Source organism: Vreelandella lutescens (assembly GCF_014640815.1).
Taxonomy (GTDB): Bacteria; Pseudomonadota; Gammaproteobacteria; order Pseudomonadales; family Halomonadaceae; genus Vreelandella; species Vreelandella lutescens.
In genome coordinates this window covers 230,686-287,986 of the sequence record NZ_BMHM01000002.1, presented here as the reverse complement: position 1 = coordinate 287,986, position 57,301 = coordinate 230,686, and the positions used below count along the sequence as shown (strand labels likewise).

The 57,301-nt window shown below is 56.2% G+C and carries 51 protein-coding genes and 1 pseudogene (2 of these 52 running past the window's edge); 16 read left to right on the top strand and 36 right to left on the bottom strand.

Annotated features, from left to right (window positions below):
- Window positions 1-1,803, top strand: the 3' portion of a protein-coding gene (locus IEW65_RS05615) for a putative bifunctional diguanylate cyclase/phosphodiesterase (RefSeq protein WP_188638512.1). Its footprint begins 66 nt before the window's first position; 1,803 of the gene's 1,869 nt are visible here — the last part of the coding sequence; its start codon lies off the left edge, out of view; its stop codon occupies window positions 1,801-1,803.
- Between the two features lie 206 nt (window positions 1,804-2,009).
- On the opposite strand, the gene IEW65_RS05610 is transcribed toward IEW65_RS05615, so the two are convergent.
- From IEW65_RS05610 to IEW65_RS05600, 4 genes are read right to left on the bottom strand one after another with little or no spacing between them, the layout of a single operon-like run.
- Complete coding sequence (locus IEW65_RS05610; protein WP_188638511.1) at window positions 2,010-3,707, bottom strand: DUF2326 domain-containing protein; 1,698 nt, start codon at window positions 3,705-3,707, stop codon at window positions 2,010-2,012.
- Window positions 3,698-3,934, bottom strand: a complete 237-nt coding sequence (locus IEW65_RS17210; protein WP_422822604.1) for an ABC-three component system middle component 6 — start codon at window positions 3,932-3,934, stop codon at window positions 3,698-3,700. The genes IEW65_RS05610 and IEW65_RS17210 overlap by 10 nt, the downstream gene beginning before the upstream one ends.
- Window positions 3,921-4,514, bottom strand: coding sequence for a hypothetical protein (locus IEW65_RS05605; protein WP_188638510.1), 594 nt, complete (start codon window positions 4,512-4,514; stop codon window positions 3,921-3,923). Before IEW65_RS05605 ends, IEW65_RS17210 begins: the two co-directional genes overlap by 14 nt.
- The gene (locus tag IEW65_RS05600; protein WP_188638509.1) at window positions 4,514-4,828 is read right to left on the bottom strand and encodes a hypothetical protein; all 315 of its coding nucleotides are present in this window, start codon (window positions 4,826-4,828) and stop codon (window positions 4,514-4,516) included. The genes IEW65_RS05605 and IEW65_RS05600 overlap by 1 nt, the downstream gene beginning before the upstream one ends.
- 400 nt (window positions 4,829-5,228) lie before the next feature.
- Here IEW65_RS05600 and IEW65_RS05595 point away from each other — a divergent pair, with 400 nt between their 5' ends.
- Complete coding sequence (locus tag IEW65_RS05595) at window positions 5,229-6,149, top strand: ketopantoate reductase family protein (RefSeq protein WP_188638508.1); 921 nt, start codon at window positions 5,229-5,231, stop codon at window positions 6,147-6,149.
- A gap of 233 nt (window positions 6,150-6,382) precedes the next feature.
- Here the strand turns inward: IEW65_RS05595 and IEW65_RS05590 are convergent, their stop codons facing one another.
- From IEW65_RS05590 to IEW65_RS05550, 9 genes are all read right to left on the bottom strand, one after another.
- On the bottom strand, window positions 6,383-7,009 hold the full coding sequence (locus IEW65_RS05590) for a glutathione S-transferase family protein (RefSeq protein WP_188638507.1): 627 nt from the start codon (window positions 7,007-7,009) through the stop codon (window positions 6,383-6,385).
- A gap of 119 nt (window positions 7,010-7,128) precedes the next feature.
- Window positions 7,129-8,025 (bottom strand): 3-hydroxyisobutyrate dehydrogenase, encoded by an 897-nt coding sequence (gene mmsB / locus IEW65_RS05585; RefSeq protein ID WP_188638506.1) that lies wholly within the window; start codon window positions 8,023-8,025, stop codon window positions 7,129-7,131.
- 42 nt (window positions 8,026-8,067) lie between these two features.
- Window positions 8,068-9,183, bottom strand: coding sequence for an enoyl-CoA hydratase/isomerase family protein (locus tag IEW65_RS05580; RefSeq protein WP_188638505.1), 1,116 nt, complete (start codon window positions 9,181-9,183; stop codon window positions 8,068-8,070).
- A gap of 45 nt (window positions 9,184-9,228) precedes the next feature.
- Entirely contained in the window at window positions 9,229-10,383 is a 1,155-nt protein-coding gene (locus IEW65_RS05575) for an acyl-CoA dehydrogenase family protein (RefSeq protein WP_188638504.1), read from the bottom strand.
- A gap of 240 nt (window positions 10,384-10,623) precedes the next feature.
- Window positions 10,624-11,625 carry a branched-chain amino acid ABC transporter permease gene (locus IEW65_RS05570; RefSeq protein ID WP_188638503.1) on the bottom strand — a complete coding sequence of 334 codons (1,002 nt, stop codon included), beginning with the start codon at window positions 11,623-11,625 and terminating at the stop codon, window positions 10,624-10,626.
- Between the two features lie 2 nt (window positions 11,626-11,627).
- The gene (locus IEW65_RS05565; RefSeq protein ID WP_139527314.1) at window positions 11,628-12,515 is read right to left on the bottom strand and encodes a branched-chain amino acid ABC transporter permease; all 888 of its coding nucleotides are present in this window, start codon (window positions 12,513-12,515) and stop codon (window positions 11,628-11,630) included.
- A 150-nt stretch (window positions 12,516-12,665) separates the two neighbouring features.
- A complete protein-coding gene (locus IEW65_RS05560) occupies window positions 12,666-13,889 on the bottom strand; it encodes an ABC transporter substrate-binding protein (RefSeq protein WP_188638502.1) in 1,224 nt (407 codons plus the stop codon).
- Between the two features lie 130 nt (window positions 13,890-14,019).
- A complete protein-coding gene (locus IEW65_RS05555; RefSeq protein ID WP_188638501.1) occupies window positions 14,020-14,769 on the bottom strand; it encodes an ABC transporter ATP-binding protein in 750 nt (249 codons plus the stop codon).
- Complete coding sequence (locus IEW65_RS05550; RefSeq protein ID WP_188638500.1) at window positions 14,766-15,551, bottom strand: ABC transporter ATP-binding protein; 786 nt, start codon at window positions 15,549-15,551, stop codon at window positions 14,766-14,768. The genes IEW65_RS05555 and IEW65_RS05550 overlap by 4 nt, the downstream gene beginning before the upstream one ends.
- A 311-nt stretch (window positions 15,552-15,862) precedes the next feature.
- Between IEW65_RS05550 and IEW65_RS05545 the strand changes: the two genes are divergently transcribed.
- The 9 genes from IEW65_RS05545 (at window position 15,863) to IEW65_RS05505 (ending at window position 26,268) form a co-directional block, all read left to right on the top strand.
- Window positions 15,863-16,267: a MerR family transcriptional regulator gene (locus tag IEW65_RS05545; RefSeq protein WP_188638499.1), complete on the top strand. Its 405-nt coding sequence runs from the start codon at window positions 15,863-15,865 to the stop codon at window positions 16,265-16,267.
- A 57-nt stretch (window positions 16,268-16,324) separates the two neighbouring features.
- On the top strand, window positions 16,325-17,494 hold the full coding sequence (locus IEW65_RS05540) for an isovaleryl-CoA dehydrogenase (protein WP_188638498.1): 1,170 nt from the start codon (window positions 16,325-16,327) through the stop codon (window positions 17,492-17,494).
- Window positions 17,495-17,516: 22 nt separating this feature from the next.
- Entirely contained in the window at window positions 17,517-19,124 is a 1,608-nt protein-coding gene (locus tag IEW65_RS05535; protein ID WP_188638497.1) for a carboxyl transferase domain-containing protein, read from the top strand.
- Window positions 19,125-19,136: 12 nt separating this feature from the next.
- On the top strand, window positions 19,137-19,961 hold the full coding sequence (locus tag IEW65_RS05530) for an enoyl-CoA hydratase/isomerase family protein (RefSeq protein ID WP_188638496.1): 825 nt from the start codon (window positions 19,137-19,139) through the stop codon (window positions 19,959-19,961).
- A complete protein-coding gene (locus IEW65_RS05525) occupies window positions 19,958-21,997 on the top strand; it encodes an acetyl/propionyl/methylcrotonyl-CoA carboxylase subunit alpha (protein WP_188638495.1) in 2,040 nt (679 codons plus the stop codon). The genes IEW65_RS05530 and IEW65_RS05525 overlap by 4 nt, the downstream gene beginning before the upstream one ends.
- 10 nt (window positions 21,998-22,007) lie before the next feature.
- Window positions 22,008-22,925: a hydroxymethylglutaryl-CoA lyase gene (locus IEW65_RS05520; protein ID WP_188638494.1), complete on the top strand. Its 918-nt coding sequence runs from the start codon at window positions 22,008-22,010 to the stop codon at window positions 22,923-22,925.
- Window positions 22,926-23,000: 75 nt separating this feature from the next.
- Window positions 23,001-24,707: an AMP-binding protein gene (locus IEW65_RS05515; protein WP_188638493.1), complete on the top strand. Its 1,707-nt coding sequence runs from the start codon at window positions 23,001-23,003 to the stop codon at window positions 24,705-24,707.
- Between the two features lie 116 nt (window positions 24,708-24,823).
- Window positions 24,824-25,654, top strand: coding sequence for a class I SAM-dependent methyltransferase (locus tag IEW65_RS05510; protein ID WP_188638492.1), 831 nt, complete (start codon window positions 24,824-24,826; stop codon window positions 25,652-25,654).
- 44 nt (window positions 25,655-25,698) lie between these two features.
- The gene (locus IEW65_RS05505) at window positions 25,699-26,268 is read left to right on the top strand and encodes a hypothetical protein (protein ID WP_188638491.1); all 570 of its coding nucleotides are present in this window, start codon (window positions 25,699-25,701) and stop codon (window positions 26,266-26,268) included.
- Window positions 26,269-26,271: 3 nt separating this feature from the next.
- On the opposite strand, the gene IEW65_RS17145 is transcribed toward IEW65_RS05505, so the two are convergent.
- Both IEW65_RS17145 and IEW65_RS17140 read right to left on the bottom strand, forming a co-directional pair.
- Complete coding sequence (locus IEW65_RS17145; protein ID WP_268234702.1) at window positions 26,272-27,612, bottom strand: NAD-binding protein; 1,341 nt, start codon at window positions 27,610-27,612, stop codon at window positions 26,272-26,274.
- 106 nt (window positions 27,613-27,718) lie between these two features.
- A pseudogene (locus IEW65_RS17140) lies at window positions 27,719-28,174 on the bottom strand (cation:proton antiporter domain-containing protein); the annotation flags it as partial.
- 93 nt (window positions 28,175-28,267) lie between these two features.
- Here IEW65_RS17140 and IEW65_RS05495 point away from each other — a divergent pair.
- The 3 genes from IEW65_RS05495 to IEW65_RS05485 are packed head-to-tail and all read left to right on the top strand — an operon-like array spanning window position 28,268 to window position 30,623.
- Window positions 28,268-28,534: a Trp family transcriptional regulator gene (locus IEW65_RS05495; RefSeq protein WP_083026323.1), complete on the top strand. Its 267-nt coding sequence runs from the start codon at window positions 28,268-28,270 to the stop codon at window positions 28,532-28,534.
- Complete coding sequence (locus IEW65_RS05490) at window positions 28,531-29,952, top strand: anthranilate synthase component I family protein (RefSeq protein ID WP_188638490.1); 1,422 nt, start codon at window positions 28,531-28,533, stop codon at window positions 29,950-29,952. The genes IEW65_RS05495 and IEW65_RS05490 overlap by 4 nt, the downstream gene beginning before the upstream one ends.
- On the top strand, window positions 29,949-30,623 hold the full coding sequence (locus IEW65_RS05485) for an anthranilate synthase component II (RefSeq protein WP_188638489.1): 675 nt from the start codon (window positions 29,949-29,951) through the stop codon (window positions 30,621-30,623). The genes IEW65_RS05490 and IEW65_RS05485 overlap by 4 nt, the downstream gene beginning before the upstream one ends.
- Here IEW65_RS05485 and IEW65_RS05480 read toward each other — a convergent pair.
- From IEW65_RS05480 to cysM, 8 genes are all read right to left on the bottom strand, one after another.
- Entirely contained in the window at window positions 30,607-30,882 is a 276-nt protein-coding gene (locus IEW65_RS05480) for a DUF1294 domain-containing protein (protein WP_188638488.1), read from the bottom strand. The genes IEW65_RS05485 and IEW65_RS05480 overlap by 17 nt on opposite strands.
- Before the next feature lie 27 nt (window positions 30,883-30,909).
- Window positions 30,910-31,971, bottom strand: a complete 1,062-nt coding sequence (gene rluF / locus IEW65_RS05475; RefSeq protein ID WP_188638487.1) for a 23S rRNA pseudouridine(2604) synthase RluF — start codon at window positions 31,969-31,971, stop codon at window positions 30,910-30,912.
- Window positions 31,972-31,997: 26 nt separating this feature from the next.
- Window positions 31,998-32,543 carry a DUF924 family protein gene (locus tag IEW65_RS05470; protein WP_188638486.1) on the bottom strand — a complete coding sequence of 182 codons (546 nt, stop codon included), beginning with the start codon at window positions 32,541-32,543 and terminating at the stop codon, window positions 31,998-32,000.
- Window positions 32,544-32,618: 75 nt separating this feature from the next.
- On the bottom strand, window positions 32,619-35,267 hold the full coding sequence (ppc, locus tag IEW65_RS05465; protein WP_188638485.1) for a phosphoenolpyruvate carboxylase: 2,649 nt from the start codon (window positions 35,265-35,267) through the stop codon (window positions 32,619-32,621).
- Window positions 35,268-35,309: 42 nt separating this feature from the next.
- Window positions 35,310-36,137, bottom strand: a complete 828-nt coding sequence (gene mazG / locus IEW65_RS05460) for a nucleoside triphosphate pyrophosphohydrolase (RefSeq protein ID WP_188638484.1) — start codon at window positions 36,135-36,137, stop codon at window positions 35,310-35,312.
- Entirely contained in the window at window positions 36,137-38,413 is a 2,277-nt protein-coding gene (gene relA, locus IEW65_RS05455; protein ID WP_188638483.1) for a GTP diphosphokinase, read from the bottom strand. The genes mazG and relA overlap by 1 nt, the downstream gene beginning before the upstream one ends.
- A 70-nt stretch (window positions 38,414-38,483) precedes the next feature.
- Window positions 38,484-39,920 (bottom strand): 23S rRNA (uracil(1939)-C(5))-methyltransferase RlmD, encoded by a 1,437-nt coding sequence (rlmD, locus tag IEW65_RS05450; RefSeq protein WP_188638482.1) that lies wholly within the window; start codon window positions 39,918-39,920, stop codon window positions 38,484-38,486.
- Window positions 39,921-40,817, bottom strand: coding sequence for a cysteine synthase CysM (gene cysM / locus IEW65_RS05445; protein WP_188638481.1), 897 nt, complete (start codon window positions 40,815-40,817; stop codon window positions 39,921-39,923).
- Window positions 40,818-40,908: 91 nt separating this feature from the next.
- Between cysM and IEW65_RS05440 the strand changes: the two genes are divergently transcribed.
- Complete coding sequence (locus tag IEW65_RS05440) at window positions 40,909-43,608, top strand: ATP-binding protein (RefSeq protein ID WP_188638480.1); 2,700 nt, start codon at window positions 40,909-40,911, stop codon at window positions 43,606-43,608.
- Window positions 43,609-43,663: 55 nt separating this feature from the next.
- On the opposite strand, the gene acpS is transcribed toward IEW65_RS05440, so the two are convergent.
- From acpS to rpoE, 12 genes are all read right to left on the bottom strand, one after another.
- On the bottom strand, window positions 43,664-44,041 hold the full coding sequence (acpS, locus tag IEW65_RS05435) for a holo-ACP synthase (protein WP_188638877.1): 378 nt from the start codon (window positions 44,039-44,041) through the stop codon (window positions 43,664-43,666).
- Window position 44,042: 1 nt separating this feature from the next.
- Entirely contained in the window at window positions 44,043-44,867 is an 825-nt protein-coding gene (gene pdxJ / locus IEW65_RS05430; protein WP_188638479.1) for a pyridoxine 5'-phosphate synthase, read from the bottom strand.
- Window positions 44,868-44,959: 92 nt separating this feature from the next.
- On the bottom strand, window positions 44,960-45,655 hold the full coding sequence (recO, locus tag IEW65_RS05425; RefSeq protein WP_188638478.1) for a DNA repair protein RecO: 696 nt from the start codon (window positions 45,653-45,655) through the stop codon (window positions 44,960-44,962).
- Between the two features lie 8 nt (window positions 45,656-45,663).
- Window positions 45,664-46,563, bottom strand: coding sequence for a GTPase Era (era, locus tag IEW65_RS05420; RefSeq protein ID WP_188638477.1), 900 nt, complete (start codon window positions 46,561-46,563; stop codon window positions 45,664-45,666).
- A complete protein-coding gene (gene rnc, locus IEW65_RS05415) occupies window positions 46,560-47,252 on the bottom strand; it encodes a ribonuclease III (RefSeq protein ID WP_188638476.1) in 693 nt (230 codons plus the stop codon). Before rnc ends, era begins: the two co-directional genes overlap by 4 nt.
- A 64-nt stretch (window positions 47,253-47,316) precedes the next feature.
- A complete protein-coding gene (gene lepB / locus IEW65_RS05410) occupies window positions 47,317-48,120 on the bottom strand; it encodes a signal peptidase I (RefSeq protein ID WP_188638475.1) in 804 nt (267 codons plus the stop codon).
- A gap of 15 nt (window positions 48,121-48,135) precedes the next feature.
- Window positions 48,136-49,953 (bottom strand): translation elongation factor 4, encoded by a 1,818-nt coding sequence (gene lepA / locus IEW65_RS05405; protein ID WP_188638474.1) that lies wholly within the window; start codon window positions 49,951-49,953, stop codon window positions 48,136-48,138.
- A 187-nt stretch (window positions 49,954-50,140) separates the two neighbouring features.
- Entirely contained in the window at window positions 50,141-51,553 is a 1,413-nt protein-coding gene (locus IEW65_RS05400) for a DegQ family serine endoprotease (protein ID WP_188638473.1), read from the bottom strand.
- 66 nt (window positions 51,554-51,619) lie between these two features.
- A complete protein-coding gene (locus tag IEW65_RS05395; RefSeq protein ID WP_229755481.1) occupies window positions 51,620-52,075 on the bottom strand; it encodes a SoxR reducing system RseC family protein in 456 nt (151 codons plus the stop codon).
- Window positions 52,076-52,077: 2 nt separating this feature from the next.
- The gene (locus tag IEW65_RS05390; RefSeq protein WP_229755480.1) at window positions 52,078-52,998 is read right to left on the bottom strand and encodes a MucB/RseB C-terminal domain-containing protein; all 921 of its coding nucleotides are present in this window, start codon (window positions 52,996-52,998) and stop codon (window positions 52,078-52,080) included.
- Window positions 52,999-53,096: 98 nt separating this feature from the next.
- Complete coding sequence (locus IEW65_RS05385; protein WP_188638471.1) at window positions 53,097-53,828, bottom strand: sigma-E factor negative regulatory protein; 732 nt, start codon at window positions 53,826-53,828, stop codon at window positions 53,097-53,099.
- A gap of 240 nt (window positions 53,829-54,068) precedes the next feature.
- Window positions 54,069-54,668: an RNA polymerase sigma factor RpoE gene (gene rpoE, locus IEW65_RS05380; protein ID WP_188638470.1), complete on the bottom strand. Its 600-nt coding sequence runs from the start codon at window positions 54,666-54,668 to the stop codon at window positions 54,069-54,071.
- Window positions 54,669-55,044: 376 nt separating this feature from the next.
- Between rpoE and IEW65_RS05375 the strand changes: the two genes are divergently transcribed.
- On the top strand, window positions 55,045-56,121 hold the full coding sequence (locus IEW65_RS05375) for a 3-deoxy-7-phosphoheptulonate synthase (RefSeq protein WP_188638469.1): 1,077 nt from the start codon (window positions 55,045-55,047) through the stop codon (window positions 56,119-56,121).
- Between the two features lie 81 nt (window positions 56,122-56,202).
- On the opposite strand, the gene dinG is transcribed toward IEW65_RS05375, so the two are convergent.
- Window positions 56,203-57,301, bottom strand: partial view of an ATP-dependent DNA helicase DinG gene (gene dinG, locus IEW65_RS05370; protein WP_188638468.1) — the 3' portion only. 1,031 nt of this gene lie beyond the right edge of the window; 1,099 of the gene's 2,130 nt are visible here — the last part of the coding sequence; its start codon lies beyond the right edge, outside the window; the stop codon is at window positions 56,203-56,205.

Genomic DNA, 57,301 nt, shown 5'->3' with positions numbered 1-57,301 from the left:
TCCGGTGCGCTCGTGTTGGAGTCGCCAAAGGCAACGTTAACGGCTGGCATTGATTCGCATGAAGCCAGCAGAGAAGAAGTCGAGTTAGTACGCCGCCAGTATCTGGAGAGTGAACAGCGATTCCGTGCCCTGCTAGAGAGCCTGCCGAAGGTGGCGGTTCAGGGGTATGATCGCGATCGGCGAGTGGTTTACTGGAATGAGGGTAGCACGCGTCTCTACGGCTATGCCGCCGAGGAAGCCCTGGGACAGTTACTGGAAGACCTGATCATTCCTGCTTTCATGCGTGATGACATGATCCAGGCGCATGCTGCTTGGATCAAAGAAGGGGTCGATATACCCGCCGATGAACTCGAGCTCCAGCACAAAAGCGGTGAACTGGTATCGGTCTTTTCGCAGCATCTGATGCTCAATGAGCATACCGACGCCCCCTTGATGTTCTGCGTGGATGTCGATCTTTCCGACCAAAAGCGCGCCCACCGCGACCTGGAATTTGCCACCCGTTTCGACAGGCTCACCCATCTCCCTAACCGCCAGACGTTTGAAGCCGATCTGGACAGTCTGTTGGATGCCTGTCGACGCCAGGGCCAGGGCCTAGCCACCATCTACGTAGACATCGATCATTTCGTCGAGATCAATGATGCCCTTGGCTATGATCAGGGCGATCGCCTGCTCGTTGAGCTGACTCAGCGACTGAGAGAGTGCCAGCGAGCCACTGACTTAGTGTCCCGAGTCTCTAGCGATGAATTCGTGCTGGCCTTCCCCTGCGCCCACTTATCTACCGATGTCCGACGGGTTGTTCGGCGTGTCCAGAATGTCTTTCGGCGACCTTTCATTCTGGATGGCCGGGAGCGTCAGGTCACGGCTTGCCTGGGTCTGGCACTCTTTCCCGAGAATGGTGAATCATCACGCGAGTTGATCCGTAATGCGGATGTTGCCAAGAACCGTGCCAAACTGGAGGGTCGGGGTGCTGTACGTTTCTTCCAACAGAAGCTCCATGATGAGCTGGTTCGCCAGCACTATCTCTTGGCACGCCTCGAGGAAGCCCTGGATAACGGTGAATTCTCCCTCCACTACCAGCCTCAGGTTTCGGCGGCCAGTGGGCGAATAGAGAATCTCGAGGCCTTAATACGCTGGGAGCCTGCCGATGGCCCGATGACCACGCCTGCCGAGTTTATCCCGCTGGCCGAGCGTTCCGGTTTGATTCATCGTCTGGGCGACTGGGTCATCGAAGAGGCTTGCCGCCAGCAGGTGGAATGGCGTGCTAAAGGGTTTCATGAGCACCGCGTTGACATCAATGTTTCGGGCCGCCAGCTGGTGCGCCCCGATGCCCTCAAGCGCTTCGAAGACACGCTGCAGCGTCACGGCCTTGGGCCGCGGGATATCGGCATCGAATTGACCGAGAATGTCCTGATTGAATCCGACGAGACCGTGCTTGAAGACCTGCGGCGGCTCTATCATCGCGGTTTTCACATCGCTCTCGACGACTTCGGGACCGGCTACTCCTCCCTGAGCTACCTCAAACACTTTCCCGTCACCGCTCTGAAGATCGACCGCTCCTTCATCCACGACGCCCCCACGCAGCCAAAGGACAGAGCCATCATGGAGGGGGCCATCCTCATCGGTCATCGGCTGGGGTTGGAGGTGGTGGCCGAGGGCGTCGAGAATGCCGAACAGTTGTCACTGCTGCGCGATATGCATTGCGACCTCGTTCAAGGGTTCTTCTTCTTCCGCCCGATGCCTGCCCAGGAAATAGAGCGGCTGTTGAGTGGGTTTGTGGGTGGTCATGGGGGGTTATCGGGCTGAGGGTTGTTGTGGTTTGGCGTGCCGCTCAATTTGTTGCGGTATTTTGGGGAGCTTGTGGGCGACCTTCATTGATTGCTAGGATTGAACCTGTGGCTGTGGCTGGACTGCTGTTATCGGCCAATAGCGGACTCTCAAATTTAGCTAAAATCCTCAAATTTTTGGGGACGATTCAAACTATTGAGATTAAGGATGATAAATGTACTTTATCAGATCTTAAAAAATTTATCTGACTGCTTTAACCATAACACTGTATTATCATCAATAAACTTTTGATCAAGTGATTGCAATTTATCACTTAATATAGCCATCACTACTTGGATTTTCTTTTTATTAGCTATGCGAGCTAAAGTAGCTATTTTATCTGGATCTGCCGCTTCTAGATGATCTTGCAGTGTGAACTGAGGTAATTTTTCTTTTACATTTTTTACGTATTCTACAAAGGCCATATCAAATGCTAGCGCAGCTGCACGCGGCGCCCCATCACCGGCAACCTTCTCTTGGTTAACTATAGAAAACTCAAGTTCATTAGTGGCGCTATTGGTGTCAACATTTATACTCAGAGCAAAGCTCTTGAATAAAGCGCGCGTATATTCCTTGCATTCCTTATTAAATACATCGACATTAGTTTTTAGTTGTGACATATGCGCTTGATTGTTCTGCCTTAGCTTTGTAATTATCAACTCTAACTTCTTAATCTTCCTCGCTTCAGAAGCGATTTCGTCTACAATCATACTCGCTCTTCCCCGCTCCTCTCTTTTATCCTGCAACTCCTTCTCAATAACAATAAAGCCACCTAAATGTGATTCAGTAAAAATAGCCTTTATCAAAGATTTTTCTTCTCTTAAAAGAGCCTCTAGCTCCGCTTGTTTGCTTTCCCTGTCTAGTGTGTATTCAGCGAGCTGTTGATTAACATACTCTGATTTTTTTCGTATTACCAAGTCGTGAAAATTGATAACCTCTTCTAGAGATTTGCTCAGATTAGGCACTAGTGATTTCGCCTCCGCATAGATGGCTTCAATCATATTGACGTCGAGATCGGACTGTTTGGAAGCATAGTTGGCTATTGTTCGTCGAGCATAATTCATTCTAATTTCCAAGCGCGCGATTTCACTTGTAACCTGTGCTATTAGCTTTCTCTGGTGCTTGAGGCGAGTAATTCCCTCATTTTGTGCATCTTTAAAATCATATGCATCCTCTTTTTGATTCAATATCTCAATATCGTCATCTATAGACTTAAGCTTGTCTTTATAATCTTGCTCAGTCTTACCATTTAGTAGCATGGCTATTCGAGATTCGCTCTCCTTTTTCTCCTTACTCAGCTGTATTTCCCTTGAAAGTTCACTGTGCCCTGCAAATCCAAATATGTATGAATAGTAAGAAATATAGGAAGCATCTGACGTATGAACGTTTAAATAACGATACGTGCCATGAGAAGTAGTTTTGTCTATTCTGACAAAGCGATTCTTTATTGCGCTATAGGTAGGGCTCTCAATGCTAAAGCCTAGCAATGGAGCCAAGGCTTCTTGAAATTTATCATTGGTATCGTATTCATTGCCATTAATCCAGCTATAACGCTTAAGTACTGTGCGAGTTTTCTGATGAGCTTCAATGATTCGCCTTTTTATACAATAAGGAGTGCCACTTATATTCATGTACAAAACAAATGTTACATTCCCACTTGTAACGAACTTTTTTATTGAATCGCTTGTAGTTCTTGAGTCTGGATCGTTCCAGATATTTTCACCATCAGATCCAAGACAAAAGTTAATTACCCGTAACGCGGTACTCTTACCAATATGATTCCCTGATGCTTCCGAGTTGGTAATAATGTTTATACCATCTTGGAATTTAATCTCTCGCCTAACTAATTTACCGACTAGAACCTGCAATTTAATTAGCTGCATAATTTAATGTCACCTAAATCTGTTAGCTCAATAGCACCGACCATATACAGCCAATCCAAACCAAAGTTGAAATAAGCGAGCGAGACGTTTTCATTTGAGATTTTGAATTTCTCAAATAGTTCTAAGGGGTCGACAGACATATTCTCTAAGGAGCGCAATACAAATAGTATATTTGCACCAATGACATAAAGGCTCTTATAGGGTGCTGATAAGTTACTTATAATCATCGGGTCTTTCCAATATTTTGCAATTAACGAATCCATAGCAAACAATCAAACTAGTTGCCCCTTGGACGTCTTCGACCGGACAGTGATGTAAATCAACTTCAGCAAAACCTATAACTGTATTAGACACACTCAGTATGAGGTTATCCGCGTTAGAGCGCACCAAACTAATAACATCTTCTTTTTTTGACGGATCAGCCTTATTGATTATTAATAATTCTCTTCTATGATTTTTATAGTTTTGGTGTATAGCTTTAAGAAACTTATCCTTTGATCCTGGTTCCTCATCATCAATAGCGTCGACCTGCTCCTCAACAACAGATAAAAAACTTATGCATTCATTGATCTCTTCACCAAAAACTTTAACGTCATTAAACTCAATCTTTTCCATAGGATCCGGTAGTTCGTTATCATCTGATTTTTTCGGCTTTTGGTCATAATTATCTATTATTTTTTCTAAAAGTGGATTAAGTAGAGAACGATACCTTGCAGTTTGATTTATATTAAACGTTGGTTTATTTCCAACTCCAGAACCATCATAAGCGAGGCCCCCTCTATCCGCCCTTATGTCTTTACCTGCCATTATTTGTCACCCTTGTTTTTCTTAAAAATATTAAACTTATTAAGAAATCCAGAGTTATCGACAGAAACACCACCGTTATCAGATGTAATAGTTTTGCCTGTGGATTTTGATGAAAACGAAAGGAAAATAGCGACAAGGAGTAACAGACCCGCAATCCCAGAAGACCATTTAAATGCTACCAAAGTTTGCTCAGCACTCATTTGAGAGAATAAATCAGCCTGTATAAATCCTTCGTGAATTGACCAGAATGTCGCGGCCGCTATTGCAGCTAAGCCAAATCCTGCTTTGACCGCAACCTTCAGAAAATCAATCATATTCCGCATTCCTTACCAAAAAAATGAAACTAAGCATGTACAACTAGCACCTACCACACGACTACTTAAAGCTGCTTCAGGTTTCACCATTAACTTTTTTAAACATAAACTGGCTCAATAGTACTCACGATATAATCGGTATCCTTTTCTTCCCGATTTTAAATCTCCGGCATCCGCTATGGGTCGAAAGCTGACACTCCATCAATTCCTGCTTGGTGTCACCATCGCAGCCTTCCACATACTATCACTAACAAAACCAGCTTAGCTGCAAACCTACCAAACTATCCTTACCCCCGTCACTAGAAAATAGTCCCACTGCCCCCCTTTTTTCACTCCTTAGCCACACCACACCGGACGCGGTAAGCTTGTCAGCACTCCCGTTACTGAAGATGCTTTACCCATGACCACCCACTGGATTCTTGGCCCTGGGGCCATTGGCCGTTTGTTGGCGCACTCCCTAGCCTCGCTCGTTGAAGTGGCGGTGATTGGCCGCCGTGACTTACCCTCGCGGCAATTGCTGACCACACCGGAAGGCGAAGTGCATGTTCAGCACTTGACCTCACTCACCGCTGAGCGGTTGGTAGCGGATGCACCTGAGCCGCCTGCGTTCGTGCATATCACTACCAAAGCGATGGCCGCCGAGGCGGCGCTTTCGAGTATTGCGAGCGTGCTGCCCCCTTCCACCCCGTTGGTGCTGTGGCAGAACGGCTTTTATGCGCAGCCGCGTATTACGCAGATGTGGCCTGGGCCGGTGCTGTGCGCCACCACGACTCAGGGGGCGTACTTAACGGGGGATGATGGCGTGGTGTACGCCGGGCGTGGGCCAACGTTTGTTGGGGATTTGGATAACCAGCACGCAGGGTCGGCGAAAGCCTTAGCGGCGCTGCTGAGTGAGGCTGGGTTTACTGCTTCGGCGGTGGGCGATATTCGTAGCCGCTTGTGGCAGAAATTGGCGGTGAATGCGGCGATTAACCCGCTGGTGGCGCTGCATGGCGTGCGAAATGGTGAGCTTCGTGGGGACGCCTATTCAGGCCGAGTGGTGGCCGTGGTGAAGGAAGTGGCAGCGATTTTAGCGAAGGAAGGCGTTTTGCCGCCGAATGGTGGTGAAGGTAAAGCAGCATGGCTGGCGTTGGTTTGGCAGGTGGTGGAGAACACCGCGAATAATAAGGCTTCGATGTTGCAGGATGTGGAGGCCAAGCGGCTTACCGAGCGTGAGGCGATTTTGGGGCCGTTGATTGAGCGCGCTGAGCGGTATGGGTTGGGGTGTGAGGTATTGAAGGGGTTGAATAGGGAGTTGGCGTTGTTGGAGGCGAGATTTTAGTTGGGCTTGGGTGGCTGGATCGTCGCGCGCTGAAGCGCCCTCCCACAGGCACTCTCACAAGCATTAAAGTTGAGTGTGTGATAACGACCGAAGGGTTGATTGAGCATGTCGATAACAGCCCAGGGGCAGCGTTGCCGCCCTTCGCGGGTGCCTCGCGTGGCTCGTTACGCCGCGCTACGGGGTGTTTGCCTTTATTCAATGCCGAAGATACCCGGCGAGTTCTCAATGGCTTGTTAGGTGACGGGAATCATCACGACCTTGCGGTAGGCGGGGCGTTCGGTGAGCTGCTCTGTCCAGCGCGCTAGGTGCTGGTTGTGCTGCCAGGTGAGGCAGCTGTTGAATAGATTATAAGTGAACGGGGCGATGGCGATATCGGCAAGGCCGAATTCATCGCCAGAAAACCAGCGCTGCTGGCTTAACGTGGCGTCTAGCTGGGCGAAGAGTTTTTCGCAGGCGGCGATGGCAGGGTCTAGCAGTGTGCTATCGCGCTGTTCCGGCGGGGTGCGCACATAGCCCATCAAAATGGTGCGGTGGGCGGGGGTTAGCAGGCTGCTGGACCAATCCATCCACTTTTCCATGTGCGCCCGCTTGGCGGGCTCTTCGATCCATAAGTGGTTGGGGCCGTACTGCGCTGCCAGGTAGCGGAGAATGGTGTTGGACTCCCACAGCACGCTTTGCGTGGTGTCGTCTTTCAGCAGCGGCACCAGACCGTTCGGGTTCATGGCGAGGTATTCTGGCGTGTCGTTTACACCATGGTGTAGGCCCGCCATGATCTGCTCGAACGGTAGTTCCAGCTCTTCCAGTGCCCAGAGCACTTTTTTGACGTTGGTGGAGTTGTTGCGGCCCCAAAGCGTAATCATGGCAGTCCTTGTTGTTGGTTAGTTGTGTGGCGCGACCAGGGCGGCGTTGCCGCCCTTCGCGGGTGCCTCGCGCTGCTCGTTACCACGCGCTACGCCATCGCCTCACGATTTACCACGCACTACTCACCCTTATCCTGATACAGCTGTAGCAGGCTGGAGAAGTCGAGTTTTCCGTTGCCGCCTGCTTTGTGCAGTGTAAACAGCGAACGGGCGGCGGAGCCCATGGGGATGGGGGCGGCGCTTTGCTGGCTCACGTCCATGGCGAGGCCTAGGTCTTTGATCATCAGATCCACCTGGAAGCCGCCCTGGTAGCCTTTCGAGGCGGGGGCGTTTTCCATCACCCCTGGGTAGGGGTTGTAGACGTTCAGTGCCCAGTTGCCGCCCGAGCTTTGCTTCATGATTTCTGACAGCACGGCGGGGTCGAGGCCATTTTTAACGCCCATGTTGATCGCTTCACAGGTGCCTGCCATCAGAATCGAGAGCAGCATGTTGTTGCACACTTTGGCTACCTGCCCTGCGCCGTGGTCGCCTGCGTGGAAGATGTTTTTACCCATGGCTTGCAGCACTGGCTGCGCCTGAGCGAACTGTTCTTCCGAGCCGCCCACGATAAAGGTCAGCGTGCCCGCTTGGGCACCGCCTACCCCACCGGAAACCGGCGCATCTACAAAGCCGATGCCCTTTTCAGCGCCAGCAGCGGCCACGTGGCGGGCGGTGTCGGCGTCAATGGTGGAGCAATCGATTACCAGCGCGCTTGGTTTAATCACTTCAAACAGCGGCGCATCGCCATCCACGTACAGCACCCGCACGTGCTTGCCCGCGGGCAGCATGGAGATAATGAAGTCGGCGTCGGTAGCGGCTTGTTGGGCGGTGGCGGCCACGTCGCAGCCTTGGGATTTAGCGGTTTCCAGCGCTTGGGCGGAAAGGTCAAAAGCGCGCACGTTAAAACCAGCTTTCGCCAGGTTGGCGGCCATGGGGCCGCCCATATTGCCTAAACCAATAAACGCAACGGTAGTCATCTTTTTATCCTTATTAGCGTGTTGTAGAGAGCGCAGTGTGCGTTATTTAAGGTCTGCCAGCGGGTTAGTGTCCCATGCGGGGGCCAGCAGCTCGTCTATAAAGGAAGGCTCAACCGAGGCCACATCTGGGTAGGTCCAGCTTGGCTGGCCGTCTTTATCCACCAGCAGCGCGCGCACGCCTTCGGGAAACTCCCGGTGGCGGCAGCACTGTACAGAGAGCGAAAGCTCAAACTGAAACACTTCCGCCAGCGACATGTGTTTGGCACGGCTAAGCTGCTCGTCAATCAGCTTGATAGAAACAGGACTGCCGTGAGCCAAGGTCTTTTGCGCTTTGCTAAACCATTTGTCATCGGTCTTCACCGCCAGCACGGCTTCCACCATCTGCTCGACGGTGTCGTGATCCATCAGCTCACGAATTAAAGAAGATGATTTGTAAACCGGCGCTTCCATCTCAGCAAAGACATTGTGCGATACCTGCTCTAGCTCACGCAGCACGCGGTTCACCACGCCATGGGCATCGGTGTGTTCGCCTTCGCCCCAGCTGGCGTCCAATAGCTTTTCAGCCAGTGCGCCGCGGTGATGGCTAGCAATCGCTCGGTCGGCTAGGCCTAGATGAACCGCATCTGGCGCGTTAATTTGCCCGCCGGTCATGGCGAGAAACCGCCCTGCGCCACCGGGCAGGCGGTTAAGGAACCAGCTGGCGCCCACATCTGGGTACAGTCCAATGGTCACTTCCGGCATAGCCAGCCGGGAGGTCTCGGTGACGATGCGGTGGCTGCTGCCGCTTAACAGGCCCATGCCGCCGCCCATCACAATGCCGTTGCCCCAGCAAATCACTGGTTTTGGGAAGGTGTGCAGCTGGTAATCCAGGCGATACTCGTTCTCGAAGAAGCGCTCAGGGAAATCGGCAGCACCTTCACCTTGAATGGCCTTATAGAGATTGACCACATCGCCACCGGCGCAGAAGGCTTTTTCGCCCGCGCTATCCAGCAGCACGGCCACGACCCGTTCGTCGGTTTGCCACTGGTTTAGGCGCGGCAAGATCTCTTCGATCATCTCCAGCGTGAGCGCGTTTAAGGAGCGCTCTGCGTTCAGGGTGATCTCGCCAATCACATGGCCATCTTGGGTGGTGTGCTCTTCAAACAGTACACAACTCATGGTTTGTCCTTATATGCTCGGGCTCGGTGATAAGTGCCCTGGCGGCTATAGCTCAGCGGCACCGTCGGCCAGTACGCGGCGGGAAATAATCAGCCGCATAATCTCGTTGGTGCCTTCCAGAATACGGTGTACGCGGGTGTCGCGCACGTAGCGCTCCATCGGGTACTCCTTAATGTAGCCATTGCCGCCGTAGAGCTGCAGCGCTTCGTCGCACACTTTAAAGCCAACATCAGTGGCGAACCGCTTGGCCATAGCGCAGTAAGTGGTGGCATCCGGATGGCCCGCATCCAGCTTGGAGGCGGCCATGCGTACCAGCTGGCGGGCGGCCACCAGCTCGGTCACCATATCGGCCAGGCGGAACTGCAGCGCTTGGAACTCGGCCAAGCGCTTGCCGAACTGCTTGCGCTCTAGCATGTAGTCGCGGGCTTTATTGAGCGCCTGCTGGGCGGTTCCGATGGAGCAGGTGGCGATATTGATACGCCCACCGTCCAGGCCTTTCATGGCGATTTTAAAGCCGTCGCCTTCGTTACCCAGCAGGTGGTTAGCAGGTACGCGCACGTCTTCAAAGGTGATCATGCGGGTGGGCTGGCTGTTCCAGCCCATTTTGTCCTCTTTGCGGCCGTAGCTGATGCCTTCGCTCTTGGCATCCACCGCAAACGCAGAAACGCCGCCAGGGCCTTCGCCACCGGTGCGCGCCATCACCACCAGGAAGTCAGTGCTGCCCGCGCCAGAAATAAACATCTTGCTGCCGTTTAGTACGTAGTGTTCGCCATCACGCTTGGCGGTGGTTTTCAGCGAAGCCGCATCAGAGCCGGAGTTAGGCTCGGTCAAGCAGTAAGAGCCTAGCAGCTCGCCGGTCGCCAGTTTTTCACCCCACTGCTCAACGGCCTCTGGGGTGCCGAAATCTGCCAGCATCCAGGTCACCATGTTATGAATGGTGAGGTACGCAGTAGTCGAGGTGCAGCCCATCGAGAGCTGTTCAAAAATAATGCTGGCGTCCAACCGAGAAAGCCCTAAACCGCCAACGCTTTCCGGGGCGTACAGCGAACAGAAGCCCAGCTCCCCTGCTTTACGAATCACATCGACGGGGAAAAAAGATTCTGCGTCCCATTCGGCGGCGTGGGGTTCCAGCTCGTTTTGGGCGAACGCCCGGGCCATATCAGAAAAAGCGACCTGGTCTTCACTTAGCTCGAAATTCATGGCGTATCTCCACAGCGCGTGGGTGGCCTGAGCCCTTTTGAGGCAGCGGCACAGTCGCACGCGGTTGTTGTCATTATTGGCAATGTTGACGTTTACGTTAACTTATATTTTTAGCCTAGAAGGCGCAACCCAATCCCCCACGACCTTTGGCGTAGAAAGCGGCCAACACCCCTTTCCAGGCAGAAAAAAGGGTGCCCAAAGGCACCCAATCCACGGACAGACGCGGTTAATGGAAATCCATCACTTAAAGTTCTTACGGTACATTTTAGAAAGCTCGCCAATGATGCCGCTGCGGAAGCTGAGTACGCACACCACAAAGATGATGCCCAGAATCACACTTACCCAGTTGCCCAGCGGCGACTGCGCCAGCAGGTGTTGCAAACTCACTACTAGCCCTGCCCCCATCAGCGGGCCCAGCAGTGTGCCTACGCCGCCCAGCAGCGTCATCAGGATGACCTCACCCGACATGTGCCAATGAGCATCGGTGAGCGAGGCCAGCTGGAACACGACGGTTTTAGTAGAGCCCGCCAAGCCTGCTAACGCCGCTGACAGCACAAAGGCCAATAACTTGTAGGCATCCACGTTGTAACCCAGCGAGATAGCGCGGGGCTCGTTTTCGCGAATGGCTTTCAGCACTTGCCCAAAGGGTGAATGAACCGTGCGCTGAATCACCGCAAAGCCAAACACAAAGACGGCAAACACGAAGTAGTACATGGCCAAGTTACTGCTGATATCAATCACGCCAAACAGGCTGCCCCGCGGCACGCCGTGCAGGCCGTCTTCCCCACCGGTAAACGAAGACTGTACAAACACGAAGAACATTAGCTGTGCCAGCGCCAGCGTCACCATGGCGAAGTAGATGCCCTGGCGGCGAATGGAGAGCACCCCAAACAGCGCGCCGAGCAGCGTAGCCATCGCCGTGCCGGCCAGAATACCCAGCTCGGGCGTCAGGCCTGGGTAGCTTGCCAGCAGGTAGCCGGTCACGTAGCCACCGGTGGCCAGGAAGGCCGCATGACCAAATGAGAGCAGCCCGGCGTAGCCCAACAGCAGGTTGAAGGCACAGGCAAACAGTGCGAAGCAGAGAATCTTCATCAAGAAGACCGGGTACGCCACAAACGGAGCGACCAGCCCGACAGCTAACAGCGCTAGATAGAACATATTGCGGCGAAATTTGGCGCGACGTTGACGCTCTTGAACCGCCGACGGCAGATTCACTGCTTCAGTTGTGTGAGAGGTTGCCATGGTTATGCCTCCTTACCGAACAGCCCAGCGGGGCGTAACATGAGCACCAAGATCATGACCAAAAAGATTACGGTATTAGAGGCTTCCGGGTAGTACACCTTGGTTAACCCTTCAATAATACCCATGCCGAGGCCAGTCAAAATGGCACCTAAAATGGAGCCCATACCGCCAATGACCACCACTGCAAACACCACGATCAGCAAACTGGAGCCCATGGTGGGCGACACCGGGTACAGCGGCGCTGCCAGCACGCCTGCAAAGGCAGCAAGCCCCACCCCGAACCCGTAGGTTAAGGTAATCAGCAGCGGTACGTTCACACCGAACGCCTGCATCAATTGAGAGTTTTCTGTGCCAGCGCGCAGGTAAGCGCCCAAGCGGGTGCGCTCAATCATGAACCAGGTGAATAGGCACATCGCCAGCGCCGCCACCAGCACCCAAGCGCGGTAGGTAGGCAGGAACATAAAGCCCAGGTTCAGGCCGCCTTGCAGAATTTCTGGGGTGGCATAGCGCGCCCCGGAAACGCCGAAGAAGTTAATCAGTGTACCTTCAAAAATCAGTGCTAACCCGAACGTCAGCAGCAGCCCGTAGAGGTGGTCGAGGTGGGCAATGCGACGCAGCAAAAAGCGCTCCATCAGCATGCCAAAACCACCCACTACCAGCGGGACTAAAATCAACGCTAACCAATAGTTAATGCCCAGGTAGCGAAAGCCTAGCAGCGCGGCGAAGGCTCCCAGCATGTACTGCGCCCCATGGGCAAAGTTGACGATCTTCAGTAGGCCGAAGATGACCGCCAGGCCCAAACTAAGCAGTGCGTAAAAGGCACCGTTCACAAGCCCAAGCGTTAGCTGGCCCATGAACACGGCCATTGGCACGCCGAATATCATCGTCATGGTATGACTCTCCTCGCCGCTAAGCGGGCAGCCCCTAGTGCGGCTGCCCCAGCGCGTTGCTTATTTTGTAGAAACGCTTTTCATCACGCCTTACGGCTTGCTTGAACGTTGGGCCAGGCCCATCGGCCCTGGCCCAACGATGTCAGCCGATTAGTTCTGCACCAGCGGGCACTGGCTGTCAGACAGCGGACGGTAGGCTTCTGCGGCGGGAATGGTGCTGAGGATGTTGTAGAGATCCCACTCACCGGTAGACTCTTCCGGGGTTTTCACCTGGGCCAGGTACATGTCGTGAATCATACGACCATCTTCACGAATGCTGCCGTTACGGGCGAAGAAATCGTTAATCGGCTCTTCAGCCATTTTTGCACGCACGGTCTCTGGGTCGTCGGTGCCTGCGGCTTCAACGGCTTTCAGATAGTGCATGGTGCTGGAGTAGATACCCGCTTGCACCATGGTGGGCATGCGGCCAGTTTCTTCAAAATAACGCTCCGACCAAGCGCGGGACTCTTCATCCATATCCCAGTACCAGCCGGTGGTCAGCAGCAGCCCTTGAGTGGCTTCTAGGCCCAGCGCGTGTACATCGTTGAGGAAGATCAGCAGACCTGCTAACTGCTGGCCGCTTTGGGTCAGACCAAACTGGCTAGCGGTGGTAATCGCATTTACCGTATCAGCGCCAGCGTTAGCGAGCCCGACGATTTTCGCGCCAGAACCTTGGGCCTGGAGAATGTAGGAAGAGAAGTCGCTGGTGGGGAACGGATGGCGTACGCCGCCGACAATCTCACCACCGTTGGCCTCTACCACGCTGGTCACATCTGCCTCTAGCGCATGGCCGAAGGCGTAGTCAGCGGTGAGCAGGAACCAGCTATCGCCGCCCTGCTCAACCACCGCTTTCGCGGTACCGTTGGCCAGCGGGTAGGTGTCGTACACCCAGTGAATGTGGTTCGGGGTGCAGTGCTCGTTGGTAATACTGGAGGCCGCCGAACCCGACACAATGCCTAGGCCATTGTTCTCTTGCAGCACTTTGGTCACGGCGATAGACACAGACGACGCCACTAAGCCGCCGACCATATCGACGTTACGCTGGTCGATCCACTCACGCACGGTGTTGGCACCCACGTCAGCGCTGTTACGGTCATCGGCGCTGAAAATGACGATGGGCGAGCCATTCACGCTGCCACCAAAATCAGCCACCGCCATTTCCATCGCGGTTTGGCCGCCTGGGCCCGCTAGGTCACGATAGGTGCCAGACATATCCGCCAGGTAACCAATGCGGACTTCGCCATCGCTGATCTCGGCGTGAGCAGTTGAGATCGCCATGCTGGAGGCAGCGGCAACAGCGATGCTGGCAGCCAGCGTTTTTTTCATAAAGGTCATGTTCGTCTCCTGGCCCTGCGGGCCTTTGTTTTTATGATACGGACGTTCAGTTATAGCGTTTGTGTGTGGAGCGTATGCGTTGCGTTTGTTGTTCTTTAAGGTCGTACTGACAGTTTAGATGGTGTGCGATTTATACCCCCAGCATGCTGTTTAAGTGTTCCCGCCGCGACGGCAGCTGGGCGGCGGTAATTTCTTCAACAATCTGGCCGTGATCCATCACGAAGTGGCGGTCTGCCAGCGGGGCCGCAAAGCGGAAGTTCTGCTCGACCAGTACGATGGTCATGCCGCGCTCTTTTAGCTGCACCAGCACTTCACCGAGCTTCTGCACGATGACGGGCGCTAGCCCTTCGGTAATTTCATCCAGCAACAGCAGCCTTGCACCGGTACGCAGAATACGCGCCATGGCCAGCATCTGCTGTTCGCCGCCGGAAAGCCGTGTGCCTGGGCTGTTACGGCGCTCATACAAGTTAGGGAACATGCTGTAGATTTCATCCAGGCTCATACCGCCCGAGCGCACGGTCGGCGGTAGCAGCAGGTTTTCATGCACATCTAAACTCGCAAAAATGCCGCGCTCTTCCGGACAGTAGCCAATGCCTAGCCGGGGAATGTGGTGGGGTTTCATGCGCAGGGTTTCGTTGCCATTAATAATAATCGACCCAGTACGCCGCCCTACCATATTCATAATCGCTTTGAGCGTGGTGCTGCGCCCCGCGCCGTTGCGGCCCAGCAGAGTGACCAGCTCACCGCGTTTCACGTCGAAATTTACCCCATGCAGAATGTGCGACTCACCATAGAAGGCGTGTAGGTCCTGCACGCGCAGCATCTCAAGGGTTTGGTTTTCCGGGGCATCTTGGTTATCGAAGGCTTCGGCGGTATTCATGCGCTAGCCTCCTCTGCCGCTTCGCTGCCCATATAGGCTTCGCGCACTAAGGGGTTGCGAGAAACGCTGTCGTAGTCGCCTTCTGCCAACACCGCGCCCCGCGCCAGCACGGTAATGCGGTCACACAGGCGGCTTACCACGCTTAAGTTGTGCTCGACCATCAGCACTGTGCGACCTTGGGAAACCCGCTTGATTAAGGCCACGATGCGGTCCACATCTTCCGCGCCCATGCCTTGGGTGGGCTCATCTAACAGCATCATGCTGGGGTCCAGCGCCAGCGTAGTGGCCACTTCCAAGGCGCGCTTGCGGCCATAGGGCATTTCCACGGTCAGCGTATCGGCATATTCGCGCAGGCCCACTTCTTCTAGTAGTGCCAAGGCACGGTCGTTGAGATGATCCAGCGACTTTTCCGATTTCCAGAAGTGAAACGACGTGCCGAGCTGACGCTGCAGCGCTACGCGCACGTTTTCCAGAGCGGTCATATGGGCAAACACCGCTGAAATCTGAAACGAACGCACCAAGCCAAGCTGGGCAATTTCGTTAGATTTTTTGCTGGTGATGGGCTGGCCGCGATAAAGGATTTCACCCCGCGTAGGCGGTAGGAACTTGGTCAGTAAGTTAAAAACCGTGGTTTTGCCCGCACCGTTTGGGCCGATCAGGGCATGGATATGCCCCTCCTGCACCTGGAGGTTGACGTTATCCACGGCAGTAAAGCCGCGAAACTCTTTGGTCAGCCCTCGAGTTTCGAGAACCGGCCCCTTGGTTACTTCGTCTGCACGCATGAGGTAAGACGCCTCTTGTTGTTCTTGTACGGTGGGAAGCGCAACTCGTTAGCCAGCAACGCATCCTTACCTGAACGTAAGGTGTAAGTGCAAACTAGCAACCTCACACAGGGTATTACAATTACAACTTTGGTCTACGCACCATGCTAGCGCACCTCCAAAAATTAAAATAAATACTAAATTTCAGATACTTATATAAATTCAACGCTAACTCACTCTTTGCAATCGCAGCTTTACGTTAACGTAAACTTGTTTTAGCCTCATGGTCAGTGTTCCATAGGGACATCCCCCTATCGACGAGAATAATGATCATGAGCAAAACCTACTCGATCAGCGAGCTGGCCAGTGAGTTTGACGTCACCACTCGCAGCATCCGTTTTTACGAAGACCAAGAGCTGCTGCATCCCTCTCGCCGAGGGCAAACTCGCATTTACAGCAGCAAAGATCGTGTACGGCTAAAACTGACGCTGCGCGGTAAACGCCTAGGGTTTTCGCTGGCAGAGATTCGCGAACTGTTTGAGCTGTGGGATGAAACTCGCAGCGGCAGTGAAAAACAGCTTCACTTAATGCTGAGCAAAATCAGCGAGCGCAAAGCCGCGCTAGAACAGCAGATGAAAGACATCACGATGGTGCAATTAGAGCTTGAGAGCGCAGAAATCCGCTGCCGCCAAGCACTGGAAGAGCTCAACGAGAAGCATCCAGCCACCTCGAAATAAGCTTTTTGATGAATGCCCGTTAGAAAACAGCTCTTAACAACGACAAGGTGATTGACCATGTTTTCCCACTATTCAGAACTTAATTTCGGTCTTGACGATGAACTGAACATGCTGCGCGAGCAGGTCAACGCCTTTGCCGCCAGTGAAATTGCTCCTCGTGCGGCTGAAATCGACCGCAACAACGAATTCCCCAGCGATCTATGGAAGAAATTCGGCGATATGGGGCTGCTAGGCATCACTGTATCGGAAGAGGATGGCGGCAGCGGCATGGGCTATCTGGCCCACTGCATCGCCATGGAAGAGATTTCCCGTGCCAGCGCGTCGGTGGCGCTCTCCTACGGCGCGCACTCTAACCTGTGCGTGAACCAGCTGAAGATCAACGCCTCCGCTGAGCAGAAAGCCAAATATCTGCCGAAGCTCATTAGCGGCGACCACGTGGGTGCACTGGCGATGTCAGAGCCGGGTGCTGGCTCGGACGTGGTCTCCATGCAGCTTCGCGCCAAACAAGATGGCGACCACTACGTGCTTAACGGCAACAAGATGTGGATCACCAACGGGCCAGACGCCGATGTATTAGTGGTTTACGCCAAGACTGATCCGGAAGCTGGTTCCAAAGGCATCACCGCTTTCATCATTGAAAAAGGCATGCCCGGCTTCTCCACCGCCCAGAAACTCGACAAGCTGGGTATGCGCGGCTCTAACACCTGCGAACTGGTCTTCCAGGATTGCCGCGTACCCGCCGAGAACGTACTGGGTGAAGTAGGCAAAGGCGTACGCGTATTGATGAGCGGCCTGGATTATGAGCGCGCCGTGTTGGCCGCAGGCCCCATCGGCATTATGCAGGCCGCCATGGATGTGGTGATGCCTTACATTCACGAGCGTAAGCAGTTCAACCAGTCCATCGGTGAGTTCCAACTGGTACAGGGCAAAGTGGCGGACATGTACACCACGCTGACCGCCTGCCGCGCGTATTTATACGCCGTGGCCGGTGCCTGCGACCGGGGTCAAACCTCGCGTAAAGATGCCGCAGGCGTCATTCTCTACTGCGCTGAAAAAGCCACCCAAGTAGCGCTAGATTCCATCCAGTTGCTAGGCGGCAACGGCTATATCAACGAGTACCCCACTGGCCGCCTGCTGCGCGACGCCAAACTGTATGAAATTGGCGCAGGCACCAGCGAAATTCGCCGGATGCTGATTGGCCGCGAACTCTTCACCGAAAGTCTTTAACAATTATTAGAAGGGTCGCGCCATGAGCACACTCTCGACACAGATCAACCCGCGCAGCGATGTGTTTCAGGCCAACGAGGCCGCCATGCTGGGGGAAGTGAACAAACTCCGTGAACTCACTGCTGCCATTGCACAAGGAGGCGGCGAGAAAGCCCGCGCCCGCCATGAAAGCCGGGGCAAACTTTACGTGCGTGACCGCATCGACCACTTGATTGATGAAGGCTCGCCGTTTCTGGAGTTTTCCGCGCTGGCGGCGCATCACGTTTACGACAGTGAGGTACCTGCCGCAGGCGTGATCACCGGGATTGGTCGGGTATCTGGCGTTGAGTGCGTGATTGTGGCCAACGATGCCACGGTAAAAGGCGGCACCTATTTCCCACTCACGGTGAAAAAGCACCTGCGAGCCCAGGAAATTGCCCGCAAGCACCGCCTACCGTGCATCTATTTGGTGGATTCTGGCGGTGCCTTCCTGCCCCGCCAGGACGAGGTCTTCCCCGACCGCGACCACTTCGGGCGTATTTTCTACAACCAGGCCACGATGTCAGCAGAAGGCATTCCGCAGATCGCCGTGGTAATGGGCTCCTGTACCGCAGGTGGTGCGTATGTGCCCGCCATGGCGGATGAGTCCATCATCGTTAAAGAGCAAGGCACCATCTTCCTCGGTGGCCCGCCGCTGGTGAAAGCCGCCACGGGTGAGAGCATCAGCGCGGAGGACTTGGGCGGTGCAGACGTTCACGCCAAAATTAGCGGCGTGGCCGACCACTACGCCGAAAACGACGCCCATGCGCTGCAGCTAGCCCGCGCCTGCGTATCGCGGCTGAACTGGCAAAAACGTGGCCAGCTAGCCATGCAGCCGCCCAGGCCGCCCAAGCTCGACCCATCAGAGCTTTATGGCATTGTCGGCACCGATCTGAAAAAACCCTACGACGTTCGCGAAGTGATTGGGCGCATCGTCGATGGCTCCGATTTTGACGAGTTCAAACGCTACTACGGCGACACGCTGGTGACCGGCTTTGCCCATATTCACGGCTACCCGGTGGGTATTGTGGCCAATAACGGCGTGCTGTTTTCGGAGAGCGCCGTAAAAGGCGCGCACTTTATTGAGCTGTGCGCCCAACGCAAAATCCCGCTGGTATTCCTGCAGAACATCACCGGATTTATGGTCGGCTCCAAGTACGAACACGAAGGCATTGCCAAGCACGGTGCCAAACTGGTAACAGCCGTGGCCTGCGCCAACGTGCCGAAATACACCGTGCTGATTGGTGGCAGCTTTGGCGCGGGCAACTACGGTATGTGTGGCCGCGCTTACGACCCCAACCTGCTGTTTATGTGGCCCAACTCACGCATTTCAGTGATGGGTGGCGAACAGGCGGCGGGCGTACTTTCCCAGGTAAAACGCGAGCAGTACGAGCGCGAAGGCAATACCTGGAGCAAAGAGGACGAAGAGGCCTTCAAGAAGCCCACCCGCGACCAGTACGAGCACCAGGGCCACCCCTACTACGCCAGCGCTCGCTTATGGGATGACGGCGTGATCGACCCGCTCCAAACCCGCGACGTGCTGGGGCTTTCATTAGCCGCTGCGATGAATGCGGAAGTCAAAGAGACACGCTTCGGCGTGTTCCGGATGTAAGGGGCGAACATCATGGCTTACTCAACGTTAATTATTGAGGCGGGTATCGCCCGCCTAACCTTAAACCGCCCAGAGGTGCATAACGCCTTCGACGACAGCCTGATTGCCGAGCTAAACGCACATCTGGAAAAGCTGCACGACTTGGCAAGCTCAGGGGACGTGCGGGTAGTGGTGTTTGGCTCTGAAGGTAAAAGCTTCTCGGCGGGCGCTGACCTGAACTGGATGAAGCGCATGGTCGATTACGACCTGGAAGATAACCTGGCAGATTCCCGCAAGCTTGCGGCGCTGATGCATGGCCTGGATACGCTGCCCTGCCCCACCATCTGCCGCGTGCAGGGGGCGGCGTTTGGCGGCGCGGTGGGCTTGTCCGCCTGCTGCGATATCGTCGTGGCTTCTGAAAAAGCCAAATTCTGCCTGTCAGAAGTCAATATTGGCCTGTCGCCTGCGGTCATTAGCCCTTACGTTCAGCGCGCCCTTGGCCAGCGCCAGATGCGCCGCTACGCGCTGACCGCCGAAGTGATGGATGCCCCCACCGCGCTGAGTCTGGGCTTGGCCCATCAAGTGGTCGAGCACGAGGCGCTGGATAGCGCCGTTGACGCCCTGCTCGCCACGCTCATGAAAGGTTCCCCCCAGGCACAGCGGGCTACTAAGGCACTGCTAGCTACCGTGGCCCAAGCACCGGATGCCGATGCCACCCGCGAGCACACCTGCCAAGTGATTGCCAAGCTGCGGGTGAGCCAAGAGGGCCAAGAGGGTTTAGCCAGCTTTTTTGACAAGCGTCGCCCCGCCTGGACATCTCCTGAAGAACACAATAACGCTGCGGAGCCACGCTCATGACGTTTACCCCGACTAAATTCGATACGCTACTGGTGGCCAACCGCGGTGAAATCGCCTGCCGCGTGATGCGTACCGCCCGCCGCATGGGCTTAAAAACCGTCGCCGTTTATTCCGATGCCGACGCCACCGCCCGCCACGTGCGTGAAGCCGATGAAGCCGTACGCCTCGGCCCTGCCGCCGCCCGGGAAAGCTATTTGAACGTTGACGCGGTGATTGCGGCCGCCCAACGCACCGGCACCGGCGCGATTCACCCCGGCTATGGTTTCCTGTCTGAAAACGGCACCTTTGTTAAAGCGTTAGAGCAAGCGGGCATTACCTTTGTTGGCCCGCCCGCTTCCGCTATTGCCGCCATGGGCGACAAGTCTGCCGCCAAAGCGCGCATGGCAAATGCAGGCGTGCCGCTGGTGCCCGGCTACCACGGCGACGATCAAGGCGACGCCCTGCTGCGCTCAGAGGCCGATAAGATCGGCTACCCGGTCATGCTAAAAGCCAGCGCCGGTGGCGGTGGTAAAGGCATGCGCGTGGTAGAAAGCGGTGAAGGCTTCCAGGCCGCGCTGGACGGTTGCCGCCGGGAGTCTAAAGCCGCGTTTGGCGATGACCGCATGCTGATCGAGAAGTATCTGGTACAGCCCCGCCATGTGGAAGTGCAGGTATTCTGCGACCGTTACAACAACGGCGTGTACCTGTTTGAGCGGGACTGTAGCGTGCAGCGCCGCCATCAAAAAGTGATTGAAGAAGCCCCCGCCCCCGGCATGACGCCTGAACTGCGCGCCGCCATGGGCGATGCAGCCGTTCGCGCCGCCCAGGAGATTGGCTACGTGGGCGCGGGCACGGTGGAGTTTCTGTTAGACGCCGACGGCTCGTTCTACTTTATGGAGATGAACACCCGCCTGCAGGTCGAGCATCCGGTCACCGAGATGATTACCGGCCAAGACTTGGTGGAGTGGCAGCTAAGAGTGGCCATGGGCGAGCCGCTGCCCTGTCGCCAGGACGAGCTGACCATTACCGGCCACAGCTTTGAAGCACGCATTTACGCCGAAGACCCGGAACAGGACTTCCTTCCCGCCACTGGTCTGCTCACGCGCTTCGCGCTGGACTTAGCGGGCGCTGGTTTAGGTGCGGATCAAGTGCGCCTAGACAGCGGTGTAGAGAGCGGCGATACGGTCTCGATGCACTACGACCCGATGCTCGCCAAGCTGATTGTGCATGGCGTTGACCGCGACGCTGCGCTAGCCACCCTCAACCGGGCGCTGGCGGCGCTGGATGTGCAGGGCGTAGTCACCAACCGCGCCTTCTTGCAGCGCCTAGCCAATCACCCAGGCTTTAAGAACGTCGAGCTGGATACCCGCTTTATCGAGCGCAACGAAGCCACCCTGTTTGCCCCCCGCCAGTTTTCCACAGAAGACTATGCCAGCGCCGCGCTGATTGGTTTGCATCAATTAGCCCAGGAGTGCGAAAGCGACTCACCCTGGGACCGCCACGATGGCTTCCGGCTCAACGCGCCGCACACCATTCGAATTGCGCTGTGTGACCCGGCCAGCGCTCAAGCCGCAGACAATGACAGCGCGGTGGTCGTGGTAGAAGGCAAGCGCGCCACCTTGGATGCCCAGTGGCAGCTCACCATTGGCAACAGCACGCTGACCGCCAGCCTACAACCGCTGGAAGGCGACGCCGTGGCCGTCACGCTCAATGGCCACCGCCGCCGCTTACAGGCGTGTAAAGATGGTCATGTGGTGGTGATGGCAGAACCCAGCGGTGAAACCCGCCTGTTCTGGCGGCGCATCGACGCCATCGACCATGGCCATCACGAAGCGGAATCTACTCTCACCGCGCCGATGAACGGCACGGTGGTGGCGCTACTAGTGGAACCGGGTGCCCAGGTTGAAAAAGGCATGCCGTTGATGGTGATGGAAGCTATGAAGATGGAGCACACCATGACCGCCCCTGCCGATGGCAGCGTAGAGACCTTCCACTTCCAGGCAGGCGATACGGTTAGCCAGGGCGCTGTGCTGCTCGACTTTGCCCCCAGCGAATAGGAGCACCACCATGGCACTGCCAACGTCTATCAAGCTATTTGAAATGGCCCCCCGCGACGGGCTGCAAAACGAGCCGGGCACCCTGGTGCCCACCGCGACCAAAATCGAGCTGATTGAGCGGCTGGCGAATGCAGGCATTCGCCACATTGAAGCGGCCAGCTTTGTATCGCCCAAGTGGGTACCGCAGATGGGCGATGCCGACGAGGTGATGCGCGGCATTCAGCGCCAGCATGGCGTGGTGTATTCCGCGCTAACGCCTAACCTCAAAGGGCTAGAGGGCGCACTAGAGGCTGGCATTGAGGAAGTCGCGGTGTTTGGCGCGGCCTCTGAAGCGTTCTCTCAGAAGAACATTAACTGCTCGATTGCCGAGTCTTTGGCACGCTTTGAGCCGGTGCTTGCCCGCGCTCACGAGGCAGGCGTGCGGGTACGGGGCTATGTTTCCTGCGTGCTGGGGTGCCCTTATGAAGGGTACATTGCCCCAGAAAAAGTCGCCGAGGTCGCTAAAGCGCTTTTTGAGATGGGCTGCTATGAGATCTCTCTGGGCGACACGGTGGGTGTCGGGACACCGCTGGCCGCCAAACGCATGATCGAAGCCACCCGCCAGCAGGTACCGATTGAGAAGCTGGCCGCTCATTTTCACGATACCTACGGCATGGCCATCGCCAATCTGTACGCCGTGATGGAAGAAGGCGTCAGCGTGATCGATGCCGCCACGGCGGGCCTCGGCGGCTGCCCTTACGCCAAGGGGGCTTCTGGCAACGTGGCCACCGAAGACGTGCTTTACTTAGCGGAAGGCTTGGGCATTGAGACGGGCATTAACCTCCAGGCGGTGATCGATACCGGCTACTGGATCACTCAGCAGCTGGGCCGCAAGCCCAGTGCCAAAGTGGCCTTGGCTCGAGGGTGCTCCAACGCCAGCGTGCTCTAACACAACGCATCCGCCTAATAATTAAAAACGTTTTACGTCCCGTTCAGATAAGAAAAACATTTCGGAGAGACACTCATGGCATCACCTGCACCTGCATCCAGCGCCTTGCCCAGCTACACCAGCAGCACCGCCGACAAGCCACTGCTGGGCATGACCATTGGCGATAAATTTGACCAAATTGCCGCCCAATATCCGGATAACGACGCACTGATTGCACTGCACCAGAATATTCACTGGAGCTACCGGGAGCTTCAGCAGGAAGTGAACCGCTGCGCCCGCGCCCTGCTGGCCATTGGCGTTAAAAAGGGTGACCGTGTCGGCATGTGGGCCCCCAACTGCAGCGAGTGGACGCTGACCCAGTTTGCCACCGCTAAAATTGGCGCGATTCTGGTCAACATTAACCCCTCTTACCGCACCCATGAGCTGGAGTATGCGCTGAATCAGTCCGGCGCGCGCTTTTTAGTCACGGCTCACCAGTTCAAAAGCTCCGACTACACGGCGATGCTGTTTGAGCTGGCGCCAGAGCTGAACAGCTGTGCGGAAGGCCAGCTAACATCACAAAAGCTGCCGGACCTTGAGTGCATCATCAACCTAAGCGCCGACAAGCACAGCGGCATGTGGCGCTGGGCTGATTTTATGGATGAAGCTAATAAGATTAGCCAAACCGACGTGGACGACCTGCAGGCCACGCTGCAGTTCGACGACCCCATCAACATTCAGTACACCTCAGGCACCACCGGCTTCCCTAAAGGGGCGACGCTCTCCCACCACAATATTCTCAACAACGGCTTTTTTGTGGCGGAAAGCATGGGCTTTACCAGCGAAGACCGCCTGGTGATTCCCGTACCGCTGTACCACTGCTTTGGCATGGTGATGGGCAACCTGGGCTGCATGACCCACGGCGCGGCGATGATCTATCCGGATGAAGGCTTTGACCCCGGCAAAGTGCTCAAAGCCGTCCACGAGCAGAAAGCCACCGCGCTTTACGGCGTGCCCACCATGTTCATCGCCGAGCTTGAGCACCCGGACTTCGCCGGCACCGATTTTTCGTCGCTGCGCACCGGCATTATGGCGGGCTCCATTTGTCCTGCTGAAATCATGAAGCAGGTCATCAACAAGATGAACATGAAGGGCGTGCAAATCGCCTACGGCATGACGGAAACCAGCCCCGTTTCTACGCAAACCGGTGCCAATGACACGATCGATAAGCGGGTTTCCACCGTAGGCCGTACCCAGCCCCATCTGGAGAGCAAAATTGTCGACCCCGGCAACGGCGGTATTCTGCCCCGTGGCGAAATCGGCGAGCTGTGTACCCGTGGCTACAGCGTGATGCTCAAATACTGGAACAATGAAAAAGCCACGGCGGAGGCCATCGACGAAGCGGGCTGGATGCACACAGGCGACTTGGCCACCATGGATGACGAGGGCTACATCCAAATCGTTGGGCGCATCAAAGACATGGTGATTCGCGGCGGCGAAAACGTCTACCCGAAAGAGATTGAAGAGTTCTTGTACGCCCACCCGGCGATTTCCGAAGTACAGGTCACCGGCGTGCCAGATAAAAAGTACGGCGAAGAGTTGATTGCCTGGGTGAAGCTCAACAGCACGGCTGGCGATATTACCGGCGAAGACCTGCGCGACTACTGCAAAGGCAAAATCACCCACTTCAAGATCCCGCGCTACTTCAAGTTTGTGGAAGAATTCCCGATGACCGTTACTGGCAAGATCCAGAAATTTAAAATGCGTGAAATCTCGATTAAAGAGCTGGGGTTGGAAGACTAAACGTAAAAGAGATCGAAGCTGTTACAACGATCAACTGTTGATCAGAACAACCCGTGGCGGAGGCTTTCGCCAGGGTTGCTCTGACCCTGAGACGTTAGCCCCAACCGAGACTCCCCATGCCGACTTCCCTCGCCCACCACTACCATCACGGGCTGCGCGACCAGGATATCCTTAACCAACTGCGCACCCACTACCCCGAGGGTGCCACGCTTCATCAATTAGCACCGCTCGACCAGCTGCATATTGGCGGTATCGCCGCATCCAAAAGGCTCTTGGATCTGCTCGACCAGAGCGCCCCTAAGGTGCTGGATATTGGCGCTGGGCTGGGTGGATTGATGCGCCAGGGGGCCGCGTTGGGTTTTCATCTCACTGGACTGGATATTACCCACCGCTTTAACGTGCTGAATCAAGCCATCAGCCAGCTGGCCATGACACAGCCCCCTACCGCTTCATCAGCGGGCAAGTTGCGCTGTGTGACGGGAGATGCCTGCGCACTGCCGTTTAGTAATGCCAGCTTCGATGCCGTGCTGTTCCAACATAGCCTAATGAATATGCCTGACCCTGCTCGCGTACTGGCCGAGTGCCGCCGCGTGTTACGCCCCGGCGGGCAGCTGGTGATGCATGAAGTGGTGAGCGGCCCCCATTGCGAGACGCTGCGCTTTCCGGTGCCCTGGGCAGAAGGGCCTGAACACTCGCATTTGCTGTCATTAAGTTCATTGACTCAGTTGCTGCAAAAAGCGGGCTTTGACGTTCAACACTGCGAAGACTGGAGCCACACGGCGCTTGAATGGCGTCAGCGCCAGCGGCAAAAAGAGCAGGCTCCGCGTACCGCCGTGCTGTCGCCGCAGTGGGTATTTGGTGAGCGATTTATGCAAATGGGAAAAAACGTGCTCGATAATTTGGCAAATGGCGCAATTAACGTGGTGGAAATCAGCGCTCGTTGCTAGGCTGGTAAGGATAACGCCAATGAGAAAGGACAAGAGGATCGCCAATGAACCGCTTGGCTAGCACACTGCTCTTGAGTCTGTTCGGCACCGCGCTTCCCTTTACCGGATCTTTTGCCGATGAAGACGCTCCTATTATCTCTTATGCCGCCCCCGATAGCGCTCTGATGCGGCTCGATAATGGCGTTGTACTGGAAGGCAGCGATTTAAGCAGTCTGGATACCTACACTTCCGGATTCCGCCTCACCGCAGGGTTTAGCCCCTGGCAGCTTCCCCAGCTCGATATTGGCGCTGAAATTGCCTACCGGGAAAGCGACGAAGTGCCACTCGCCACCAGCGTTAATCCCATGATCATGGATACCCTCAGTCTAGGCGGTGCGATTGTTGCGGGAGTCCGCATGGGCGCGTTTAGCGTTTATGCCAAATCGGGGCTCACCGAGTGGCGAGGCGACACCGACCAGCCGATGGCCGACGATAGCGGCACCGCCCTCCTTCAAGGGTTTGGTGCCACCATGACCATTAATCGGCTTATCAGCCGCTTAGAGTATGAACGCATTGATGCACCCACGCTCAGCCACCTCAATATGCTTAGCGCGTCGCTACATTTGCCGTTCTAAGCATTATTTTTCTTGTTGATCGTTACTCTCGTGGGCGGGTGCCGTCCAAATAGGTACGTCCTCCCGATGAGGCTCGTGCCAATCTTGATGCATGGCGGTATTCAGCGCTTCTTCCAGCTTCATAAATAGTTCGCCATAGCGCGGGCTAAAGCTGATGCCTTCATCGATCTCTTTCCAGGCCTCGAACAGCTCGTCGGCGTGGGCGTCTTCGTTTTGCACGAACGCCCAGGTCATTTGCTTGGCGCGCATCGGGTGAACACCCATGGCGGTGAGCGCATGGCCGCCTAGCTCCAGCGCAGAGTGGTAGGTTTCACTGATCACATCGTCGGCCCCGGCCTCGCGCAGCTGGTAGCCGTGGCCACGGTCAAAGGCGCGGGCCAGCACCCATACATTGGGGTAGAACTGTTTGACGTGCTTCACGATCCCCACCGCACGCTCGCGGTCATCGATGGCGACCACCAGCAGCCGAGCGTGCTCAATTCCGGCGGTTTCTAAAAGGTCTGAGCGGCTTGCGTCGCCAAAATAGCTTTTGATACGAATATTGCGCAGGTTTTCGATCTGCTCAATTTCGTGATCCAGGGCCACGATGGGAATGTTATTGGCCCGCAGCAGGCGGCAAATAATCTGACCAAAACGGCCGACACCTGCCACGATAACCGGTGCCTGCTCTGCAATCGTATCGGCCTCGCGGTCGTCATTCTTAACAATTTGGTAACGCGGCAGCACGAGACGGTCATAGGCAATAAACAGCAGTGGCGTTAGGAACATCGACAGCGCCACCACCAGCGACAACACCTGTGAAAGCGCCACTGGAATCACGTTGCTCTGCACGCTGTAGGTCAGCAGCACAAAGCCAAACTCCCCCGCTTGAGCAAGGCTTAGGGTAAACAGCCAGCCATTGCTCCCACGCACTTTGAACAGCAGCGCCAGTACCAGCAGAATGACCGCTTTAACGACAATCACGGCAATGCCAAGCCCCAGCACTGTCGCCCATTCAGCTGCCAACACGTCAAAGTTAATACCCGCGCCCACGGTGATGAAGAACAGCCCCAACAGCAGCCCTTTAAACGGTTCGATGTTGGCTTCAATCTCGTGTTTGAACTCGCTGTTGGCCAGTACGATACCGGCCAGGAATGCCCCCAAGGCGGGTGATAGATTCACCAAACTCATTAACGCGGCAATACCAATCACCAACATCAACGCCGAGGCGGTAAACACTTCCCGCAGGCCGGAGCCAATCACGTAACGAAACAGCAGCGGCCCTAAATAGTAGCCGCCCACAATCACACTGCCGATGGCGGCCACCACCACCAGCGCATGTGCCCAGGCAGGCAGGTGCGCCACTAGGCTTAGCCCCGCGTGGCCATGGTCGACCCGCAGCCCCCATTAATTCCGGCAGTGCCAGCAGCGGAATCAGCGCCAGCATAGGAATAACGGCAATATCTTGAAACAGCAACACCGAAAAGGCGCTGCGCCCGCCTTCGGTTTTGGAAAGCCCCTTTTCACTTAAGGTTTGCAGCACAATGGCGGTGGATGAAAGCGCAAAGATTAAGCCAACCGCCAGGGCAGTTTGCCATACAAGCCCCAGCCACCATGCAATGGCAGCGCCTGCCGCTGCGGTCAGCACTACCTGCAAACCGCCCAGGCCTAGAAGACGCACACGCATGGCCCATAAGCCTTTGGGGTCTAGCTCCATGCCCACCAAAAACAGCATCATCACCACGCCAAATTCAGCAAAGTGCTGGATAGTGGTGGTCTCCTGGCCGACCAGCCCCAGCACGGGGCCAATCACCACCCCAGCAACTAAGTAGCCCAACACCGAGCCCAGCCCAAAGCGCTTAGCCAGCGGCACGGCAATCACCGCCGCCACTAAATAGATGAATGCTTGAATAAAATAGCCGGTCATGGCGATTCCTTAATCTGATGGCGACTTGACTTCCCTGAGCAATCAGTTAACGTACTAGTACGCTAGTACATGACCAAATCACTCGGTGGCACGATGTCTTTACACGATACGTTTCAAGCTGACTTGGTGCGCCACCTGCTTGCGATCGACACGCCCGACGCAATGGATGAAGCGCTGGCCAGCCTGCTGACGCCAGCAGAGTATCAAGAAATCAGCAAACGCCTACAGATTTTTAAGCTGCTGCGCGAGGGCGTGCCCCACCGCAAAATTGCCGAAACCCTGGGCGTGGGTATTGCGACCGTGTCACGCGGATCACGCGCGCTGACGATGTTAGCCTCTTCACGGAATGATCACTTATGAGCACCACCGATACGGCCGCTGCGGCAGGCCCTCAGCCGTTCACCCTGCCCCGCAAGCCCCACTACGTTACCCTCGCGGCAGACTGTGACTTCTTTGCTCTGTTCCAAAAAATCGAGCGGCGCTTCGATACCTGCTACATGCTGGAGTCGCTGGGCGAAGACAGCCATATCGCGCGCCACTCCATTATTGGCTTCGACCCGGAGTACACGCTTTACGCCAATGGCACTACACTGAGTATTGAAAGCCGTGACGGCGAAGCCAACCACTACCCCAGCGACAACCCCTACGAGCTGCTGCGCAGTTTGATCCCGCAGAATATTATCTCGCGCAAATACGCGGGCGGGTTAAGCGGCTACCTGGGCTACGACGCCATGCAGTACTTCGAGCCCTCACTCACGCTGAAGGCTAGCGACGACTTCGATACGTTTCGCTTTGGGCTGTATAAAGATGGCCTGATCCTAGACAAGATGACCGGGGAAGTTACTTACTTCTACTACGACAACAGCCGTTACGAGTTTCTACAGACGCTCATCGACGCCGACGACGAGCCCGCAGGCGCGCTGCACATTACCGCGCTGGGCGACACCATGAGCAAAGCCGAGCACGCCGAAGCGGTTGCCAAAGTGAAGCAGGACATCATCGACGGCAAAGTATTCCAGTGCGAAGTGGGCTTTAAAAAGCGCTTTCGCATTCAGGGTGACACGCTGGCGCTTTACGACCAGCTGCGCACTATCAACCCTTCGCCGCAGATGTACTACGTGAAGTTTGGCGAGCAGAAACTGATTGGCGCGAGCCCCGAGCTGCTGTTCCGCCTGCGCCAGGGCGAGATGGAGACGTTCCCGCTGGCGGGCACCACCCTGCGCGGCCAAACGCCCCAGGAAGATACCCAGCTTGCCCGCGCGCTGCTCAACGACCCTAAAGAGATCGCCGAGCACAACATGATCGTGGACCTGCACCGCAACGATATTGGCCGAGTGGCGCAGTTTGGGACGGTCAAAGTGCGCAGCCTGATGGACATTAAGCGCTTCAGCCACGTTCAGCATATCTCCAGCGAAATTGTCGGCATTATTGCCGAAGGCGAAGATATGTTTACCGCGCTGGCCAGTAACTTCCCGGCGGGTACGTTGACCGGCGCACCTAAAATCGAAGCGATGAAGATCATCGACGATCTAGAAACCGACGGGCGTGGCCCCTACGGCGGCGCGGTGGGCCAGTTCTCCTTCAACGGCGACTGCACCTTTGCGATCCCCATTCGTACGGTGTTTGTTAACGGCGAGCGCGCCTACGTGCAAACCTGCGGCGGCAACGTGTACGACAGCAATGCCGAGGATGAGTACGAAGAGATTCGCCGCAAATTTGCCGGCACCCGCAAGGCCTTGGCGCCCTTTATGGATACGGAAACGGAGAGCCCCGCATGAAGGTGCTGATCATCGATAACTACGACTCCTTCACCTATAACCTCTACCAGTTTATTGGTGAGATTCTAACGACGGAGAAGAATCGCGGCGAGCTGCCCCATTTTGAGATCATGGTGAAGCGCAATAACCAGATCGATTTTAAAGCGATTGAAGCCCTGGCACCGGATCGCATTATTATCTCGCCAGGCCCCGGCTCGCCGGATGACCCGCGCTACTTCGGCGTATGTGCCGAAGTGATTGAAAAGCTGGGCAAAACCACGCCGCTGCTGGGCGTGTGTTTAGGCATGCAGGGCATCGTGCATGTATTCGGCGGCAAGGTGGTCAAAGCACCGCTGCCCATGCACGGCAAAATCAGCCCCATCAACCACGACAACCGCTCGGTGTTTCACGGCGTACCCGACCAGCTTGAAGTGATGCGCTACCACTCGCTGATTGCCGATGCGGCAACGCTGCCGGAGTGCCTGGAAGTGACCGCCACGGTGGGCGCACTCACCGCCGACAGTTTTGCTGAACGCGGCCGCTGGCAGGCAGCGGGTGAGTTTGAGCTGATGGGCGTGAAGCACCGTGACTACCCGATTCACGGCATTCAGTTTCACCCGGAGTCGTTTGCCACCGAGGGCGGCAAAGAGCTGATTGCCAACTTCCTCTTTGCCCCTAACGCAGCGGCATAACCGCGACAAAGCCGCTTAACACCGCGATATTGAGCAGCACCGTGACCCAATAGACGCGCCGAAAGCTGGTTTTTTGGGTCTTGTGGCGCAGCTGCTGCTGCGCGCACCATGCCCCCGGCCAACCGCCTACCAGCGCCAGCCAGTGCAGCGTTTTTTCGCTCACGCGCTGGCGCTTTTTGATCGCAGCCCGCTTATCCCACGCATACGTGGCGTAGGTAATCACGCTGGCCGTCGCATACCATGCCAGAAGGTAACTCATATAAGTAGGCATCTCTGTCATGGAGAACTACTTGCGCCGGGAAGGCGGCTTACCGGAGGCGGCTTTACCCCCGCTGGGGCGGCCGCCCTTTATCGCGCCCTTCCTCGTGCCCGGTTTGCCGCTAGAGTGACTCCCGGGCCTCCCCTTTCCTTTAGTGGCCGGTCTTCCCGCTGACGCTGCTCCTTTGCCGCCTGGCTTAGCAGCAGCGGCCCCTTTTGCCTTGGGATCCTTGCGGGCTTTGTTACCCGCGTGGGCACCTGAAGAGGCCCGTTTTGCTGTTGGCTTTTTATCCTGCGCGCTACTTCTACCGCCGCTGTAGTTGGGACGGGCGGTTTTTTTCTTCTCAGATGCTTTCTTCTCAGGTGCTGCGTCTGAGGTTTCGGTGAGGGCAACAATGGTCTCGATCTCTTTGGGAGTTAGGTCACGCCAATCCCCCAGCGCCAGCCCTTTGAGCGATACGTTCATAATGCGCGTGCGCACTAGCTGGGTCACTTCGTAGCCAAAGTATTCGCACATACGGCGAATTTGGCGGTTGAGCCCCTGCACCAGGGTAATGGTGAACACAAAGGTGGACTCTTTGGCGACATGACACTTTTTGGTCATCTGCCCAAGGATCGGCACGCCGCCCTGCATACCGGCAATGAACTCGTCGGTAATCGGTTTATCGACCGTCACCACGTACTCTTTTTCGTGGTTATTGTTGGCACGCAGGATTTTGTTGACCAGGTCGCCGTTGTTGGTGAGAAAGATCAGCCCCTGAGAGTCTTTATCTAGCCGCCCAATGGGGAAGATGCGCGTGCCGTGCTTCACAAACTCAACGATGTTGTCTTTTTCCGCCGACTCCGTGGTGCTCACAATGCCTACCGGCTTATTCAGCGCGATGAGAACGAGATCCTCCTCTTCCTGCGGCTCGATCTCCTGGCCGTTGACCTTTACTCGATCCCCCGCGACCACTTGGTCACCGGTGGTTGCCCGGCGGCCGTTGATCCACACATTGCCCTGCTCGACAAAGCGGTCCGCCTCCCGGCGGGAACAGAGACCGCTTTCGCTGATGTATTTATTGATACGGGTAGATTTTCGTAACGACATAAAACGCCATGTAGCCTAAATAAACGTTAAAAAGAGGAGCCGGGCTGCTTAAGGAATTCGACCTCTTCTGGGGTCGAGGTTCTGCCCAAGACCGCATTACGGTGCGGGTAGCGCCCAAAGCGGTCAATAATCGCCTTGTGGCGTTTCTCAAACTCTAAATTGCTCTCTAGCCCCGGCTGGTCGAACAGCTGAAGAGCAAGGGTATGAATCGCCGCCGACTCGCTGTGCATATAGGGCATATAGAGAAAGCTGCGCTCTACCGCCGAAAGCGACTGGTCGGCCCCGCTGGCAACCGCTTCCTGGGCCAGTGCTAACGCCAGCGTGTCGCTGGCGAACGAGCGGGCATCATCGCGATAGATATTACGCGAGAACTGGTCTAGCACGATCACTTCCGCCAGCCGACCACGAGCCGAACGACGCCACTCAAAGCACTCGCAGGCCGCGGCTTTTTCAAGCACGTCGCTAAAGCGCTCGATAATCTGTTGATCAATGTGGGTATCTTTCTTAAACCACTGGGCTGGCGACAGCTCCTGAAACCAGAAGGCCAGCACAGCCTGAGCATCTGTCGTCATGTTCCTTGCCTCCCACGCCACGTAAAGAAAAGCGCCGCCACCCATCGGTAGCGGCGCAGATAGGCAGCTATTAGCTTAGCCCGTGTTACGCAGGCCAGCCGCAATCCCTGCCATGGTGACCATCAACGCGCGGGAAAGGTCAGCGCTAATCGCCCCGTCGGCATCCCGATTACGCTGCAAAAGCTCAGCTTGCAGGCCATGCAGCGGGTCGATGTAGGGGTTGCGCACGTCAATCGCCTGACGAATCAGCGGCGTGTTCTCCAGCAGCTTCTCCTGCTGCAGGATATCCAGCACCACGTCCTCCAGACGCTCGAAGCGCTCGCGAAGCTTTTTGCCCAGCGCTTTTAGCGACGGCTCGTCCACCAAGCGGTGTTCGTAGTAGGCGGCAATCGCCACGTCTGCTTTGGCCAGCAGCATCTCTAACATATCCAGGTAGGTGCCAAAGAACGGCCACTGGGTACGCATCTCTTGCAGCACTTCGCGGCCGCCGGGCTGCTCCAGGCGGCGGGAGAAGGCTTCGCCGCTGCCTAGCCAAGCGGGCAGCATCAGGCGGATCTGCGTCCAGGCGAAAATCCAGGGAATCGCCCGCAGGGTTTCCACGCCGCCATCCTGACGGCGCTTGGTGGGCCGCGAGCCAAGCGGCAATCGGCCCAGCGCCCCTTCTGGCGTTACCGCGCGGAAGTACGGCACGAAGTCGGGGTCTTCCCGCACTACGCCGACGTAAGCAGCGTGGGCCACCTTGGCCAGCTGGTCCATCTCTTCGCGCCAATGGGGCTCCGGCGCGGGCGGTGGCAACAGCGTGGCTTCCAGCACCGCGCAGGCGTAGATCTCCATGGAGCGCAGCGCGATATCCGGCTGGCCGAACTTAAAGCGAATCATCTCGCCCTGCTCGGTCACCCGCAGGCTGCCGTTCACGGAGCCCGGCGGCTGAGAAAGAATCGCCGCGTGGGCCGGACCGCCCCCACGGCCAACGGTGCCGCCACGGCCGTGGAACAGCGTTAGGTCAACGCCGTGCTTCTCGCACACGTTCACCAGCGCTTCCTGGGCGCGGTACTGAGCCCAAGCAGCGGCGAGCTGACCGGCATCCTTAGCGGAGTCGGAGTAGCCGATCATCACCTCTTGGCGGTCTTTAGCCAGGGCGCGGTAACCCGGCAGCGCCAGCAGCTGATCAATCACATCGCCCGCGTGGTCCAGGTCGTTGAGGGTTTCGAACAGCGGCGCGATGGGTAGCGTTACCTGCCCACCCACTTCTTTCATCAGCAGCGCCACGGTGAGTACATCAGAGGGCTCGGCGGCCATGGAGATAATGTAAGTACCCAGTGCTTCCGCATGCTCCTGGGCGATCACCTTGAAGGTGTCGATGACTTCCCGGGACTCTGCCGAACACTCCCAGCGGCGGGGAATCAGCGGGCGGCGGGACTCAAGCTCCGCTAGCAAAAACTCCTGACGCTGGGTTTCGCTCCACTCTTGATAATGGCCTAGCCCCAGGGAGCTGGTGAGTTCTTCCATTACTTGGGCGTGGCGGCTGGCTTCCTGGCGAAGGTCGAGCTTGGTCAGCGTGACACCGAACACGGCCACGCGGCGCAGGGTATCCAACAGCGCGCCGTTGGCGATGGTATCCAGCCCCACGTCGCACAGCGAGCGGTAGCAGGCCAGCAGCGGCGCGTAGATTTGGTCGCGGGTTTCAATAATCGGCCCGCCGTCGTAGTTGCGGCCATCCAACTGCGCTTTCGCCCAGTCGCGGGTGGCTTCCATTTTAGTCAGCAGCCGCTTAAGCAGCTCCCGATAGGGTTCCGCCACATCGCCCACTTCGGCTTTGAGGGCGCTGTTGGCTTTCCACATGGAGAGCTCGGTTTTGAGCTGCTCTAAATCGCGCAGGTAAAGGTCCGCCGCCATCCAGCGGCCTAGCAACAGCACTTCCTGGGTGACTTTGGCGGTGACATTCGGGTTGCCGTCGCGGTCGCCGCCCATCCAGGAGGCGTAACGAATCGGCGCGGCGTCTAGCGGCAGGCGCTCGCCTGCGGTGTCCAGCAGCAGGTTATCCAGGTCGCGGTGGAAATCCGGCACGGCTTGCCACAGCGAGTTCTCGATCACCGCAAAGCCCCACTTCGCCTCATCCACTGGCGTGGGGCGTTCGTGGCGAATCTCATCGGTGTGCCACGCCTGGCTAATCAGCTCTTCCAAGCGGCCTTGGGCTCGGGTGCCGCGCTCGGGGTAATCTTCCGAGCTCTCTATCGCGGTGAGGCACTCATCAATGGCATCGTATTTCTGGATCAGCGTGCGGCGAATCACTTCGGTGGGATGCGCGGTCAGCACCAATTCAACGCGCATATTGGCCAGAGTTTCTACCAATTTACGCGGTGAGTTGCCCGCCTGCTGGGCGCGCCCTAAGAGCTCTCCTAATGCGGGCTGCGAGCCGGGTTTGTAATCTTCTACCCGACGAAACCGCGCCCGGTAGTGCTGCTCAGCGATGTTCGCTAGGTTTAAGAACTGGTTAAAGGCGCGGGTAACGGGTAAGAGGTCCCGCTCAGGCAGCTGACGCAGGTACTCGATGAGCTGACGCTGCTGCAGGGAGTCGCCCTGGCGACCGCGCTTGGCGTGGGCACGAATGGTTTCAATCTTATCGACAAACGACTGGCCTAAATCATCGGCGATGGTTCGCCCTAAGCTGTCGCCCAGAATACGCACGTTATCGCGCAGTGATTCGTGTAGATCATGACTCATTGGCGTGGCCTCCTTGCGGGGTCGCGTTGATGTGTTGAGAAGTTAGTGTTGTTCTTGGGCTTTAGCGGCTTGCCAATGGCCTTCCATCTCATCCAGCGAGGCCTCGTTTAACGGGCGCTCGGCATCGGCAAGCGCGCGTTCAACATAGCGAAAGCGGCGCTCGAATTTTGTATTGGTACTACGCAGGCACTGTTCGGGGTCGGCGCCCAGCGTACGGGCTAAATTGGTGACGGCGAACAGCAGGTCACCCACCTCTTCCTGGGCGTGCTGACGATCCCCTGCCGCCAGCGCCTCCTCGACTTCCTCCAGCTCTTCGCGGATTTTGGCCAGCACGCCTTCGGCGTCGGGCCAATCAAAGCCTACGCGGGCGGCGCGTTTGGAGAGCTTGGCGGCGCGGCTAAGGGCGGGCAGCGTTCTTGGCACGTCATCCAGTACGGAAGGAGGCGTGACAGCACGCTCAGCGCGTTCGTCCGCCTTGAGCGCTTCCCAGCGGCTATTCACCTGCTGGGTTTTGACCTCATCAGCACTCACGCCGGGCGGGCGGCGGGAAGCCAGCGTGCCGTCTGGAAACACATGGGGATGACGGCGCAGCATTTTGGCGGTCAGCGTATCGACGATATCGTGAAAGTCGAAGCGCTGCTCTTCTGCGCCAAACTGGGCGTAATACACCACCTGAAATAGCAGGTCGCCCAGCTCGCCGGGCAGCTCCTCAAAAGCGCGACGCTCGATAGCGTCAGCCACTTCATACGCCTCTTCCAGGGTATGGGGCACGATGCTGTCCCAGTCCTGCTTGATATCCCACGGGCAGCCCTGCTCCCGGTCGCGCAATACGGTCATCAGGGTGAGTAAATCATCCAGGGTATGGCGCATCAGGCCCCTCCTTTACGGGCACTTTTTTCAGGATCGGCGTTACGCAAGCGGCGCACTTCGGTCACGTTAGGCAGTTGCTGAATACGTGAGAAGAGCCTGCCGAGTGACTCCAGGCCGTCTACTTCCAGCGTAATTCGCAGCCGGGCAATGCCTTCATCGGTATCGGTGAGGGTGTTGACCGCCAATACGTTGACCTTCTCGTTGCCCAACAGGCCCGTCACATCGCGCAGCAGCCCAGAGCGGTCCCAGGCTTGAATCTCGATGGTGACCGGGTAGCGGGTGTGTGCCCGCTCGCCCCACTCCACTTCGATAATGCGCTGGGGCTCTTCCATACGCAATTGGAGAATATTGGTGCAGTCCTGGCGGTGCACGGTCACACCGCGCCCCTGGGTAATAAAGCCCACAATCGGCTCGCCGGGCACCGGGCGGCAGCAGTTGGCCATGCTGGTTTTCAGGTTGCCCACCCCAAGCACAGTAATATCGCTTTGGGTGGCCTTGCTGGGCTGACGGCGGGGTTTGGCCAGCAGGCGGTCTAGCTGCTCTTGGTCATCGGTTTCACCAAACAGCTGCTGGGCCTGGTGCAGCACTTGGCCAATTCGCAGGTCGCCCGCCCCCAGCGCCGCGTACATATCATCGGCGTTTTGGTAGTTAACGGCTTTGGCGAGCTTGGGCAGGTCCAGCCCTTCTACGTCCAAGCGGCGCATTTCACGTTCGAACAGCGCGCGCCCTTCGTCTAGGTTCTGGTCGCGGGCCTGGTGCTTAAACCACGCTTGAATTTTGGCCCGCGCCCGAGAGGTACGCACGTAGCCCAAGCTAGGGTTGAGCCAGTCGCGGCTGGGGCCGCCTTTGGTGGCGGTGAGAATCTCGATTTGCTGGCCGGTTTTTAGCTTGTAGGTCAGCGGAACAATGCGCCCATTGATCTTGGCCCCTCGGCAAAGATGACCTATTTCGGTGTGCACACGGTAAGCAAAATCGATAGGCGTGGCGATGCGCGGCAGGTCAATCACGTGACCATCGGGCGTGAAGACATAGATGCGATCAGGGGCGACATCGCTGGAGAGGCCTTCGCGTAGATCGCCAAAGCCGCCCACTTCGTCCTGCCACTCCAACACTTGGCGCAGCCAGGCGATTTTCTCTTCGTAGCTGCGGCTTTTGGCGTTGGTATCGTGGCCTTTGTAGCGCCAGTGGGCGCAGACACCCAGCTCCGCTTCATCGTGCATGCCAAAGGTGCGAATCTGAATTTCCAGCACCTTGTTTTCAGGCCCCATGACGGCGGTATGCAGCGACTGATAGCCGTTTTTCTTAGGGTTGGCGATGTAGTCGTCAAACTCGTTGGGCACATGGTGCCAGCGGGAGTGAACGATGCCTAACACGGTGTAGCAGTCGGTGACTTCCGGCACCAGGATGCGCACGGCGCGCACGTCGTGTACCTGGGAAAAATCAATCCGCTTGCGCTTCATTTTGCGCCAGATGGAGTAAATGTGCTTGGCTCGCCCGCTCACGTCGTAGCGGTGAATATGCTGAGCTTCCATCAGGCCTTTAAGGGTTTCCACCACGTCGTGAATATAGCGGTCGCGGTCAAGGCGCTTTTCCGCTAACAGCTTGGCGATGGCTTTGTAATCTTCTTCGTGCAGGTAACGGAAAGAGAGGTCTTCCAGCTCCCATTTGATTTGGCCAATGCCGAGTCGGTGCGCCAGCGGCGCGTAGATATCGGCCACTTCTCGCGCAACCTGTAGGCATTTCTCACGGGGAGCATCTTTGACTTGGCGCAGTGCACAGGTGCGCTCGGCAATTTTGATCAGGGCAACGCGCACGTCGCCGACCATATTCACCAGCATTTTGCGCAGGTTCTCCTGCTGATTATGCTGGCTCATGCCATGGTTAGGTGCCAATGGGTAGCTGATGGCGGCCATTTGCAGCACGCCGTCGATAAGCTTAGCGACTTCATCACCAAAGCGTTTGCCCACGGCCTCAAGGCTTAGTAGCCCTTCGCGCACAGCGCGGTAGAGCACGGCGGCTTCCAGCGTTGCTTGGTCAAGCTTGAGGTCGGCGAGAATATCCGCCATCTCAAGCCCCATCCGGAAGCTAGAACCCGGCGATAGCCACACGCGATGGGTGCGAGGCGCCTCTCGCTCTAGCTGCTCGGCGAGCTCGCAGGCTTGCATCAAGCGCTCAGGTTCACGTAGGCGCACATCTTCCTGAAGGCGCGTTAACCATTGTTGTATGTCCACCTTACCGCTTTCTGTCAGCGGCTGGTCTTCACGCACTTTCACCATGACTATGACTCATCCTTTCAGGGTGGCAGCCTCCACACCACTGCCACCAAAGCTTGCTGCAAAGGGCAAACTAGCCCGCGTATTCAAACAGCATCAGCGTTTCCATGTGGGCGGTGTGCAGGAACATGTCCGCCACTGCGACGTGCTTGACGCGATATCCCGCATGCACAAGGTGTGCCGCATCCCGCGCCAGCGTAGCAGGGTCACAAGAAATATAGGCCACCTTAGCCACTTTATGGCGTCCCACCGCCTGGCATATAGCTTCTGCTCCGTTGCGCGGTGGGTCTAACACCAAGGCATCCACCGGATGCTCGCGCAGTAGTGCTTTCACCGCCGCCACATCGTTAAGATCCGCCTGCTGTGCACTCACCGTGAGATGGTTAAGCATCGCGTTATCGCCCAAGCGCTGCACCATTGCGGCATTCCCCTCTACCGCGTGCACGCTTGCACCCGCCGCCGCCAGAGGTAAGCTGAAATTCCCCATTCCCGCGAACAGGTCTAGCAACGCCATCCCAGGCGCTGGCTTTAACCATGCTACCACTTGGGAGACCATCTTTTGATTGACCTCGGCATTTACCTGTAAAAAATCACCGGGGGCAAACTGCAGCACCAGTTCTTCTGTGGTGGTGTTAGCAGCAGGCACAATGCCTAGCGCACTCATCGCAAAGCGCTCTTCCAGCGCAGGCTCTGCACCATGCCAGTGCAGCGCGGGGGATTCTCGCCCTAACCACATGCCCACACTCACCTGCTGCTCGGCGGCAAACGCTTGCCAACGCTGCCAATCCTGCGGCTGCTGCTTTAGCTGCCTGATAAGCACCACCGTAGCTTGCGGCGTGGCCATTAGCTCAATATGGCCCACCGCCCGGGGGGCATCTAGCTGAGTAAGCAGCTGCTTTAGCGGCGTTATCAGCGTTTGTAGCGCAGGCACCAGCACATGGCAGTGATCAATATCTACAAGCCGGTGGCTATTGGCTGCGCGAAAACCAAGCCGCACGTTATTCTGGCTATCGACCTTGACGCCTAGCCGCGCCCGGCGGCGATAGTGTTCCTGATGGCCATCAATCGCGGCGATATCGCTGAGCTTTATGCCCTGGCGCGCCATTAACTCTGTCACCACCTCACGCTTGTGAGTGCGCTGCGCGTCTACCGCCAAGTGCTGTAAATCACACCCACCGCAGTGGCCAAAATGATCGCAGGGGGGCGTTACTCGCTGCGGTGAGGAGATCATCAACGTTTTGATATGAGCTTCATCAAAGCGCTTGCGAGTGACGTGCACCGCCACCTCCACCTGTTCTCCGGGCAGCGCTTGATCCACAAACACAGTTTTGCCTGCGGGGTTGTGGCTAACGCCTCGCCCATCGTGGGCCAGCCGCTCAATGACCAGCGGCGCAGAAGCATCCTGAGAGGTTGCCTGCTTAGCAGGCGCAGGTTGACTGCTTGGCGTTCGCGCCAGCCCAGAGTGGCCGGAGGCGGGCCTAGGCGGCCGCCGCTTACCCAACATAGCCATCTATACCTCCGGAGCGAATAAGCCCGTAGAGAGATAGCGATCCCCACGGTCACAGACAATAAACACGATGACCGCATTCTCGGTTTGTTCAGCAATACGCAGCGCACCTGCCAGGCTGCCGCCGGAGGAGACGCCCGCGAAGATGCCCTCTTCACGCGCTAAACGGCGCATGTGCTCTTCTGCTTCGTGCTGGCCAATATCAAGCGTCGTATCCACACGCGGCGCTTCAAAAATGGCCGGTAAATACTCTTGCGGCCAACGGCGAATACCGGGGATGCTAGCGCCATCTGCAGGCTGCAGGCCGACAATTTGAATCGCGCTATTTTGCTCTTTCAGGTAGCGCGATACGCCCATGATGGTGCCCGTGGTGCCCATAGAGCTGACAAAGTGAGTCACTTCACCGCCGGTTTGCCGCCATACTTCCGGCCCGGTGGTGCGGTAGTGGGCCAGCGGGTTGTCCGGGTTGGCAAACTGGTTTAGCGGTTTGCCTTCACCGCGGGCAATCATGGCATCTGCGATGTCACGGGCCTCTTCCATGCCGCCTTCTTTACTGGCGCTAATCAGCGTTGCGCCGTAGGCGGCCATCGCCTGCTTACGCTCAGTGGAGGCGTTTTCCGGCATGATCAGGGTCATTTTGTACCCTTTAATCGCCGCTGCCATGGCGAGGGCAATACCCGTGTTACCCGAGGTAGCCTCAATCAGCGTATCCCCTGGGGTAATCTCTCCGCGCGCTTCTGCTTCGCTCAGCATCGAAAGCGCCGGACGGTCTTTGACCGAACCCGCCGGGTTATTACCTTCCAGTTTGGCAAGCAACGTATTGTTTTTACCGGCGGTAATCCGTTTTAGGCGAACCAGCGGCGTATTGCCGACCACATCTTCAAGCGTGGGATAATTCATCGAACATTCCTTCTCGTAACCGTTATGCTGCATTATATCGGTGCTGCCTGTGACTGGACAGGCAACCTTCTAGATTCAACGAGCTTCTTTCATGTCATTAAACACGCGTCTGCTATTTGCCCTGCTGGGTTTTCCTCTGCTGGTGTACGCCGTCATGGCGGTGCTCTTCGTGATTCAAAGCGACCACACTGGCCGTGATGTTCTTAAAGACCGCCTCACCAGTGCTGGCGAGCTATTGGCCCCAAGCCTTGGCAGTGCCATGGCTGACGGCGATTTACAGCGCCTTGAGGAGCTGGCACAGCAGTTGCTGGAACACCGGGGGTTGCGGGCAGTAACGCTCTTTGATGAGCAGGGTAACCGCCTGCTGGTGCTGGGCCGCTCGATGCCGCCGCCGCCGCGGTTACATGCCCCGGAGGTTACCGCGATTGCGATGGAAGAAGACGCTTGGCGCTTGCAGGTACCGCTCACCAGTGAAACCGTTGCCAGCGCTAACCGCGTGGCAAGCGGATGGCTAGAGGCGGAAATGGATATTCGTGCGTTAACGCTTGAGCGCTATCGGCTAATAGCCAGTTTGAGTCTGGGCGGCATGCTACTAGGGCTGCTGCTGTTTTTGATTGCCTTTGCCATTAGCCGCTACGCCAGCCGCCCTATTGAAGAGGCCAACCAAGCGCTATATCGCTTATCGCGAGGTGATTACAGCTTGGTAATGTCCACCGCCAAGCCAACCGAGTTTAAACAGCTGGCCAACCACATTAACCGCTTAGCCGAACATTTCCAGCAGGCCCAGCGTGACATGCAGAGCCAGATTGAGCAGGCCACCAGCGAACTGCAGGAGTCGATGGAGACCATTGAAGAGCAAAACATCAAGCTCGATTTGGCTCATCGTAGCGCGCTACGTGCCAACGCCGTTAAATCCGAGTTTCTAGCGAATATGAGCCATGAGATACGCACACCGCTGAACGGTATTATCGGCTTTTGCCGCCTGCTAGGACGCTCCTCCCTGGATAATCGGCAAAAAGAGTGGCTAGAGCACGTCCGCCGCGCCTGCGATAACCTACTGATGCTGGTCAACGATGTATTGGACTTCTCTAAACTGGAAGCCGACCGGCTGACCTTGGAAGAGGTTGATGTCGATATTGTCGCCCTGGTGGATGAGATTATTGGTCTTCATGCCCCCGAAGCGCAGCGCAAGCAGCTGCACTTGGTCGCCATGGTCTACGACGATGTGCCCACGCCCCTATGCGGCGACCCACTGCGTATCCACCAAGTGTTGAATAACCTGCTGGGCAATGCCCTTAAATTCACGACGGAGGGTGAAGTAATCGTCCGGGTAATGCTGGATAACCAGGAAGGTCAGCATGTGGTGTTGCACATTAGCGTTAGCGACACCGGCATTGGCTTAAGCGACGAGCATCAACAGCAGCTATTTAGCGCCTTTTCTCAAGCCGAACCCAGCCATTCACGCCAGTTTGGCGGCAGCGGCTTGGGCCTCACGATTTGTCGCCAACTGATCCAGCGCATGGGCGGGGAAATCACGGTTGAAAGCGAGCTAGGCAAAGGGTCGACGTTCTCCTTTACGCTGCCGCTGCTAGCGCATCTTGCCGACGAGCGCCCGCCAGAGCTGACGCTGGACAGCCCCATTGTCCGCCTTCATGAACCTCACCTACCCACCCGCAACGTGCTAGAACACCTGTTGGAGCGCTGGGGCGCACGCCCAGTGTCGTTCATTGACGCAGGCAGTGAGTCGCTGCTGATTCTGTGTTTGTCCGCAGAAGACTTTGACGAAGAGCGCAAAGGCTATTGGCAGTCCGTGATTCAACAAACGCCCTGCCCGGTCATGATTCTGGCAAACACCACAAGCTTTGACCTGCCTTCATGGGAGCTGCCCCATGGCGGTGAGATGCTGTGTAAACCGTTTACCCGCGCACAGCTAGCCACTACGCTGCGTATGCTGATGCACCCTCAGGCTCTTTCTATTACCAGCGACAGCGTCAGTAAACCTTTACCTGCGCCACACTTAACCGTTCTGATCGTCGACGATAACTCGCCTAATCGTGAGCTGTTAAAAGCCATGCTGGAGAGCGATACGTTACGCATTGCACTGGCTGAGAGTGGTCATGAGGCGCTAGAGTTCGCCCGCCACCACACCGCAGATATGGTGCTGATGGATATTCGTATGCCCGGCATGGATGGCATACAAACGACCCAGGCACTGCGTAGAATTAATAATAGCTGGGCGCGCTGCCCTATTATTGCCGTGACGGCTCACGTACTCAGTACGGAAAGGCAGCAGTGGCTAAGCGAAGGTCTAGACGATGTTTTGGTCAAACCGATCGACGACGCTCAGCTACAGCAATTGCTGCAGCGTTTCTTAGGCATCGCACCGCAACATATGACCGCGCCAGAAGTGACGCCTGCTCGTCCGTTACCATCACCCAGCGCCCCCTCAAGCTCGCTCCCAGCCGTCGACTTAACCCTTGGGGCACGCTTAGCGGGTGGCAAAGAGACACTCGCGAAGCAGCAGTTAGTAAGACTTATCGATAGTTTGCCCGAAACCGAGCAGCAGATCCGCAGCGCCTTCCAAGCGGCCGATTTAACGACACTACTCGACTGGGTACACGGGTTGAACGGTGCCAGCCGCTACTGTGGCGCACCAGAATTAGCGCTACTGGTGGAAACGTTAGAAACACGATTGCGCACCAGTGGACTACGCCATGTTAAAACGCTACTGGACGAGCTCTATACCGCCATGGCGCGCCTTAGCCAGGAACGCCATACCTTGCTCACGTAGCAGCTGGCATTGGGGTGCCTGAAACATGGCGCTTATGAATAGCGCCATGATCGACTCATCGTTCCAGCACGACAAAAGCGACAGCGTAATCAGCCTCATCACTCAGCGAAATATGCGCAGCGGTGGCACCACTTGCGCGAAAAAGCCGCTGCGCTTCGCCACTAAGCTTTAGACTGGGCTTGCCCAAGGCATCGTTGAGCACCTGTATCTCGCTCCACTGCATGCCCTGGCGCAGCCCAAGCCCTAGGGCTTTGACAAACGCTTCCTTTGCCGCGAAACGTTTCGCCAAGTAGGCCGTTGCTTGGCCTTTTGCTTGCCATACCGACTGCTCGTCTGGCCCTAGAATACGTTGCGCAAAGCGTGGGCCGTGACGCGTCACGGCCTGACGAAAACGCTCAACCCGCGCAATATCAGAGCCAATCCCCACAATCATGTTAGTGGCCGCAGCAGTCGTGGTGACCATCACTATGGTCGTGGTCATGGTCGTGCTCATGGGCATCCAGGGCTGCCATCAAACCAGCCTCTTGACCCGCAATGATTAACCGCTTCATCTCTTGTACGGCTTCTTTTAAGCCGACAAACAGCGCACGGGCAATAATCGCGTGACCAATGTTCAGCTCATTCACGCCGGGTAGCGCCGCAATCGCTTCCACGTTGTGATAATGCAGGCCGTGCCCGGCATTGACGACCAACCCCAGCGAGACCGCATGCACCGCTGCCGCGCTAAGGCGGTCATACTCAGCGTTCGCTTCTGCACTGCCTGGCTTTGCTTCGGCATAAGCACCGGTGTGCAGCTCGATAGTCGGTGCGCCTGCACGCTTAGCGGCATCAATTTGAGCTTCATCAGGGTCGATAAATAGCGACACATCACAGCCAAGCGCAGCAAGACGCTGGCAGGCGCTCGCAATCTGGTCGAAGCCGCCCACGACATCCAGCCCGCCTTCGGTGGTCAGCTCTTCGCGCTTCTCCGGCACCAAACATACGTGGGCGGGGCGCACTTCTTCTGCCAACGCGAACATCTCTTCGGTGACCGCCATCTCTAGGTTCATGCGTGTGTTAAGCACTTCCGCCAGCAGGCGCACATCGCGTGGCTGGATATGGCGGCGGTCTTCGCGCAGGTGGACGGTAATGCCGTCAGCTCCCGCCTCTTCGGCTAGCAGCGCCGCTTGAACCGGATCAGGATAGCGTGTGCCACGGGCCTGACGCAGCGTGGCGATATGGTCGATATTAACGCCGAGTAAAATCCGTGGTGGGTGCATAACGTGTCTCCAATCAATAAAGGGCGATAGGTGGTAATAGTCGATGGCGGTGATAAATAGTAATCGCCATCAAGAGGCAGCGATGGGTTAGCTCATGAACGCTGACGTCGACGGGCTAAATCCAGCATTAGTTCACGGGAACGCAGTTCTGTTGGGCCTAGGTGGGGAGCCAGCGCCGCTCGCGTCACTGCTTTCAGCGCACCCGCCAAGCCTTCCGGCTGCCAGTCGCCCTGCTCAATGTAGCGCAATGTGCGCCCTTCAATACCCTGCTCCGCGGGTAAAAACGCACGGCTGGCAGCATCAAAGCGGTAGCGGCAGTGTGGATCTAAAGGGCCGCCTTCCGGCGTACAAAAGCGTGGGGTGGCTTCCAATGCCTCTAATAATGCCCACTCATAGCGTCTCAGCGCCAGCCCGCGCTCCGCAGGAGCCGGTAGCGCTTCCAATAGAGCGCTATAAAACGCAAAGACGTCGGTGGCGACCAGCTCAAGGGGAAGTAATCGAGTGGCAATCTCATTGGCATAGAGGCCACACAGCAGGCCTTCGCCTGCCAGCAGGGCGGTGTGCCCACGGGACTCCATCAGTGTTAGCCGCTTTAGCTCCCGTTCTCCCCGCCAGGATACAAACAGCGGGGTGAACGGCTGCAGCCGCTGGCGCGATTTAGAGCCGGGCCGCTGGCCACCATGGGCGACTGCCCGAATACGGCCATGATTCAGCGTCAATAAATCGACCAGCGCACTGGTTTCACGATATGCCCGGCGGTGCAGCAGAAACGCAGGCTCTGCGGTCATTGCCGTGCTCAATCGAGATCGTAACCCAGGCTTTTCAGCGCCCGCTCGTCATCCGACCAACCGCGCTTCACCTTCACCCACATATTCAGCATGACTTTGGTACCCAGCGCGCGCTCCATATCCAGGCGCGCTTCACGGCCAATACTCTTGATCCGGTCGCCGTTCTCGCCGATTAAGATCACTTTTTGACCCTGACGCTCTACCAAAATGAGTGCGCTGATGTGCGTAACGCGCTCGGTCTCGCGAAACTCTTCAATCTCGACCGTCATTTGGTAGGGCAGCTCGTCACCCAACTGACGCATGACTTTTTCACGCACCAGCTCAGCCGCCATAAAGCGCAGGCTTTTGTCGGTGATTTGGTCTTCCGGGAAGAAGTGAATGCTTTCAGGCAGGTGCTTAGCGACCTCTTCTTCCAAGGTATCTACCTGGGTGCCATGCTTAGCTGAAATGGGCACAACGGCAGCAAACTCACGGCGTGCGCCAACTTCAGCCAGCCAAGGCAGTAAGTCGCCCTTCTCTTGCAGGCGGTCGACTTTGTTAACCGCTAGAATCACCGGCGCTTGCACGTGTTCAAGACGCTTCAATACCGCCTGATCTTCTTCTGTCCAGCGGGTGCGATCAATAATGAACACTACACAGTCTACGTCACGCAGCGCCTGAGTTGCCGCCTGGTTCATAAAGCGGTTGATCGCTTTATTGCGGTCTTTGGACATGATGTGCATGCCCGGCGTGTCGACGTAGATAAACTGCGTATCTTCGACGGTTTTAATCCCCATTACCTGATGGCGCGTGGTTTGCGGCCGCCGAGAGGTAATCGAAATTTTCTGCCCCAGAATCCGGTTCATGAGGGTTGATTTGCCTACGTTGGGACGGCCAACGATGGCCACGAATCCGCAGGTTTGGCTCATGATTTGTCTCCAGGGGGTTGTTCGAGATAGGACAATGCTTCTTCCGCAGCCTGCTGTTCAGCGTGGCGGCGGCTGGGGCCTTTACCAGTGGTATGCTCGCTTAGCAGCTCAATGTAGCACTCCACGGTAAAGGTCTGGGCATGCGCCTCTCCCTTCACAGAGACCACTTCATAGCGCGGTAGCGCCGCTTGGCGCGACTGCAAAAACTCTTGTAAGCGTGTTTTCGGGTCTTTTTGGGTATCTTGCAGCGAAATGTTCTCCAGACGCTCGGCGTACCATGCCAGCACGCGCTCGCGCACGGCATCCATTCCGGCATCCAGATAGATCGCCCCAATAATCGCCTCGACGGCATCTGCCAAAATCGATTCACGACGATGGCCGCCGCTTTTCATTTCACCAGAGCCTAACCGCAGACACTCGCCAAACGCCATCTCGCGGGCGAGTTCTGCCAGGGTTTGGCCTTTTACTAAGCGGGCGCGCAGGCGGGAGAGCTGCCCTTCGCGCGCTTGAGGAAAGCGCTGAAACAGCGCTTCCGCGATCACAAAATTCACGATGGAGTCACCTAGAAATTCCAGGCGCTCATTGTTGCGACCACCGTAGCTGCGGTGGGTCATGGCCAGTTCCAGTAGCGTTGGGTCGCCAAAGGTATGGCCGATTCGTCGGCAAAAAGCGGTTAAGGAATTACTCACAGTGCTCCTACGTCATTGACGTTAACAAAGATAACCATACTCACGGTTTGCACATTATGCTGCTTCATTCAATACGCCGCACGCTGGTAAAACTGGGCAGGCCGCCATCCCAATGCATCCAAACGGCAAACGCGCGCCCTACGATATTCTCTTCAGGCACAAACCCCCAATAGCGACTGTCGTTAGAATGGTCGCGGTTATCGCCCATGGTGAAGTAGTGGCCTTCTGGCACGACGACTTCACGCATTTGCGGGCCTGGATCACGGGGGTTGTTGTAGATAAAGTGGCTGACTTCGCCTAACTGCTCTTCTAACAACAGCTGCTGTGGCGAGAGTTCCGGCCCCTCTTCTACTAGCGTTTTAGTGACCGCCTCGCCGTTCACATACAGCTGCTTGCCCTCATAACGAATGCGGTCACCGGGCAGCCCTACAACGCGCTTTATAAAGTTAACGGCCGGCTCTTCAGGGAAACGAAACACCATCACATCGCCCCGCTCGGGGTCATTGACCTCTAAAAAGCGGTGGTGCACCACCGGCAGGCGCAGTCCATAAGAGAACTTATTCACTAGAATAAAATCGCCTACTTCCAGGGTGGGTTTCATAGAGCCCGAAGGAATCTGAAACGGCTCCACAATAAAGCTGCGCACGACTAGTACGACTAGCAGCACCGGAAAAAACGAACGCGAATAGTCGACGGGCCACGGCTCTTTTAGGAGCTTTTCCCGCGTAGACGCATCCAGTCCTTCCGTAGTGGCTGACTCAGCAGTGGCAACGCGCTCGCGCCGCTTGGGTCGCAGCACGAGTATATCCAACAGGTAAATGGCACCTGACAGCACCACTGCAATGACCAATAAGAGTGAAAAATCCATGTGGGGGTTGTATCCCTAGTCGTTTACCTTGAGCACAGCAAGGAAGGCATCCTGGGGAATTTCAACACGCCCCACCTGCTTCATCCGTTTTTTACCGGCTTTCTGTTTTTCAAGCAGCTTTTTCTTACGGCTCACGTCGCCGCCATAACATTTAGCTGTCACGTTTTTACGCAGCGCTTTGACCGTTGAGCGCGCGACGACCTGGCCACCAATCGCTGCTTGAATGGCCACATCAAACATCTGCCGCGGAATCAGCTCTTTCATTTTTTCAACCAGCAAACGTCCGCGGTTGTGAGCGTGATCACGGTGAATAATGACGGCTAATGCGTCTACTTTGTCGCCGTTAATCAGGACATCTAGACGGACAAGTTTCGCGGCATCAAAACGCTCAAAGTTGTATTCAAGCGATGCATAACCGCGAGAAATCGACTTCAAACGGTCAAAGAAGTCCATCACCACTTCCGACATCGGCAGTTCATACGCCAGTTGGATCTGGTTACCTAAGAACTGCATATCAAGCTGGGTACCACGACGCTGCTCGCACTCAGCAATCACGTTGCCCACGTACTCTTGGGGCACCAGAATATTGGCACGCACAATGGGTTCACGCATTTCGTCCACGTCGGCCATATCGGGCAGCTTGGACGGGTTGGAGACGTACTGAACATCGCCATTTTTCATGCCCAGCTCATACACCACCGTCGGTGCCGTGGTGAGCAGATCGATGTCGTATTCGCGCTCTAAACGCTCTTGGATGATTTCCATGTGCAGTGTGCCCAGGAAACCTACCCGGAAGCCGAACCCTAACGCATCAGAATTTTCCGGCTCGTACTCAAGCGACGCATCGTTCAGGGCTAGTTTTTCAAGCGCATCGCGGAAGTCTTCGTAATCATCGGCGCTTACCGGGAACATACCGGCGTAAACCTGAGGCTTCACTTTCTGGAAACCCGGCAGGCGCGGCACGTCTGGGGTTTTGGTGTGGGTAATGGTATCGCCCACGGGTGCTCCGTGAATCTCTTTAATCCCGGCCACGATAAAGCCTACTTCACCAGCGCGCAGGATATTGGTCTCTTTACGCAGCGGGGTAAAAATACCGACTTCGGTGGCATTCCAGTCACGGCCAGTCGACTTGATACGAATTTTATCGCCTTTGCGCAGCGTGCCGTCAAACAGCCGCACCAGGGAGACAACGCCCAGATAGTTATCGAACCATGAATCGATGATCAGTGCCTGAAGCGGCGCGTCGGGGTCGCCTTTAGGCGGCGGAATATCACGCACTAGGCGCTCAAGCAGCGCGTCGATGCCGATACCGCTTTTCGCTGATACCTGGCACGCGTCAGTGGCATCTAAGCCAATAATCTCTTCAACCTCTTGGGCTACCCGGTCTGGGTCTGCCTGGGGAAGGTCAATTTTATTGAGTACCGGCAGCACTTCCAGGCCCTGCTCGATAGCGGTATAGCAGTTGGCGACCGATTGCGCTTCTACCCCTTGGGCAGCATCAACCACCAACAGCGCCCCTTCACAGGCATACAGCGAGCGTGAGACTTCGTAGGAGAAATCGACATGCCCTGGCGTATCGATAAAGTTGAGTTGGTAGACTTGGCCATCGGCGGCGGTGTAGTCCAGCGTTACCGACTGCGCCTTGATGGTAATACCCCGCTCACGCTCAATATCCATGGAGTCGAGCACCTGCTCTTTCAACTCACGTTGAGTCAAACCGCCACAGGTTTGAATCAAACGATCAGAGAGCGTCGATTTACCGTGATCGATATGCGCGATGATGGAGAAATTGCGAATATGCTTGAGCTTTCCGCCGGAAACGTCATGAGACATCGAGTGTGTTCTGCCTTATTGGTACGCAAGCGTGGGGTTGCGGCGCTAGGCCGAAGGGCGAAAAAGCGAGGACCGCACCACTGCATTGCCAAAGTTCGTCAAAAGATAAGCGCTATTGTAGCGATATGCGCGGGATAGGAACAGCAGTCCGGCGAGAACCGCCGGACTGGAGGGGGTTAAGAAGCGGTTATTCGAGCCTGAGTGCTACAAACAGCGAACGACCATCTCGGTACAGGCGCACCGGAATAGCGCGGTCGTTAGGCAACTCTTCCACAATGCGCATTAGCTCATCCGCCGAGGACACGCTGCGGTGATCAATGCTGACTAGAATGTCACCCGTGCGCAGACCCGCCTGGGCAGCAACGCTATCAGGCTCTACTTGGCTGACTTCAACGCCGCCACTGATATTTAGTCGCTCCCGCATCGCTGGGTCAACTTCTGCGACCGTCACCCCTAGACGCACTTGGCTGTCGCTATTGGCGGCTGGTGTTGTTTCATCCATATCAGGCCAGCTACCCAGCTCTACCGTTTCAGACACCTGCTCGCCGTCACGCATAAGGGTTAACTCAACATTATCACCCGGCGCTACGCGACCAATAAGACGAGGTAATGAGCTTGAACGATCAACCTCTTCGCCATCCACTTCCAGAATCACATCGCCTGCCTGTAGGCCACCCTGGGCCGCAGGACCCTCTGGGTCTAAGTCCGCAATCAGCGCCCCGATGGCCTCACTCATGCCAAACGACTCCGCCAGGTCCTGTGATACTGGCTGGATCATGACGCCTAACCAGCCACGATTCACGCGGCCATCCTCACGCAGTTGGTCGGCCACATCCATGGCAACGTTAATGGGAATCGCAAAAGAGAGACCCATGAAGCCACCGCTTCGGGTAAAGATCTGGGAATTAATCCCAATGACCTCTCCTTCCAGATTAAACAACGGGCCGCCAGAGTTACCGGGGTTAATCGCCACATCGGTTTGGATGAATGGCACATAAGCATCGCGAGGCAGCGTACGGTTAATCGCACTGACAATACCGGCGGTCACCGAGTGATCAAACCCAAACGGTGAACCAATGGCCGCGACCCACTCGCCGACTTTCAGCGCGTCAGAGTCGCCCAAGTTCAGCACAGGCAGATCGTTGGCATCGATTTTGAGTAGTGCAACGTCTGTTTGCGCATCGCTACCGATCAACTCAGCTGGCAATTCGCGACGGTCATTCAAACGTACCAGAATTTCATCGGCATCTTGCACCACATGGGCGTTAGTCATCACGTAGCCATCAGCGCTGATAATAAAACCAGAACCTAGCGACTGGCGCTCCTGACCGCGCCCTCCACCACTGCCACTATTGGGTGGTGATGGGAAACTGTCGCCAAAGAAGTGCCGGAAAATCTCAGGAATTTCCTGGCCGCCAAAGCCTTGCAACGCCGGATTGCGCTGTACCGTTCGGCTGGTAGAAATATTCACCACGCCTGGCGCAGCGTCTTCCACCAGCTCAGTAAAGTCAGGCAGCGTTTGCGCATAGGCATTCTGACCTAGCAAAAACATTGCCACCAGGCATAGCCATAGTGTCGAGGGGAGAACCAAGCGCTTCATGCAACAGCTCCTAGTCAAGCAGATACGAAACGAAGGGAGTGCAACTCTTAGCGAGCTACGGAACAACTAACTGACCAAACGCGGTCGGAAGCGTTCCATCCGCCCGCGCATTAGGTATCTAAGCGTTATCACACCGCCTATCAAGGTGCTAAAGAATAGGGTCGCGATGTGCCATTCGCTAACGTCTAATAGCGATGTAACACCCGCCACCAGTAGCGCCATCAACAGCGGTAATGCGTAAACCAGACAGGCTAAAAGACTCATATCGTGTTTGGGCAGGGCAATGGTCGCTTGGCTACCCAAGGGGTAGGCAGACTCTACCCTGGCGAGCGCTTTAGAAGGAAACACCGTGATTCGCTGCTGCTGACGCCGCGCTAATAGTCCCATGCCACAACCCCGCCCCTGTGCACAACGTTGGCAAGTGGCGTCAAGGGAAACATCAACGACCACACCACCGCCTGAGTAACCCACCACAGGCCCGGTTCTTAGCAGTAACCCGCAGGCGGAAGCATTCATGGACATTGCTATGGCTCAATATGAACAGATTGCACAATACGCTGAAGCATATCAGGTGGCAGCTCTCCAATGCCGACGACCTGCCACCGCCGCTCTCCAGCAGATACGATAGACACCGCCGCCGTTGAGACCCCTAGGCGATGCACTCCCTCTCTCAAGGTAGGGTCCTCCACAGCGTTAACAAATAAGCTGAATGCCGCCAACCCGTCGCTATACACTCGCTGATTACTGGCGGAACGCCCGGGCTCTTGAGGCTGATCTACAAATCCATCTGGCAGCCATGCTACCTGCCAAGGATAAGAGCCCCGCTCAGTGCTGATAGCATCATTAACGCTACCATCATAAAGTTCAGGAGAGTGAAGCTGGGTAATTTGGAACGTCTCCAACACGCGTTCCTGGGTATCACTCATGACATGCTTAAGCAACAGCCCGGTCTCTTTATCTACCCACCATGCATGCTGATAGCGCTGTTGATCGTGGGGAACAAAACGGAGCTGGACCGCATCGCGGCCAGCGACTCGGGCATCTTCTTGAAAGGAAATATCGTAATAGGACGCTATATGCTGAGCCCAAGCATCTGGTGACGCTAGGCCGCTATCCGCATCTGAAGTGAATCGTGGTATGTAACCAACAATAGAGCGACGCTCGATGCTCACTGATGGACCATCGAGATGTTGGACGACTTGCTGGCGAACACCATCACGAATACGGTGGGAAAGCGCGAGTGTGCGAACACCCAGTGCATCAATGGTGACAGCACGCGCTTGAAAAGCATAGCAGTGTCCTGCCAGCCTGCTGTGTGCTAACCAAGCCTGGGCAGAGCTTTCCCCAGGCTGATCGGCAACGCTTGTACAAGCTATGTGCGACTGCGTTTTCGTGTTAGCGACAGCAAATAAGGGGACTAGGCTAGCGCCTACTAGGCCCAGCATTAATACTAGCCGAGCTCCCCAACCTCTATTTCGAGCGGTCACCATACCGATCAGACAGCCTCTTACTTATCGATAAAATAAACGTTAAGACGCGTTATTTACCGCTGCCCTAATGGCTCAGTCACAGATGAGCGCATCAGCGGCATCCAACTGTCACCACTGCCGCTAGCAGCGCCTTGAGTATGCTGCTCAAGATAGGATTGGAGCATGCGCAGTTGATCCACATCAATCGACGTTGCTTGCTGGGCCATCATACCCTGCGGCGCGGCGGGGGTTGAAAAACCAGCATCGCTGATATTCATCAAGCCGCTATTACCCGACTGCCCATTAATACGAAACGGCGTTGGCTCAAACATCGGCATGTCTGAAGCCGCCATTGCTGCAGATTGCGGCGACCCTAAGCTGACAGGCTGCACTTGGGCACCCGTGGGCGCCTGCGACGCAATCGTACTCCCTGCTGGCTGAGCAGTGTCTGCACCGTTACCGTTAAAGAATTGCACGCCAGTGATCACCATTAGCGATACAGCCGCCGCGACACCAGCACCGCGAGCAAACGAGATGCCGCTGGTTCGTGCGGGCGTTGCGTCGCTATCGCTTAGCAGAGCGGGCGCTGGTTCTTCATTCAGACGAGCCATGATGCCTGCAGATAGGTCGATACTGACATCTACGCTGCGCTCACGCTGCATCATGCTGCGGGCCAAATGGTAACGACGCCAAGTCTCTGCCGCATCGGCATCGTCAGGCAGAGATTTCAACACTCGGCGCAATTCAAGCTCATCACTTTCACTGTCCATTAATGCTGAAAGTGATTCCCGTGTGCTTTGACTCATACTTCACACCCTCACACTGTGTTAGAAGAAGCTCGGCGACCACACGGCTAGTGCGTGTTTTAGCCGCCAAACTTCACAGGCCAAGACCTTGTTACCAAATCACTGCACATTTAACGTAGTGCAATGATTTAACACGATCATGCTAGACAGCCTTTATGACGCTTCACTTGCCAGACAGTTCACTAAAAACCCAAAAACGTAAAAGTTTGTGACCGCCATCGCGTATTAATGGGTCACTGGCTACTCGTCTCGACTGTTGCGCGCGGTGGTAACCAACGGGCGAATATGCTCATCCACCGCTTCACGGGCACGAAAGATACGCGAGCGCACGGTGCCCACTGGACACTGCATGACTTGGGCAATGTCTTCATAGGCTAATCCGTCCAATTCACGCAGCGTGATGGCCGTACGCAAATCATCAGGCAGCTTTTCTATCGCTTCAAACACGGCCGCCTCAAGCTGGTCGCGCGCTATCGACGCCTCGGGTGACTCTGAATCCGCTAAGCGGCCACTCTGATCGATAATTTCTGCATCGACAATATCTAAGTCGCTGCCGGGCGGCCTGCGCCCGCGCGATACCAGATGGTTTTTGGCAGTGTTGATGGCGATCCGGTACATCCAGGTATAGAACGCGCTTTCTGCACGAAACTTACCCAGCGCACGATAAGCCTTTATAAAGGCTTCCTGCGCCACGTCCTGCACCTCTGAATGGTCGTGAACATAGCGTCCAATCAAGCCAATAATTTTATGCTGATATTTTTTTACCAGCAGATCAAAAGCACGTGTGTCGCCTTTTTGAGCACGTTCAACCAGCTGTTGGTCTGTTTCACGAGTGCCCATTCACACGCTCCTTCTGCTCGTACGCTTGGCGTCGAGCTTTATGTCTTTTTCGCCCTGTTAGTCGGGCCTTCACAGCAAGCAGCATAGCGTCCCTTGGGCATCTGTTAGTCGTCATGGAGGAAAACAGTAGGCTATCACGGACCTACCCCTCAGTTAGGTTGCGCTGATAACTTAGCGCCAATGCCATGTAGTGTTACGCGTTCTCAGCAGCGCATCAAGCGCTTACACTCTTTCTTGAAGCCTGATACCCCCTTTAATAAAACCCTGAGGCTGACATTTTTCCTTAATGCAAAGTTCCGTAACAATTGATTTTTACCACCGTGACGCGCCATAGTAGTGACCACTTTTCGCCCATTGCGCACGCACAGGTAGCAAGATGTCAGATCAACAAGTTAGTAACCTCAACGTTCTTGCACAGGACGTTCTTACCACCCCAGAAGCATTGAAAAACGCGATCCCGTTAACGGAAAGCGCCGAGCGTTCAGTGATTGAAGGCCGCCGCACTATTCAGAACATTTTGGATGGTAACGACCCACGGCTGCTGGTGGTCGTTGGCCCCTGCTCAATTCATGACGTAGAGGCAGCACTGGATTACGCTCGCCGTTTGCGCACCTTGGCCGACCAGGTCAGTGACAGCCTCTATATTGTCATGCGTGTCTATTTTGAAAAGCCCCGCACCACCGTCGGCTGGAAAGGGTTAATTAACGACCCGCACCTAAACGACTCTTTCGAAATCGACGAGGGCCTGCACATTGCCCGCAAACTGCTGGTGGATTTAGCCGAGATGGGCCTTCCGCTGGCCACTGAAGCTCTTGACCCCATCTCCCCGCAGTATATGCAGGATTGCATTAGCTGGTCAGCGATTGGTGCTCGCACCACTGAGTCACAGACACACCGCGAAATGGCGTCTGGCCTCTCCTGCCCCGTGGGTTTCAAAAACGGCACCGACGGCAGCCTGGATGTCGCAATCAACGCACTGCAGTCTGTGGCCAACCCGCACAACTTCCTGGGCATTAACCAGGCAGGCCAAGTCGCCATCATCCGCACCCGCGGCAATGCCTACGGCCACGTGGTACTGCGCGGCGGCAATGGCAAGCCTAACTATGATAGCGTGAGTGTGGCCCTAGCAGAGAAAGAGCTAAAGAAAGCCAACCTTTCTGCCAACATCATGATCGACTGCTCACACGCGAACTCCAACAAAGATGCCGCGCTACAGCCGTTGGTACTGGAAAATGTGACCAACCAGATTCTCGAAGGCAACACCTCGATTATCGGCCTGATGGTAGAGTCGAACATTGGCTGGGGTGCCCAAAAGGTACCTGCTGACTTAAGCCAACTGCAGTACGGGGTCTCTATCACCGATGCTTGCATCGATTGGGACACCACTGTGGAAACGTTCACCCGCATGAACGATAAGCTAGCACCCGTATTAGCAAAGCGCATCGCTCAATAACGAGTCGTTGCACCCAAAATGTCCCGCTGCGCACTGCCCAGCTGGACATTTTTTTGGCGGCCACTTAACGCTTATCGCCCCTTACGCCTGTATTTCACGCTTAAAGGGCGGCAGCGCATCTAATAGCGCCTGCCCGTAGCGGCGCGTAATCACCCGTCGATCCAGCAGCGTAATCACGCCCCGATCACTCTCTTTGCGGATTAAACGCCCACACGCCTGTACCAGTTTAATAGAGGCATCTGGCACGCTAATACGCATAAACGGGTTACCGCCCTGGCTCTCAATCCATTCGGCAAGCGTTGCGCCAACGGGGTCATCCGGCACCGCAAAAGGCAGCCTTGTGATCACCACATGGGTCAGGTAGTCACCTGGAAGGTCAATCCCCTCAGCAAAGCTTGCCAAGCCGAAAATGATACTTCCTTTACCGCTATCGACCGCAGCACGATGGCGCTCAAGCAGCTCACGTTTAGGCAATGCATCTTGCGCCAGCACGCGCCCACTGGCGCTGGCAGGTAACGCCTTTTCTACGGCGCGCAGCTGCGCACGGGAAGAAAACAGCACTAGTACCGCCTCATCCTCACCTAGCTGCGACACAAAGCGCACAATAGCATGTTCATGCGCCTCTCGATCACTAGGATCAGTCGCTTCCGCTGGCACCCGCAAGACCGCATTGGCGTAATCAAACGGGCTAGGCAGCGCCTGATAACGATAGCGGTTAGCTAACCCGGCGCGCTCCTGCAGGCGCTCAAAGCGACCCAGCGCCGTGAGCGTTGCCGAAGTGACTACTGCCCCGTGGCAGCGCCCCCATAAGTGCTTGGCAAGCGTATGGGCAGCAGAGACAGGGCTTGCCGAAAACTCAATTTCTGCCTCACCCGCCACCCGGCTAAGCGTTATCCACCGCGCGCTGGGCGGCGCATTGGGCGCATCCTGCTCACTAAAGGCTTGCCATAGCGCGTGGGCATCCAAGGCACGCCCGTGCAACAGCGCGATTAGCGGCAGCCATGCCTCTGCTTGATCACGGTCTAGGCCCGTCTGTTTATCAGGATCCAAACTTTCGCGCAGAATATCGCTAATGCTTTCTAGATTTCTTGACAGAGTGGCAAACATGACCAGCAGCTGCTGGGCCTGATCGCGCAGCGCCTCTGGCACTTGGCCTTTTTCAAAGCGCTGCTGATGGGTG

What these genes read in the sequence shown, in the direction of transcription:
- IEW65_RS05610 (WP_188638511.1), bottom strand. Translation starts at nt 3,707, where the DNA reads ATGCAGCTAATTAAATTGCAGGTTCTAGTCGGTAAATTAGTTAGGCGA.
- IEW65_RS17210 (WP_422822604.1), bottom strand. Translation starts at nt 3,934, where the DNA reads ATGATTATAAGTAACTTATCAGCACCCTATAAGAGCCTTTATGTCATT.
- IEW65_RS05605 (WP_188638510.1), bottom strand. Translation starts at nt 4,514, where the DNA reads ATGGCAGGTAAAGACATAAGGGCGGATAGAGGGGGCCTCGCTTATGAT.
- IEW65_RS05600 (WP_188638509.1), bottom strand. Translation starts at nt 4,828, where the DNA reads ATGATTGATTTTCTGAAGGTTGCGGTCAAAGCAGGATTTGGCTTAGCT.
- IEW65_RS05595 (WP_188638508.1), top strand. Translation starts at nt 5,229, where the DNA reads ATGACCACCCACTGGATTCTTGGCCCTGGGGCCATTGGCCGTTTGTTG.
- IEW65_RS05590 (WP_188638507.1), bottom strand. Translation starts at nt 7,009, where the DNA reads ATGATTACGCTTTGGGGCCGCAACAACTCCACCAACGTCAAAAAAGTG.
- mmsB (WP_188638506.1), bottom strand. Translation starts at nt 8,025, where the DNA reads ATGACTACCGTTGCGTTTATTGGTTTAGGCAATATGGGCGGCCCCATG.
- IEW65_RS05580 (WP_188638505.1), bottom strand. Translation starts at nt 9,183, where the DNA reads ATGAGTTGTGTACTGTTTGAAGAGCACACCACCCAAGATGGCCATGTG.
- IEW65_RS05575 (WP_188638504.1), bottom strand. Translation starts at nt 10,383, where the DNA reads ATGAATTTCGAGCTAAGTGAAGACCAGGTCGCTTTTTCTGATATGGCC.
- IEW65_RS05570 (WP_188638503.1), bottom strand. Translation starts at nt 11,625, where the DNA reads ATGGCAACCTCTCACACAACTGAAGCAGTGAATCTGCCGTCGGCGGTT.
- IEW65_RS05565 (WP_139527314.1), bottom strand. Translation starts at nt 12,515, where the DNA reads ATGACGATGATATTCGGCGTGCCAATGGCCGTGTTCATGGGCCAGCTA.
- IEW65_RS05560 (WP_188638502.1), bottom strand. Translation starts at nt 13,889, where the DNA reads ATGACCTTTATGAAAAAAACGCTGGCTGCCAGCATCGCTGTTGCCGCT.
- IEW65_RS05555 (WP_188638501.1), bottom strand. Translation starts at nt 14,769, where the DNA reads ATGAATACCGCCGAAGCCTTCGATAACCAAGATGCCCCGGAAAACCAA.
- IEW65_RS05550 (WP_188638500.1), bottom strand. Translation starts at nt 15,551, where the DNA reads ATGCGTGCAGACGAAGTAACCAAGGGGCCGGTTCTCGAAACTCGAGGG.
- IEW65_RS05545 (WP_188638499.1), top strand. Translation starts at nt 15,863, where the DNA reads ATGAGCAAAACCTACTCGATCAGCGAGCTGGCCAGTGAGTTTGACGTC.
- IEW65_RS05540 (WP_188638498.1), top strand. Translation starts at nt 16,325, where the DNA reads ATGTTTTCCCACTATTCAGAACTTAATTTCGGTCTTGACGATGAACTG.
- IEW65_RS05535 (WP_188638497.1), top strand. Translation starts at nt 17,517, where the DNA reads ATGAGCACACTCTCGACACAGATCAACCCGCGCAGCGATGTGTTTCAG.
- IEW65_RS05530 (WP_188638496.1), top strand. Translation starts at nt 19,137, where the DNA reads ATGGCTTACTCAACGTTAATTATTGAGGCGGGTATCGCCCGCCTAACC.
- IEW65_RS05525 (WP_188638495.1), top strand. Translation starts at nt 19,958, where the DNA reads ATGACGTTTACCCCGACTAAATTCGATACGCTACTGGTGGCCAACCGC.
- IEW65_RS05520 (WP_188638494.1), top strand. Translation starts at nt 22,008, where the DNA reads ATGGCACTGCCAACGTCTATCAAGCTATTTGAAATGGCCCCCCGCGAC.
- IEW65_RS05515 (WP_188638493.1), top strand. Translation starts at nt 23,001, where the DNA reads ATGGCATCACCTGCACCTGCATCCAGCGCCTTGCCCAGCTACACCAGC.
- IEW65_RS05510 (WP_188638492.1), top strand. Translation starts at nt 24,824, where the DNA reads ATGCCGACTTCCCTCGCCCACCACTACCATCACGGGCTGCGCGACCAG.
- IEW65_RS05505 (WP_188638491.1), top strand. Translation starts at nt 25,699, where the DNA reads ATGAACCGCTTGGCTAGCACACTGCTCTTGAGTCTGTTCGGCACCGCG.
- IEW65_RS05495 (WP_083026323.1), top strand. Translation starts at nt 28,268, where the DNA reads ATGTCTTTACACGATACGTTTCAAGCTGACTTGGTGCGCCACCTGCTT.
- IEW65_RS05490 (WP_188638490.1), top strand. Translation starts at nt 28,531, where the DNA reads ATGAGCACCACCGATACGGCCGCTGCGGCAGGCCCTCAGCCGTTCACC.
- IEW65_RS05485 (WP_188638489.1), top strand. Translation starts at nt 29,949, where the DNA reads ATGAAGGTGCTGATCATCGATAACTACGACTCCTTCACCTATAACCTC.
- IEW65_RS05480 (WP_188638488.1), bottom strand. Translation starts at nt 30,882, where the DNA reads ATGAGTTACCTTCTGGCATGGTATGCGACGGCCAGCGTGATTACCTAC.
- rluF (WP_188638487.1), bottom strand. Translation starts at nt 31,971, where the DNA reads ATGTCGTTACGAAAATCTACCCGTATCAATAAATACATCAGCGAAAGC.
- IEW65_RS05470 (WP_188638486.1), bottom strand. Translation starts at nt 32,543, where the DNA reads ATGACGACAGATGCTCAGGCTGTGCTGGCCTTCTGGTTTCAGGAGCTG.
- ppc (WP_188638485.1), bottom strand. Translation starts at nt 35,267, where the DNA reads ATGAGTCATGATCTACACGAATCACTGCGCGATAACGTGCGTATTCTG.
- mazG (WP_188638484.1), bottom strand. Translation starts at nt 36,137, where the DNA reads ATGCGCCATACCCTGGATGATTTACTCACCCTGATGACCGTATTGCGC.
- relA (WP_188638483.1), bottom strand. Translation starts at nt 38,413, where the DNA reads ATGGTGAAAGTGCGTGAAGACCAGCCGCTGACAGAAAGCGGTAAGGTG.
- rlmD (WP_188638482.1), bottom strand. Translation starts at nt 39,920, where the DNA reads ATGGCTATGTTGGGTAAGCGGCGGCCGCCTAGGCCCGCCTCCGGCCAC.
- cysM (WP_188638481.1), bottom strand. Translation starts at nt 40,817, where the DNA reads ATGAATTATCCCACGCTTGAAGATGTGGTCGGCAATACGCCGCTGGTT.
- IEW65_RS05440 (WP_188638480.1), top strand. Translation starts at nt 40,909, where the DNA reads ATGTCATTAAACACGCGTCTGCTATTTGCCCTGCTGGGTTTTCCTCTG.
- acpS (WP_188638877.1), bottom strand. Translation starts at nt 44,041, where the DNA reads ATGATTGTGGGGATTGGCTCTGATATTGCGCGGGTTGAGCGTTTTCGT.
- pdxJ (WP_188638479.1), bottom strand. Translation starts at nt 44,867, where the DNA reads ATGCACCCACCACGGATTTTACTCGGCGTTAATATCGACCATATCGCC.
- recO (WP_188638478.1), bottom strand. Translation starts at nt 45,655, where the DNA reads ATGACCGCAGAGCCTGCGTTTCTGCTGCACCGCCGGGCATATCGTGAA.
- era (WP_188638477.1), bottom strand. Translation starts at nt 46,563, where the DNA reads ATGAGCCAAACCTGCGGATTCGTGGCCATCGTTGGCCGTCCCAACGTA.
- lepB (WP_188638475.1), bottom strand. Translation starts at nt 48,120, where the DNA reads ATGGATTTTTCACTCTTATTGGTCATTGCAGTGGTGCTGTCAGGTGCC.
- lepA (WP_188638474.1), bottom strand. Translation starts at nt 49,953, where the DNA reads ATGTCTCATGACGTTTCCGGCGGAAAGCTCAAGCATATTCGCAATTTC.
- IEW65_RS05400 (WP_188638473.1), bottom strand. Translation starts at nt 51,553, where the DNA reads ATGAAGCGCTTGGTTCTCCCCTCGACACTATGGCTATGCCTGGTGGCA.
- IEW65_RS05395 (WP_229755481.1), bottom strand. Translation starts at nt 52,075, where the DNA reads ATGTCCATGAATGCTTCCGCCTGCGGGTTACTGCTAAGAACCGGGCCT.
- IEW65_RS05390 (WP_229755480.1), bottom strand. Translation starts at nt 52,998, where the DNA reads ATGCTGGGCCTAGTAGGCGCTAGCCTAGTCCCCTTATTTGCTGTCGCT.
- IEW65_RS05385 (WP_188638471.1), bottom strand. Translation starts at nt 53,828, where the DNA reads ATGAGTCAAAGCACACGGGAATCACTTTCAGCATTAATGGACAGTGAA.
- rpoE (WP_188638470.1), bottom strand. Translation starts at nt 54,668, where the DNA reads ATGGGCACTCGTGAAACAGACCAACAGCTGGTTGAACGTGCTCAAAAA.
- IEW65_RS05375 (WP_188638469.1), top strand. Translation starts at nt 55,045, where the DNA reads ATGTCAGATCAACAAGTTAGTAACCTCAACGTTCTTGCACAGGACGTT.